The 55523-nt window shown below is 40.4% G+C and carries 71 protein-coding genes (1 of these 71 running past the window's edge); 5 read left to right on the plus strand and 66 right to left on the minus strand.

Going from position 1 to position 55523, the window contains the following annotated elements:
- Positions 1 to 146: 146 nt before the first annotated feature.
- The 61 genes from gap to QM867_RS06605 form a co-directional block, all read right to left on the minus strand.
- A complete protein-coding gene (gene gap / locus QM867_RS06305; RefSeq protein ID WP_049492462.1) occupies positions 147 to 1157 on the minus strand; it encodes a type I glyceraldehyde-3-phosphate dehydrogenase in 1011 nt (336 codons plus the stop codon).
- A gap of 265 nt (positions 1158 to 1422) precedes the next feature.
- Positions 1423 to 4074, minus strand: a complete 2652-nt coding sequence (gene adhE, locus QM867_RS06310; protein WP_060956407.1) for a bifunctional acetaldehyde-CoA/alcohol dehydrogenase — start codon at positions 4072 to 4074, stop codon at positions 1423 to 1425.
- A 300-nt stretch (positions 4075 to 4374) separates the two neighbouring features.
- A complete protein-coding gene (locus QM867_RS06315) occupies positions 4375 to 4788 on the minus strand; it encodes an MORN repeat-containing protein (protein ID WP_049504892.1) in 414 nt (137 codons plus the stop codon).
- Positions 4763 to 5218: a low molecular weight protein-tyrosine-phosphatase gene (locus QM867_RS06320; RefSeq protein WP_414315400.1), complete on the minus strand. Its 456-nt coding sequence runs from the start codon at positions 5216 to 5218 to the stop codon at positions 4763 to 4765. Before QM867_RS06320 ends, QM867_RS06315 begins: the two co-directional genes overlap by 26 nt.
- A 48-nt stretch (positions 5219 to 5266) precedes the next feature.
- Positions 5267 to 5587, minus strand: a complete 321-nt coding sequence (gene yajC, locus QM867_RS06325; RefSeq protein ID WP_049504890.1) for a preprotein translocase subunit YajC — start codon at positions 5585 to 5587, stop codon at positions 5267 to 5269.
- Positions 5588 to 5704: 117 nt separating this feature from the next.
- Positions 5705 to 7681 (minus strand): transketolase, encoded by a 1977-nt coding sequence (gene tkt, locus QM867_RS06330; protein WP_414315378.1) that lies wholly within the window; start codon positions 7679 to 7681, stop codon positions 5705 to 5707.
- Positions 7682 to 7795: 114 nt separating this feature from the next.
- On the minus strand, positions 7796 to 8887 hold the full coding sequence (gene ulaG / locus QM867_RS06335; protein WP_414267818.1) for an L-ascorbate 6-phosphate lactonase: 1092 nt from the start codon (positions 8885 to 8887) through the stop codon (positions 7796 to 7798).
- A 116-nt stretch (positions 8888 to 9003) separates the two neighbouring features.
- Positions 9004 to 10677, minus strand: a complete 1674-nt coding sequence (locus QM867_RS06340; RefSeq protein ID WP_414315379.1) for a BglG family transcription antiterminator — start codon at positions 10675 to 10677, stop codon at positions 9004 to 9006.
- A gap of 166 nt (positions 10678 to 10843) precedes the next feature.
- Positions 10844 to 11551: an L-ribulose-5-phosphate 4-epimerase gene (locus tag QM867_RS06345; RefSeq protein ID WP_006153388.1), complete on the minus strand. Its 708-nt coding sequence runs from the start codon at positions 11549 to 11551 to the stop codon at positions 10844 to 10846.
- Position 11552: 1 nt separating this feature from the next.
- Positions 11553 to 12416, minus strand: coding sequence for an L-ribulose-5-phosphate 3-epimerase (locus QM867_RS06350; RefSeq protein WP_414315380.1), 864 nt, complete (start codon positions 12414 to 12416; stop codon positions 11553 to 11555).
- Positions 12417 to 12419: 3 nt separating this feature from the next.
- Positions 12420 to 13085 (minus strand): 3-keto-L-gulonate-6-phosphate decarboxylase UlaD, encoded by a 666-nt coding sequence (locus QM867_RS06355; protein ID WP_371608056.1) that lies wholly within the window; start codon positions 13083 to 13085, stop codon positions 12420 to 12422.
- 16 nt (positions 13086 to 13101) lie between these two features.
- Positions 13102 to 13587, minus strand: a complete 486-nt coding sequence (locus tag QM867_RS06360) for a PTS sugar transporter subunit IIA (RefSeq protein ID WP_061863925.1) — start codon at positions 13585 to 13587, stop codon at positions 13102 to 13104.
- 76 nt (positions 13588 to 13663) lie between these two features.
- A complete protein-coding gene (locus QM867_RS06365) occupies positions 13664 to 13945 on the minus strand; it encodes a PTS sugar transporter subunit IIB (protein WP_000241466.1) in 282 nt (93 codons plus the stop codon).
- Between the two features lie 22 nt (positions 13946 to 13967).
- Positions 13968 to 15425 carry a PTS ascorbate transporter subunit IIC gene (locus tag QM867_RS06370; protein WP_049548841.1) on the minus strand — a complete coding sequence of 486 codons (1458 nt, stop codon included), beginning with the start codon at positions 15423 to 15425 and terminating at the stop codon, positions 13968 to 13970.
- Positions 15426 to 15555: 130 nt separating this feature from the next.
- Entirely contained in the window at positions 15556 to 16179 is a 624-nt protein-coding gene (locus QM867_RS06375; protein WP_414315381.1) for an HI_0552 family protein, read from the minus strand.
- Between the two features lie 55 nt (positions 16180 to 16234).
- Positions 16235 to 17191: an RNA-binding cell elongation regulator Jag/EloR gene (jag, locus tag QM867_RS06380; RefSeq protein ID WP_414315382.1), complete on the minus strand. Its 957-nt coding sequence runs from the start codon at positions 17189 to 17191 to the stop codon at positions 16235 to 16237.
- 14 nt (positions 17192 to 17205) lie between these two features.
- The gene (locus QM867_RS06385; RefSeq protein WP_186822539.1) at positions 17206 to 18033 is read right to left on the minus strand and encodes a YidC/Oxa1 family membrane protein insertase; all 828 of its coding nucleotides are present in this window, start codon (positions 18031 to 18033) and stop codon (positions 17206 to 17208) included.
- Positions 18008 to 18379 carry a ribonuclease P protein component gene (gene rnpA / locus QM867_RS06390; protein ID WP_060956304.1) on the minus strand — a complete coding sequence of 124 codons (372 nt, stop codon included), beginning with the start codon at positions 18377 to 18379 and terminating at the stop codon, positions 18008 to 18010. The genes QM867_RS06385 and rnpA overlap by 26 nt, the downstream gene beginning before the upstream one ends.
- A gap of 330 nt (positions 18380 to 18709) precedes the next feature.
- Entirely contained in the window at positions 18710 to 20047 is a 1338-nt protein-coding gene (locus QM867_RS06395) for a PFL family protein (protein ID WP_075230992.1), read from the minus strand.
- Positions 20048 to 20056: 9 nt separating this feature from the next.
- Positions 20057 to 20323 carry an ACT domain-containing protein gene (locus tag QM867_RS06400; protein ID WP_000644115.1) on the minus strand — a complete coding sequence of 89 codons (267 nt, stop codon included), beginning with the start codon at positions 20321 to 20323 and terminating at the stop codon, positions 20057 to 20059.
- A 465-nt stretch (positions 20324 to 20788) separates the two neighbouring features.
- Positions 20789 to 21175: a 50S ribosomal protein L17 gene (rplQ, locus tag QM867_RS06405; RefSeq protein WP_000331493.1), complete on the minus strand. Its 387-nt coding sequence runs from the start codon at positions 21173 to 21175 to the stop codon at positions 20789 to 20791.
- 11 nt (positions 21176 to 21186) lie between these two features.
- Positions 21187 to 22122 carry a DNA-directed RNA polymerase subunit alpha gene (locus QM867_RS06410; RefSeq protein ID WP_000568996.1) on the minus strand — a complete coding sequence of 312 codons (936 nt, stop codon included), beginning with the start codon at positions 22120 to 22122 and terminating at the stop codon, positions 21187 to 21189.
- Positions 22123 to 22164: 42 nt separating this feature from the next.
- A complete protein-coding gene (gene rpsK / locus QM867_RS06415; protein WP_001118385.1) occupies positions 22165 to 22548 on the minus strand; it encodes a 30S ribosomal protein S11 in 384 nt (127 codons plus the stop codon).
- 17 nt (positions 22549 to 22565) lie between these two features.
- Positions 22566 to 22931 (minus strand): 30S ribosomal protein S13, encoded by a 366-nt coding sequence (gene rpsM / locus QM867_RS06420; protein ID WP_000090783.1) that lies wholly within the window; start codon positions 22929 to 22931, stop codon positions 22566 to 22568.
- A 17-nt stretch (positions 22932 to 22948) separates the two neighbouring features.
- Positions 22949 to 23065 carry a 50S ribosomal protein L36 gene (gene rpmJ / locus QM867_RS06425; RefSeq protein WP_001808836.1) on the minus strand — a complete coding sequence of 39 codons (117 nt, stop codon included), beginning with the start codon at positions 23063 to 23065 and terminating at the stop codon, positions 22949 to 22951.
- Between the two features lie 24 nt (positions 23066 to 23089).
- Positions 23090 to 23308, minus strand: coding sequence for a translation initiation factor IF-1 (gene infA, locus QM867_RS06430; RefSeq protein ID WP_001029883.1), 219 nt, complete (start codon positions 23306 to 23308; stop codon positions 23090 to 23092).
- Between the two features lie 117 nt (positions 23309 to 23425).
- Positions 23426 to 24064 carry an adenylate kinase gene (locus QM867_RS06435; RefSeq protein WP_075230993.1) on the minus strand — a complete coding sequence of 213 codons (639 nt, stop codon included), beginning with the start codon at positions 24062 to 24064 and terminating at the stop codon, positions 23426 to 23428.
- Between the two features lie 155 nt (positions 24065 to 24219).
- A complete protein-coding gene (secY, locus tag QM867_RS06440; RefSeq protein ID WP_000465391.1) occupies positions 24220 to 25530 on the minus strand; it encodes a preprotein translocase subunit SecY in 1311 nt (436 codons plus the stop codon).
- A 12-nt stretch (positions 25531 to 25542) separates the two neighbouring features.
- Complete coding sequence (rplO, locus tag QM867_RS06445; protein ID WP_000766079.1) at positions 25543 to 25983, minus strand: 50S ribosomal protein L15; 441 nt, start codon at positions 25981 to 25983, stop codon at positions 25543 to 25545.
- A 146-nt stretch (positions 25984 to 26129) separates the two neighbouring features.
- The gene (gene rpmD, locus QM867_RS06450) at positions 26130 to 26312 is read right to left on the minus strand and encodes a 50S ribosomal protein L30 (RefSeq protein ID WP_000057243.1); all 183 of its coding nucleotides are present in this window, start codon (positions 26310 to 26312) and stop codon (positions 26130 to 26132) included.
- Positions 26313 to 26325: 13 nt separating this feature from the next.
- The gene (rpsE, locus tag QM867_RS06455; protein WP_000874203.1) at positions 26326 to 26820 is read right to left on the minus strand and encodes a 30S ribosomal protein S5; all 495 of its coding nucleotides are present in this window, start codon (positions 26818 to 26820) and stop codon (positions 26326 to 26328) included.
- A gap of 17 nt (positions 26821 to 26837) precedes the next feature.
- Positions 26838 to 27194 carry a 50S ribosomal protein L18 gene (gene rplR, locus QM867_RS06460; RefSeq protein ID WP_000624044.1) on the minus strand — a complete coding sequence of 119 codons (357 nt, stop codon included), beginning with the start codon at positions 27192 to 27194 and terminating at the stop codon, positions 26838 to 26840.
- 83 nt (positions 27195 to 27277) lie between these two features.
- A complete protein-coding gene (gene rplF, locus QM867_RS06465) occupies positions 27278 to 27814 on the minus strand; it encodes a 50S ribosomal protein L6 (protein ID WP_000086625.1) in 537 nt (178 codons plus the stop codon).
- 186 nt (positions 27815 to 28000) lie between these two features.
- The gene (gene rpsH, locus QM867_RS06470) at positions 28001 to 28399 is read right to left on the minus strand and encodes a 30S ribosomal protein S8 (RefSeq protein WP_000245504.1); all 399 of its coding nucleotides are present in this window, start codon (positions 28397 to 28399) and stop codon (positions 28001 to 28003) included.
- A gap of 284 nt (positions 28400 to 28683) precedes the next feature.
- Positions 28684 to 28869, minus strand: coding sequence for a type Z 30S ribosomal protein S14 (locus QM867_RS06475; protein ID WP_001085699.1), 186 nt, complete (start codon positions 28867 to 28869; stop codon positions 28684 to 28686).
- Positions 28870 to 28886: 17 nt separating this feature from the next.
- A complete protein-coding gene (gene rplE, locus QM867_RS06480; RefSeq protein WP_000013542.1) occupies positions 28887 to 29429 on the minus strand; it encodes a 50S ribosomal protein L5 in 543 nt (180 codons plus the stop codon).
- Positions 29430 to 29452: 23 nt separating this feature from the next.
- On the minus strand, positions 29453 to 29758 hold the full coding sequence (gene rplX / locus QM867_RS06485) for a 50S ribosomal protein L24 (protein ID WP_000497691.1): 306 nt from the start codon (positions 29756 to 29758) through the stop codon (positions 29453 to 29455).
- An 83-nt stretch (positions 29759 to 29841) separates the two neighbouring features.
- Positions 29842 to 30210 (minus strand): 50S ribosomal protein L14, encoded by a 369-nt coding sequence (gene rplN / locus QM867_RS06490; protein WP_000616548.1) that lies wholly within the window; start codon positions 30208 to 30210, stop codon positions 29842 to 29844.
- A 25-nt stretch (positions 30211 to 30235) separates the two neighbouring features.
- Entirely contained in the window at positions 30236 to 30496 is a 261-nt protein-coding gene (gene rpsQ / locus QM867_RS06495; RefSeq protein WP_000440801.1) for a 30S ribosomal protein S17, read from the minus strand.
- A gap of 24 nt (positions 30497 to 30520) precedes the next feature.
- Positions 30521 to 30727 (minus strand): 50S ribosomal protein L29, encoded by a 207-nt coding sequence (gene rpmC, locus QM867_RS06500; protein WP_000772918.1) that lies wholly within the window; start codon positions 30725 to 30727, stop codon positions 30521 to 30523.
- Between the two features lie 9 nt (positions 30728 to 30736).
- Positions 30737 to 31150, minus strand: a complete 414-nt coding sequence (rplP, locus tag QM867_RS06505; RefSeq protein ID WP_000960948.1) for a 50S ribosomal protein L16 — start codon at positions 31148 to 31150, stop codon at positions 30737 to 30739.
- Between the two features lie 3 nt (positions 31151 to 31153).
- Complete coding sequence (rpsC, locus tag QM867_RS06510; RefSeq protein WP_000529936.1) at positions 31154 to 31807, minus strand: 30S ribosomal protein S3; 654 nt, start codon at positions 31805 to 31807, stop codon at positions 31154 to 31156.
- Between the two features lie 12 nt (positions 31808 to 31819).
- On the minus strand, positions 31820 to 32164 hold the full coding sequence (gene rplV / locus QM867_RS06515) for a 50S ribosomal protein L22 (RefSeq protein WP_000818137.1): 345 nt from the start codon (positions 32162 to 32164) through the stop codon (positions 31820 to 31822).
- A gap of 11 nt (positions 32165 to 32175) precedes the next feature.
- The gene (gene rpsS / locus QM867_RS06520; protein ID WP_000533766.1) at positions 32176 to 32457 is read right to left on the minus strand and encodes a 30S ribosomal protein S19; all 282 of its coding nucleotides are present in this window, start codon (positions 32455 to 32457) and stop codon (positions 32176 to 32178) included.
- Positions 32458 to 32561: 104 nt separating this feature from the next.
- The gene (rplB, locus tag QM867_RS06525) at positions 32562 to 33395 is read right to left on the minus strand and encodes a 50S ribosomal protein L2 (protein ID WP_000512914.1); all 834 of its coding nucleotides are present in this window, start codon (positions 33393 to 33395) and stop codon (positions 32562 to 32564) included.
- Between the two features lie 17 nt (positions 33396 to 33412).
- Positions 33413 to 33709, minus strand: a complete 297-nt coding sequence (locus QM867_RS06530) for a 50S ribosomal protein L23 (protein WP_001055347.1) — start codon at positions 33707 to 33709, stop codon at positions 33413 to 33415.
- Positions 33709 to 34332, minus strand: coding sequence for a 50S ribosomal protein L4 (rplD, locus tag QM867_RS06535; protein WP_000024549.1), 624 nt, complete (start codon positions 34330 to 34332; stop codon positions 33709 to 33711). The genes QM867_RS06530 and rplD overlap by 1 nt, the downstream gene beginning before the upstream one ends.
- Before the next feature lie 24 nt (positions 34333 to 34356).
- Positions 34357 to 34983: a 50S ribosomal protein L3 gene (gene rplC, locus QM867_RS06540; RefSeq protein WP_000160197.1), complete on the minus strand. Its 627-nt coding sequence runs from the start codon at positions 34981 to 34983 to the stop codon at positions 34357 to 34359.
- Between the two features lie 82 nt (positions 34984 to 35065).
- Positions 35066 to 35374 (minus strand): 30S ribosomal protein S10, encoded by a 309-nt coding sequence (rpsJ, locus tag QM867_RS06545; RefSeq protein ID WP_001284513.1) that lies wholly within the window; start codon positions 35372 to 35374, stop codon positions 35066 to 35068.
- Between the two features lie 264 nt (positions 35375 to 35638).
- Positions 35639 to 36262, minus strand: coding sequence for a uridine kinase (locus QM867_RS06550; protein ID WP_153224688.1), 624 nt, complete (start codon positions 36260 to 36262; stop codon positions 35639 to 35641).
- Entirely contained in the window at positions 36259 to 36855 is a 597-nt protein-coding gene (gene nrdG / locus QM867_RS06555; protein ID WP_075230997.1) for an anaerobic ribonucleoside-triphosphate reductase activating protein, read from the minus strand. Before nrdG ends, QM867_RS06550 begins: the two co-directional genes overlap by 4 nt.
- Before the next feature lie 5 nt (positions 36856 to 36860).
- The gene (locus tag QM867_RS06560; RefSeq protein WP_075230998.1) at positions 36861 to 37361 is read right to left on the minus strand and encodes a GNAT family N-acetyltransferase; all 501 of its coding nucleotides are present in this window, start codon (positions 37359 to 37361) and stop codon (positions 36861 to 36863) included.
- A 37-nt stretch (positions 37362 to 37398) separates the two neighbouring features.
- Positions 37399 to 37539, minus strand: a complete 141-nt coding sequence (locus QM867_RS06565; RefSeq protein WP_000521609.1) for a hypothetical protein — start codon at positions 37537 to 37539, stop codon at positions 37399 to 37401.
- 11 nt (positions 37540 to 37550) lie between these two features.
- Entirely contained in the window at positions 37551 to 39758 is a 2208-nt protein-coding gene (gene nrdD, locus QM867_RS06570; RefSeq protein ID WP_248035747.1) for an anaerobic ribonucleoside-triphosphate reductase, read from the minus strand.
- 118 nt (positions 39759 to 39876) lie between these two features.
- A complete protein-coding gene (locus tag QM867_RS06575) occupies positions 39877 to 41430 on the minus strand; it encodes a damage-inducible protein CinA (protein ID WP_414276130.1) in 1554 nt (517 codons plus the stop codon).
- Positions 41431 to 41474: 44 nt separating this feature from the next.
- Positions 41475 to 41609 carry a hypothetical protein gene (locus tag QM867_RS06580; RefSeq protein WP_265586415.1) on the minus strand — a complete coding sequence of 45 codons (135 nt, stop codon included), beginning with the start codon at positions 41607 to 41609 and terminating at the stop codon, positions 41475 to 41477.
- A gap of 89 nt (positions 41610 to 41698) precedes the next feature.
- Positions 41699 to 43615, minus strand: a complete 1917-nt coding sequence (gene mnmG / locus QM867_RS06585) for a tRNA uridine-5-carboxymethylaminomethyl(34) synthesis enzyme MnmG (protein WP_414276129.1) — start codon at positions 43613 to 43615, stop codon at positions 41699 to 41701.
- Positions 43605 to 44036 (minus strand): NUDIX hydrolase, encoded by a 432-nt coding sequence (locus QM867_RS06590; protein WP_049504858.1) that lies wholly within the window; start codon positions 44034 to 44036, stop codon positions 43605 to 43607. Before QM867_RS06590 ends, mnmG begins: the two co-directional genes overlap by 11 nt.
- 8 nt (positions 44037 to 44044) lie before the next feature.
- Positions 44045 to 44500 carry an NUDIX hydrolase gene (locus QM867_RS06595; protein WP_414315383.1) on the minus strand — a complete coding sequence of 152 codons (456 nt, stop codon included), beginning with the start codon at positions 44498 to 44500 and terminating at the stop codon, positions 44045 to 44047.
- Between the two features lie 139 nt (positions 44501 to 44639).
- Entirely contained in the window at positions 44640 to 45761 is a 1122-nt protein-coding gene (gene mnmA / locus QM867_RS06600) for a tRNA 2-thiouridine(34) synthase MnmA (RefSeq protein ID WP_414315384.1), read from the minus strand.
- A gap of 378 nt (positions 45762 to 46139) precedes the next feature.
- Positions 46140 to 46346 (minus strand): hypothetical protein, encoded by a 207-nt coding sequence (locus tag QM867_RS06605; protein WP_281335425.1) that lies wholly within the window; start codon positions 46344 to 46346, stop codon positions 46140 to 46142.
- Positions 46347 to 47221: 875 nt separating this feature from the next.
- On the opposite strand from QM867_RS06605, the gene QM867_RS06610 reads away from it, so the two are divergent.
- Positions 47222 to 48085 carry a helix-turn-helix domain-containing protein gene (locus tag QM867_RS06610; RefSeq protein ID WP_414315385.1) on the plus strand — a complete coding sequence of 288 codons (864 nt, stop codon included), beginning with the start codon at positions 47222 to 47224 and terminating at the stop codon, positions 48083 to 48085.
- 51 nt (positions 48086 to 48136) lie between these two features.
- Here the strand turns inward: QM867_RS06610 and QM867_RS06615 are convergent, their stop codons facing one another.
- Entirely contained in the window at positions 48137 to 48754 is a 618-nt protein-coding gene (locus QM867_RS06615) for a LysM peptidoglycan-binding domain-containing protein (protein ID WP_414273491.1), read from the minus strand.
- Positions 48755 to 48995: 241 nt separating this feature from the next.
- On the opposite strand from QM867_RS06615, the gene sdaAB reads away from it, so the two are divergent.
- Genes sdaAB through QM867_RS06630 form a run of 3 tightly spaced genes read left to right on the plus strand, consistent with a single transcriptional unit; the run spans position 48996 to position 51213 of the window.
- The gene (gene sdaAB / locus QM867_RS06620; protein WP_001191178.1) at positions 48996 to 49667 is read left to right on the plus strand and encodes an L-serine ammonia-lyase, iron-sulfur-dependent subunit beta; all 672 of its coding nucleotides are present in this window, start codon (positions 48996 to 48998) and stop codon (positions 49665 to 49667) included.
- 8 nt (positions 49668 to 49675) lie between these two features.
- Entirely contained in the window at positions 49676 to 50548 is an 873-nt protein-coding gene (gene sdaAA, locus QM867_RS06625; RefSeq protein ID WP_414273490.1) for an L-serine ammonia-lyase, iron-sulfur-dependent, subunit alpha, read from the plus strand.
- Positions 50549 to 50571: 23 nt separating this feature from the next.
- Positions 50572 to 51213 (plus strand): HAD hydrolase-like protein, encoded by a 642-nt coding sequence (locus tag QM867_RS06630; protein ID WP_414273489.1) that lies wholly within the window; start codon positions 50572 to 50574, stop codon positions 51211 to 51213.
- Between the two features lie 86 nt (positions 51214 to 51299).
- Here QM867_RS06630 and QM867_RS06635 read toward each other — a convergent pair whose 3' ends face one another.
- The 4 genes from QM867_RS06635 to QM867_RS06650 form a co-directional block, all read right to left on the minus strand.
- On the minus strand, positions 51300 to 51713 hold the full coding sequence (locus tag QM867_RS06635; RefSeq protein ID WP_414273488.1) for a DUF805 domain-containing protein: 414 nt from the start codon (positions 51711 to 51713) through the stop codon (positions 51300 to 51302).
- Between the two features lie 175 nt (positions 51714 to 51888).
- Complete coding sequence (locus tag QM867_RS06640; RefSeq protein WP_414273487.1) at positions 51889 to 52323, minus strand: DUF805 domain-containing protein; 435 nt, start codon at positions 52321 to 52323, stop codon at positions 51889 to 51891.
- 163 nt (positions 52324 to 52486) lie between these two features.
- Positions 52487 to 54337, minus strand: coding sequence for a polysaccharide biosynthesis protein (locus QM867_RS06645; protein ID WP_414315386.1), 1851 nt, complete (start codon positions 54335 to 54337; stop codon positions 52487 to 52489).
- 68 nt (positions 54338 to 54405) lie between these two features.
- A complete protein-coding gene (locus QM867_RS06650) occupies positions 54406 to 55206 on the minus strand; it encodes a glycosyltransferase (RefSeq protein ID WP_414284719.1) in 801 nt (266 codons plus the stop codon).
- 248 nt (positions 55207 to 55454) lie between these two features.
- Here QM867_RS06650 and QM867_RS06655 point away from each other — a divergent pair, with 248 nt between their 5' ends.
- Positions 55455 to 55523, plus strand: partial view of a CynX/NimT family MFS transporter gene (locus QM867_RS06655; protein WP_414284717.1) — the start only. 1098 nt of this gene lie beyond the right edge of the window; only the first 69 of its 1167 coding nucleotides appear in the window; its start codon is at positions 55455 to 55457; the stop codon falls past the right edge of the window.

Raw genomic sequence — 55523 nt, forward strand, 5'->3', positions numbered from 1 at the left:
CATATGAATCTTTCTAATGAGTTGTTTTGTCGCTTTTCATTATAGGTCATATGGGACTTTTTTTCTACAACAAAATAGGCTCCATAATATCTATAGGGGATTTACCCACTACAAATATTATAGAGCCGCTTTTATCAACTCAAGAATTATTTAGCGATTTTAGCGAAGTATTCAAGAGTACGTACAAGTTGTGCAGTGTATGACATTTCGTTGTCGTACCATGAAACAACTTTAACCAATTGTTTACCGTCAACGTCAAGAACTTTAGTTTGAGTTGCGTCAAACAATGATCCGTAAGACATACCTACGATATCTGAAGATACAATTGGATCTTCTGTGTAACCGTATGATTCGTTTGAAGCTGCTTTCATAGCTGCGTTCACTTCATCAACAGTAACGTTCTTTTCAAGAACAGCAACCAATTCAGTAACTGATCCAGTTGGAGTTGGAACGCGTTGTGCAGATCCGTCAAGTTTACCGTTCAATTCTGGGATTACAAGACCGATAGCTTTAGCAGCACCAGTTGAGTTAGGAACGATGTTTGCTGCACCAGCGCGAGCACGACGAAGGTCACCACCACGGTGTGGTCCGTCAAGGATCATTTGGTCACCAGTGTAAGCGTGGATAGTAGTCATCAATCCTTCTACAACACCAAAGTTGTCTTGAAGAGCTTTAGCCATTGGAGCCAAGCAGTTTGTAGTACATGAAGCACCTGAGATAACTGTTTCAGTACCATCAAGAACATCGTGGTTAGTGTTGAATACAACTGTTTTAACGTCGTTTCCACCAGGAGCAGTAATAACAACTTTCTTAGCTCCACCTGGGTGCAAGTGTTTTTCAGCAGCTGCTTTCTTAGCAAAGAAACCAGTAGCTTCAAGAACGATTTCTACACCGTCGTTAGCCCAGTCGATTTGTTCTGGATCACGTTCAGCAGAAACACGGATGAATTTACCGTTAACTTCAAATCCACCTTCTCTAACTTCCACAGTTCCGTCGAAACGACCTTGAGTTGTGTCATATTTCAACAAGTGTGCAAGCATAACTGGATCTGTAAGGTCGTTGATGCGAGTAACTTCAACACCTTCTACGTTTTGGATACGGCGGAAAGCAAGACGACCGATACGTCCGAAACCGTTAATACCAACTTTAACTACCATTAGTGATTTCCTCCTTATGAAAATCATGAAAATTTTATTGTGAAAAGAGTAACTTGAATCACTACAAATCACCTTTCAACAAAACTATTATATAACTATTTGAGTTTAATTGCAAGCGCTGGCCTTGATTTTCTGATGAGCTTTGGTAATATTTTCATTTCTTTACTTGGCCTTGCATCTGACTCTCATGCTAGCAATTTTTTATGAAAACACACTCTCTAACCATAAAAAACCGAGGTTCCCCTCGGTTTTGGCTGATAATCAATTATTTACGGCGTCCTGGTCTTTCTTTGTAACCATAGTATGCATCTTCGATGATTTCTTGCATATGGTCAACCATTGGAAGACGTGGGTTTGCAGGTGAACATTGGTCTTCATAAGCAAGGAAGGCCAATTCACGTGAATGTTCTTTCCATTCTTTTTCGTCAACACCTTGTGCTTTGAAGTTCATTTCGATACCTACGCGCTCACCGAGTTCGTAAACAGCTTTTGCAAAAGATTCAACCCCTTCTTCTGGTGTAGAAGCTGGAAGTCCAAGCATACGAGCGATATCTTGATATTTCTCGTCTGCACGGTAGTAGTTGTACTTAGGCCATGTAGCTGTCTTAGCTGGGCGAGTACCGTTGTAACGGATAACATATGGAAGCAAGATTGCATTTGTACGTCCGTGAACTGTGTGGAATTGCGCACCAATCTTGTGAGCCATTGAGTGAGAAATACCTAGGAAGGCATTGGCAAAGGCCATACCAGCGATTGTTGAAGCGTTATGCATTTTCTCACGTGAGTGGAAGTCTGCATTCTTAACTGAACTTTCAAGGTTTTCGAATACAAGTTTGATAGCTTGAAGCGCAAGACCGTCAGTGTAGTCGCTAGCCATTTGTGATACGTATGCTTCAGTTGCGTGAGTCAATACGTCCATACCAGTATCAGCAGCAACAAATCCAGGAACTGTCAATACCAAAGCAGGGTCTACGATTGCCACAGTTGGTGTCAATGAGTAGTCAGCGATTGGGTATTTACGGTTGTTTGCTTTATCAGAGATAACGGCAAATGGAGTTACTTCAGATCCTGTACCAGATGTAGTTGGGATAGCGATGAATTTAGTCTTCTTACCAAGCAATGGGAATTTGAAAGCACGTTTACGGATATCCATGAATTTTTGTACAAGGTCACGGAAGTCCACTTCTGGTTGCTCATAGAAGAGCCACATTACTTTAGCAGCATCCATTGGAGATCCACCACCAAGAGCGATGATTGTATCTGGTTTGAAGGCACGCATGATTTCAGTACCACGTTCAACTGTAGTGATATCTGGATCTGGTTCTACATCTGCAAAAATTTGGTAAACAACCTTATTGCGACGAAGGTCAAGTTGTTCGATGATACGATCAAGGAAACCAAGCTCTACCATGGCATGGTCAGTAACGATCATGACACGTTCAACGTCACGACATTTTTGAAGGTATTGAATTGAATCACGTTCAAAGTATGTTTTTGAAGGAAGTTTCATCCATTGCATGTTATTTCTCCGTCTTCCGACTTTTTTGATGTTCAAGAGGTTGATGGCGCTAACGTTATCCCCAACTGAGTTACGTCCGTAAGAACCACATCCGAGTGTCAATGATGGCAAGAAGGCATTATAAACGTCCCCAATACCACCGAAAGTAGAAGGTGAGTTACAGATAACACGAATAGCTTTAACAGCTTTACCAAATTCTTTAGTCAATTCTTCATCAGCAGTATGGATGGCAGCTGAGTGTCCAAGACCGTTAAATTCAACCATTTGACGAGCTTTAGCAATACCATCTTCACGGCTTTCAGATTTCAAAACTGCGATAACTGGTGACAATTTTTCACGAGTTAATGGCTCGTTTTCACCAACTTCTTTACATTCTGCAGCAAGAATGTTTGTTCCTTCTGGAACAGTAAATCCTGCTTGTTCTGCAATCCAAGTTGCTGGTTTACCAACGATGTCAGCGTTCAATTTTGCACCAGCACAGTTTTTGCTGTTTGCTTTCACGCCGAAGCAGAACTCTTCAAGAAGAGCTTTTTCTTTTTTGTTTACAAAGTAAGTGTGATAAGATTTGAACTCTGCTACAAATTCATCGTAAATTTCTTTATCAATGATAACCGCTTGTTCAGATGCACAGACCATACCGTTGTCAAATGATTTAGACATTACAATATCGTGAGCAGCTTGGCGGATGTTAGCTGATTTTTCAACATAAGCTGGAACGTTACCGGCACCTACCCCAAGAGCTGGTTTACCACATGAGTATGCGGCTTTAACCATGGCATTACCACCTGTTGCAAGGATTGTTGCAATACCTTCGTGGTTCATAAGCGCACTAGTTGCTTCCATAGATGGTTCAGTAATCCACTGTACACAGTTTTCAGGAGCTCCTGCTTTAATCGCTGCATCACGAACGATTTGAGCTGCGTGAGCTGATGATTCTTGAGCTGATGGGTGGAATGCAAAGACAATAGGATTACGAGTCTTCAATGAAATCAACGCTTTAAAGATTGCTGTTGAAGTTGGGTTAGTTGTTGGAGTAATACCACAAACAACACCAACCGGTTCAGCGATAAGAGTCAATCCTGTTACATCATCTTCTTCGATAACACCAACTGTTTTAGTGTGGCGCATGTTGTTTACTACGTGCTCACAAGCAAATAGGTTTTTAGTTGCTTTATCTTCAAATACTCCACGTCCTGTTTCTTCAAAGGCATGTAAAGCCAATTCTCCGTGAGCATCAAGTGCTGCAACTGAAGCTTTTGCTACGATATAATCGACTTGATCTTGGTCGAGTTTACGCATTTCTTCAAGGGCAACTAAAGCTTTTTGCACCAAACCATCGACATGCTTTTCAGCAGCGAGTTTCTTTTCTTCTGGTGTTACAGTTTTTTTATCAGCCATATTTTCCTCCATAGCTTTCAAGGATTGTAAATCCTTTGTTAATTTTTTCACAAGTTTATTATAACTCTTTTTTTAAAATTTGTAAACAGTTTCATGAGCATTTCACAAACTTTTTTTGTTTGTTTGTGAAAACAATTTCAAATATACCCACACATGCGCTTTTTCACTTAAAGTTTGTGAATTATTCCATAAAAGTTTTATTTTTCACAAACTTAGTTGTAAAACAGTCTTGTAAGCCGTTTTTATTTCCATGTAAGCGCTTTCTATCGTTCTGGAAGAATACCTCCTTCTAGGAGGAGGTTATTGTGCTTGTTGAAATAAACCTTGTTTGAAGTCCCCTTCATAGACTACTTCTTGTTCGGTAGTTAGTTTTCCTTTTCCTTCAGCTTGGCCATTTACAAAGTCTCCCTCATATACCCAACCTGCTTTAGCTTGGTAGGTACCTTTACCATTGAAGGCACCATTGCTAAATTCTCCAGTATAGGTATCACCGTTTGAGAAGGTAACAGTGCCCTGACCATTCATCTTACCACGAACTAGGCTCCCGTCATAAATAATAGCATCGTTATCAAGCTTAAGAACGCCCTGTTTTGGAAGATTGGTCAAAAATACGAGACCTGCACAGACAACAATGACGATCACTGTCGCAATTTCTAAACGGGGACGTGTTAAATAGACACTATATTTTTCATAGAGTTTTTTTAAATTTTCCATGTTCACTCTCATTTTCTAAGCGACTTAACCAAGCCTGACAACCTGTTAAAACTCGGTCATAAGTTTCTTCAAAATCACCTGTATACCAGGGATCTGGAACGCTTTCAGATGCAAAAGGCTGTATCTTGTATTGTTGATCCTGTGGACACATCTGACGCAAATCAGCGAGATTAGACTCATCCATCCCAATGATATAGTCAAAATACTCAAAATCTTTTTTAGAAATTTGTTGGGAAGTTTTTGAAGTATCATAAGGAACGCCATGACTTCGAAAGATGCCTTGCGTCCCTTTGTGGATTGGATTACCGTGTTCCCAGGAAGAAGTCGCTCGACTTTGAATCTCATATTTATCGGTCAGGGATTTCATTACAAATTCCGCCATAGGACTACGACAAATATTGCCAAGACAGACAAAGACAACTTTTTTCATCATTGTTCCTCTCATTTATAGAAAAACGGGAATGTATTCCACCCCGTTTTATTCTTCAATAGCACTGCCTTCTTCGATAACTGCACCTTCAGGTGTGACAGCTTCTTTGACTGGCAAAACTGTTCTAATTGCACCTAATTCAAAAGTCAAGTATACTCCGTCTACATCAAGTACAATCGTTTTGTTTTCAGTATCAACTTCATCGACTGTACCGTAGAGACCACCGATAGTGATGACTTCGTAGCCTTTTTGAAGTTTGTTGAGGCTCTCCATACGTTTTTCAGCTTGTTTCTTTTGAGAACGTTGCATGAAAAACATCAAGCCCAACATCAAAACAAGCATAATCAAGAATGTTAAATTCCCACCCATTATTTTTTACTCCTTTGTAATTCAGATAAAACTACTATATCAAATTTCACTTGTTTTTACAAGATTGCACCTTGATTTTAGGTCAATAAAAAACCAGAGCAAATGCCCTGATTTTTCTTATTTCAAGTTGTTTACAAGTTCTACTAAGTTTTCAACTGTAAATCCATATTCTGCTAAAACTTTTGGTGCTGGGGCAGATGCTCCAAAGGTATCAATACCAAGAACTGCTCCATCAAGACCAACGTATTTATACCAGTTTTGAGTTGCTCCCATTTCGACTGCTACACGGCGACGAACTGCATTTGGTAAGATTTCTTCTTTGTAGGCTGCATCTTGTGCGTCAAATACATCTGTAGATGGCATGCTGACTACGCGAACTTTGCCACCTTGACTTGCCAATTCTTTAGCAGCTGCTACTGCTAAGTTCACTTCTGAACCTGTTGCAATCAAGATAGTGTCAAAATCTGCTGCATTTTCATATACCACGTAAGCACCTTTCGCAACCTTCTCAAAGTCTGTTCCTTCTTCAACAGTCAAGTTTTGACGAGTCAAGACAAGAACAGTTGGTGTTTTCTCGCTCTTCACTGCAAGATACCAAGCTGCTTGAGTTTCACGCGCATCTGCTGGACGGAAAACATTGAGGTTTGGAATCGCACGAAGACCTGCCAAGTGCTCAATTGGTTCATGAGTTGGTCCGTCTTCACCAACTGCGATTGAATCGTGGGTGAAGACATAAGTTACAGGAAGACCTTGTAGAGCTGACAATCGAACTGCTGCCTTAAGATAGTCTGAGAATACGAAGAATGTTCCACCATAAACACGAAGTCCACCGTGAAGAGCCATTCCGTTCAAGACAGTACCCATAGCAAATTCACGAACACCAAATTGGATGTTACGATTTAAGCGATTTGCATCATCTTGAAGTCCATCAGTTTTGATGTAAGTCATATTTGAATGAGCAAGGTCAGCTGATCCACCGAGGAAGGTTGGCAATTTAGCAGCCACTACATTCAAAGCATCCTGACTTGAGTTACGAGTTGCTTGAAAGAAGCCATTTTCTAAAGCTGGGAAGTCTTCTGGAGTCACCTCAACTGGATCGCGTCCTTCAATGATTGCCTCCACTTCTGCAGCAAGTTCTGGGTGAGCTTCTTTGTAATCTGCGACTAGTTTTGTCCATGCTTCGTATGCTGATGCACCACGGTCTGCAACATTTTCTTTGAAATCAGCATAAACTTCTGCCGGGATTTCAAACGGTTCGTAGTCCCAACCCAGTGCTTGGCGAGTTGCAGCAGTTTCGTCTGCACCAAGAGGAGCACCGTGTACAGCGTTAGTCCCTTGTTTGTTTGGAGAACCATAACCAATAACAGTTTTCACTTCGATCAAAGATGGTTTTCCTGAAGCCTTAGCTTCTTCAATAGCAGCATGAATAGCTTCTAAATCTGTTCCATCTTCTACCAAAGCTGTATGCCAACCGTAGGCATTGTAACGATCGCGAACACTTTCTGTGAATGAATCTTTTGTCTCACCATCCAAGTTGATATCATTTGAATCATAAAGAACAACCAACTTGTCTAGTTTTTGCAAGCCTGCATAAGAAGCAGCTTCGCTTGAGACACCTTCCATCAAGTCACCATCTCCACAGATAACGTAAGTGTAGTGGTCAAAGATGTTATAACCTTCACGGTTGTACTTAGCTGCAAGGAAACATTCTGCTTGTGCAAAACCTGTCGCAGTCGCAATCCCTTGTCCTAGAGGACCTGTTGTTGCATCAACTCCTGCAGTATGCCCAAATTCTGGGTGACCTGGAGTTTTAGAGCCCCACTGACGGAAGTTCTTTACTTCATCCATGCTCACATCTTCAAAACCAGAAAGGTGGAGAAGGGCATAAAGAAGCATTGATCCGTGACCAGCTGAAAGAATGAAACGGTCGCGGTTAATCCAGTTTGGTTGAGCTGGATTAATACGAAGTTCTTTAGTGAATAGGCTGTAGGCCATCGGTGCAGCTCCCATAACCACCCCTGGGTGACCTGAGTTGGCTTTATTGATAGCGTCAATACCTAGAAAACGAATCGCATTAACAGATAGATTTGACATAGAATTTCCTTTCTCTTTGAGGTGATAGGTCTATCACATATTCTATTTGTACTATTATATGAAAATTATCCGTATCGTGCAACATACGGATAACCTCCAGAAAAAATTTTTATATTAAAGCAAGGCTTTGAATTGGATATTTGAGTCTTGTTCGAAGCAGTCATCAAAACCACGTGGGTGATGATATTCTATTAAGTGTTGGTCTTGAGGATAAGTGTATTTACCACCAACTTCCCAGATAAATGGATGGAAATCGTATTGCAAACGATCTTTTCTCATCTTCCAAAGTTCTAGGATTTCATTCGTAGAAGCCATGAAGTTAGACCAGATATCATAGTGAACTGGAATAATGACTTTTGCACGAAGATTTTCTGCCATGCGAAGTAGGTCAATAGAGGTCATTTTATCTTGGATACCTACTGGGTTTTCACCATAGTTATTCAAAGCAACATCAATTTTGAAGTCTTTACCATGTTTTGCAAAGTAGTTAGAGAAGTGAGAATCAGCTCCATGATAGATGGTTCCACCTGGTGTTTCAAAGACATAGTTAACAGCCTTTTGAGCCATTTCTTCATCTGTAACAGCCAACCCAGCAAGTTCACCACCTGTTTCGTCAGCTCCATTTACTGGTAGAGTTACCAAGCAAGTACGGTCAAATGATTCTACCGCATGAATCTTCATGTCTTTTAGTTCGATAGTATCACCTGGCTTCACAACGATGATTCGTTCTTTTGGAACACCCCAGCCTTCCCAGATTCGACCACAATGGTAAGGACCGATAAACTTAACATGATCTAACTTAGGATTGTTGAGAATCGCTGCAGCTGTGTATGGGTCGATATGGTCACTGTGGAAGTGTGAAACCAAGTAGTAGTCGAGTTCGTTGATAGCAAATGGATCAATAACCATTGGCTGAACACGCAAGTTTGGTTGCAATTTACGAACACCTGCCATATTTGCCATTTGGTGCCCACGAACCATATCTTTCACTTTTTTGGTTGATTTTCCACGGTTTGACCAAAGGTCCATGACAACGTTAGCACCACCTGGTGTCTTAATCCAAGTACCACAGTTACCTAGCCACCACATGGCAAAGTTGCCTTCAGGCACGACTTCTTCTTCGATTTCTTCATTCAACCATGTTCCCCATTCTGGGAAAGTAGCTAAAATCCATGATTCTCTCGTAATTTCTTTTACGTTTGGCATTTGAAATCCTCCATATTTTGTTCAAGTATTCATTTCATACTTAGTATAACACCGACCGAAATATTAAAAAAGACCAAGAAAAACACAGGTTTGTGTTCATCATTGGACTGTGATATTTATGATTCATCTAAAAAAGCTTGGATGACTAATTCTTGGTTGATTAAGAGTTGAATTTCTTCCTTTAATTTTGCTGCAGCGTGTTTATCAGATATATAGGTAGTAATAATTGTTGATAGATTTTCCTTGAAGGTTCGACCGTCTTTTCTGAGGACCTTATTCTTCATAAAGTCTGTTATGCGTAAAATATCTTCTGCCTCAAGTATAGGATTTACCTTTAAAACTGGGAAATGACTCTCAAGTTCATCGTTGGTTGTGATTAGTAAATCAACCTGAGTAATATCCTCTACGCTTTTGAACTGCTCAGTTGTAAAGACTGCCCCTATCTGTTCATTTGGAAGATAGAATCGACATTGTTTAAGTAAGAGTTTAGAGACGCCCACTCCTTCATCACACACAATATAAATCTTCTTGGTATTGTTTTGAATCGATGGAGTATACTTTAAAAAACCTCCAACATGAATGGTCAAATAGGCAATCTCATCATCCGTCAATCGAATCTGCCAAGCTTCTTCTAACACTTCTGCACATTTTTTTGTAATTACGAAAAGTTCACTATACTTAGAACGAATCTGACGTGTTAAGGGATTTTTTGAGAAGATCCCATAATTTTTTCTAAATAGTAGAGCCTTACAATGAATCACAAGATTTCTCAGTAAATCTTCTTTCTGTTCAATCTCCATTCTGGTTTGGGATTCAAAATACCAAATAAACTCTTCTAAAGCCATTCTCAAATGCTGAAAATCTTTACTTTCTGCATGGATGTCTCGATCTTTTCGATAGGATAACAAAAGAATGGCTAACAGAGATCTATCTAATTCTGAAAACGAGATGCTAAATGTTTCAAACAAGCGCTCTCCTAGTTTTTTTGATACCTGATATTCAATTCTCTTTCGAATCAATGAAAACTCTTGCTCAATTTCTTGGTGTTTGTCCTGATTACGAGTAACGGTATCACATCCAAGTAGAAGATAGGGGAGGACCTGTAACATAAAAGTGACTTCGTGATGGTTTATTTTTTTCCCCAAATCTTGCTCAACCAACGGAACCTGTTTTTTGAGAAATTGATTGACCTCATCGGAAAGAAGCATCTCACCGTCTAATCTTTCCTTGATTTTTTCCTCTAAAATAGCAACAAAGGCTGGATTTTCCTCCATAAAGATATGATAGAGAAGGGATTGAAGATACTGGATTTTATTAAGAGGATGTGCATTTAGATAGTAACCGCGAGATTTACTAACTTGAAGCGTTACTTGATACTGCTCTAATGTCAGCTGGTAACGAATGGTATTTAAATCATTTAGGACCGTATTTCGAGAAACTTCTGTCAATTCCATGAGTTTTTCAAGCGTGATTCTCTCTTTGGAAATACCAATAAGAAGGAGCATCAGCTGCATCCGCTCGTTTGCACTCATGATGTAATCATAAGAATCAACTTCGTCTAATAATTGACGACAAGCTTCTCTTTGTTCATCGGTCAAGTAAATACCAATCCGAGGCAGACTGATGATATGCAAATTCTCATCGTCCAAAGCATCATTGATTTTATCAATGTGATAGTAGATTTTTCTTCGAGATTGAGCCAGATCTTTTGAAATCGTCATAATCGTTTTGGACGTTTCTTGATCCATCAAATATTGAAGCAAGTCACAGCTCGCCTTATCTAAAACCATAATTCATACTCCTCTATTTGTCAATCGCTTCCAAAACAACTTTATAATGGTATCACATTCGTACAGACTTTGCAATTATATGCTGTAAACTCTTAACAGTGGATACTGACAACTACAAAAGCGAGGCTTGGATCGAAAGGTCCTAGCCTCTTTTCAATTCAATTTCTTATTTCTTTTGACCGTAATAAGCATTTGGTCCATGTTTACGTTGGTAGTGTTTTTCTAGGATGTACTGAGGAGCAGGTTCAACTCTTGGATTGATTTGCTCTGTAAAGCGATTCATCTTAGATACTTCCTCTAATACAACAGAGTGATAGACAGCATTCTCTGGGTTTTTGCCCCAGGTGAATGGACCGTGATTACGTACGACAATCCCTGGTACTTCAACAGGGTTGAGACCACGACGTTCAAACTCTTCTACGATAACTAGGCCAGTATCTTTTTCATAGGCTACTTCTACTTCATCCTTGGTCAAACTACGGGCGCAAGGAATTGAACCGTAGAAATAATCAGCATGGGTTGTTCCGTAGAAAGGAATATCACGGCCTGCCTGAGCCCAACCAACGGCTTCTGTCGAATGGGTGTGGACCACACTAGCAATTTCTGGCCAAGCCTTATATAACTGCACATGAGTTGGGAGGTCAGAAGATGGTCTTAAATCTCCTTCTAGGACCTTACCATCTAGGTCAGTCACCACCATGTTTTCAGGTGTCAATTCGTCATAATCTACACCTGATGGTTTAATAACAATGACACCAAGTTCGCGATTGACTTCCGATACATTGCCCCAGGTAAATTTAACAAGTCCATGTTTTGGCAATGATTGATTGGCATCACAGACTCGTTTACGCATAGCATTGATTACTTGATTCATCTTACATCAAACCTGCTTTCTTAATGAGTGGGTAGAGGAAAGCTTGCGCCTCTTGAATGGCTGCGCGTGTTTCTTCTACAGTTTCACAATTTTCAGACCACATTTCGATTAGGAAAGGTCCATTATAATTAGTTTGCTTTAAAATATCGAAAGCTTCTTCCCAATTGACACAACCTTCCCCGAAAGGTACATCTCGGAATTGACCCTTTGAACTTTCTGTCACTGCATAAGTATCCTTGAGATGGAGAGCTGCGATGGCATGATGGCCGAGATAAAATTCACTGTAGACATCATTATGCCATGCAGATACATTACCAATATCTGGATAGACAAAGAGGTAGGGAGAGTCAATTTCTTTCTCTATAGCCAAGTATTTTTCGATGCTATTGATGAAAGGATCATCCATAATTTCAATAGCAAGTACCACCTGAGCTTCTTCAGCCCAGTCACAAGCTTTTCTCAAATTTTTGATAAAACGTTGGCGTGTCTGGGGTGACTTTTCCTCATAGTAAACATCGTAACCAGCTAATTGAATCGTACGAACTCCCAAATCTTGAGCTAATTCGATACATTTTTTCATGAGTTCCAGAGATTTTTCCTCTAGAACTGGATCATTTGATCCCAATGGGTAACGACGATGACCTGAAAAACAGATCGAAGGAATACGAACTCCAGTCTCATAGATCGCTTTGACAATATCCAAGCGCTCGTCCTTACTCCAGTCAAGTCTGGCTAAACGCTCGTCTCGCTCGTCAATAGACATCTCGACAAAATCAAAACCTAACTCCTTGGCAAAATTCAAACGTTCTAGCCAGGTAAAGTGTATCGGGGTTGCCTTTTCATAAATTCCAATTGGACGTGCCATGGTTTACCCCCAAATTCGTTTGATTTCATCCTTGAAGGCACGCGCTGCTCCTGCTGGATCGGGAGCCTCTGTAATTCCACGACCTGCAATAAAGGTAAAGACATCAACGCCTTCAAAGAGTTTGAGAGTATCTACATCTAGACCACCTGTTACAGAAACACGGAAGCCCATGTCAATGAGTTTTTTAACCTTATTAAGGTCTTTTTCACCCCAAGTTTCACCAGCAAGAAGGGCATCACGAGATTGGTGATAGATAGCTTGTGAGATACCTGCATCTAGCCAAAGCTGAGCTTGTTCAAAAGTCCAATCACCATAAAGCTCGATTTGGATTTCTCCTCGGTCTCCACGTTCAGCCTTGATAGCCTTTAGAGCTGCTTCCATAGTAGGGATGGTTGCACAACAGATACAAGTCATCCAATCTGCTCCACGAACGGCATTATTTTTGGCAACTGTTCCACCAGCATCGGCACATTTTGTGTCTGCCACAATAATCTTATCTGGGAAAAGGCTACGTAAGACTTCAACCAGTTCACTTCCAACTTGAAGCAAGCAAACAGTTCCAGCTTCGATAATATCTACTTCCTGACCAACAGAAATAGCTGCTTTAATTGCTCCTTGCAAGTCTGAATGGTCTAATGCAACTTGTAAATTAGGTATTCTTTTTGTCATCTCTTTATTCCTCTTTCTAACTTTCCAAATCCAATCCTTCGAGATAAGGGCTATCCTTAGATTCTTCAATCATCGCCAAGACATCTTCTTTAGTTTGGCAAGCCTGTAAACGTGCGATAGAATCTTCTAATTCAAATAAGGCAATGATTTGTGGAATGGCTACACTTGTGTGAATTTTTGAGCTTGTTGCAGCTAGTGCCAACAAAACAGAGACCTCTTTCCCATCTGAAAATACAACAGGATTTTGCAAGGTAATCAATGAAAAGGCATCTCTTTGCACTCCAGCTTCAGGTCTAGCATGGGGCATAGCCATACCTGGCATCAAGATATAGTAAGGACCATACTCTTCAGTCGATTCGATAATAGCATCGTAATACTCTGGCAAAATCGCCCCACTTTCAATCAAGGGATCTACTGCTACCTTGACTGCTTCTTTCCAATCGTTAGCCTCTAAACCTAGTCGGATCGAGTCATTGTCAATTAAAGCTTGTTTTAAATTCATATCTGCCTCCTTTATTTAAAGAGGGAGAAGGACAGAAACGATAACTCTCAGTTTCTGTCCAGCCCCCTCCAACCTTTTACTGTAGCGCTTGACTGAGTTTTTCTGTGATTTCTTTATCATCCATCAAGTTGTCAAGCCCAATTAACTTCCCATTAGTCCGACCTTCCAATTCTTGAATCAAATGAAGAGAAGCGATTACGATGTCATAGCCTGCTGCTAAACCTTTTGCTTCACCGACACTGCATGAATTGACTGTAAAGTCTGTTTGATTAAGCTTACGGAGGGCATTTTCAACCTTCATCTTGATAACCATAGATGAACCCATTCCATTTCCGCACGCTGCTAATACTTTAACCATTTTATTTCTCCTTTTCTAGACACTAAGCTTCTTCTTGAACTTCACCCTTGTAATATTTCTCTTTATCTTTTGCTTTTGCAAATTGAAGTTGAGGAATAACGAGCAAGAAGAGACATACAAGTACATAACCAACAATACCGAGATATTTGAAGATATAACCAAATCCAAGCCATGGGAATTCAAAGTCGATATTTCCATGGTAACCACCGTAAGATGCTAAGTCGAGAAGGGCTACACAGAGAGCTCCTAGAGCAACTTGGAGGACACCTGAAATGAAGGATAGGATAACGGCTGCTTTCCATCCGCCACGCTTATCAGCATAGACCGCGATGGCTGCATTATCAAAGAACACTGGTACAAATCCTGTAATAATAAGGATAGGGTTTTTAAAGACGATAAGCAAGACAATTGTGATCAATTGACCAATCAAACCAAAGGCAAATCCTGACAAGACCGCGTTTGGAGAACCAAATCCATAAGAAGCTGCAACGTCGACCGCTGGGAATGAACCTGGCAACAATTTGTTTGAAATACCTTGGAAGGCATTTGTCAACTCAGATACGAACATGCGGACACCTTGCATCAAAACAAACAAGTAAACTGAGAAGGTGAAGGCTGTTTGGATAATGTACATAAAGAAATCTTGTTTTGCAGGATTGAATAGAGTTCCTGAAGTGATGACTTCTTTATTAGACATAATATCTGGACCCAAGATTAACAGAATGGCTCCAAAGAATACGAGCATCAAAGTAGCAGATGCAACAACAGTATCATGGAAGATTGAGAGGAACTTAGGCAATTTAAGATTGTCTAGACTTTCTTCTTTCTTACCAAAGCGTCCTGCCACTTTATCTACAAACCAGATTGCAAATTGTTGTTGGTGACCAATCGCAAATCCGCCACCACCAGTCAGACGTTGAGTTGCCTCAACAGTCATATTTGAACTAACTGCCCAGTAAAGGCCACAGATGATACCGATTGCTGCTGTACCATAAGCATTGCGCAATTGTGGGACTAAGAATAGAACCATAAGAGATACAGTCGCAGCTTGTTGTACCATGATGTGACCAGTAATAAAGAGGGTTCTTACTTTCGTAATCTTGCGTAGAGCTACAAGCAAGATATTTACTCCAAAACCGATCAACAGAGCTGTAGTTGCAGTTCCGACAAAATCTGGAAATTCAGCTGCAATTTTGTTGTTTGCTGCAGCAAGTCCAAAGTAAGGGTCGATAACCGCTGCACCAATTTGGAATTTGTAGTTAAGGGCTGCCAAGATTGGACGGAAGGTTGTAACCAAACCACCAGCACCCACGTTGAGCAACATATATCCTACTGTTGCTTTAACGAAACCTGAGAAAACGTCATGAGCAGGTTTTTTCAAAAGTGCATATCCTATCAACACCAATAAACCTACGAAAAATGCGGGATTCTGCAAAATATTGCTAGAAAACCAATTTAGAACACTTGAAATGACTTCCATAATTGTTCTCCTTTTGAATTGTTTTTGTAAGTTTATTATATAATTTGAAAACGGAAACAAAAAGACCAAGAATTACACAGCGGACTGTTCACTCTTGGACTGTATGATTCATAATATTTTACGGATTATCTTATTTTCTTGTAGCTAGATAATAGGGAAGAATTTGATTATAAGTTTCCAGTAGGGCTTCTACGATTTCTTCTTCGGATGAATTATCTGTCACTGGAATATCTGCCTTTACTAAAACTTTGCGGACTTCCTGATGGGCGATTTTTTCTCTTAAAACTTGGCGATTTTCCTCAGTAGCCTCCATCTTTTGACTTTCTCCATCTGAGTAGACTAGATAGTAAATCCCTTCTACCACTGGAACTTCTAAAACCTTGGCTTGTTTGTCTAATGTTCGCTCATCCTTCTTACGTTCAATAAAACTCACTTCTAGTGAAACTCCAAAATCAGAAGGGCTTCCATACAAACGAAGGGCCAACATAGGCTCCGTCACTTCCCCTTCACGCTGTAAATAAGCCCAGAAATGGGGTCGCAAACGTTGGGCTTGATTCATCCACTGACTCGATCTTTGCAGTATCCATTCTGGATGCCTTGCTTGAAAAGCTTTAGCCAGTTCTGTAAAAGTCTTTCTAGCTTCCTGTCCCTTACTCCTCAAATATAGCATTTTCTCAGCATCTTGTCCTGCCTTCTCTGGTTTTTGATACTGTAAGCCAGAGTATGCAAGGTAGTCTCTCATTGTATTCAACATAGGCTCAATCTCCCTTGGCTAGCAAAAAATCAGGGATACCCTGATTCTGCTTTGACTATTCTGTATCCACGACAACGTAACGATTTGGTTCATCACCTTCTGAATAACTAGTGACACCCTCCATACGTGAAATAATACGATGGATGATTTTACGTTCGCTGCTAGACATTGGATCAGTCACCTGACTACGCCCCTCTTCTAGGACACGTGTAGCTAACTTCTGTGCATAGCTCTGCAAGACTTCTGCACGGTGCTCTACATAATCATTAACATTGATGGTAATATAGAAGGTTCTTGAATAGCGGTTATAAAGATAATTTTGCGCTAAAAGCTGGAGAGATTTCAAAACCTTACCATGGTAACCGATAATACGACCCGGTTCATTGGTATCAATTTGCATATTGATAGAACGGCGATTTGAGGTACTTGAAATTGCTCCCTCAACATCCATATCATCAATAATACCTTGAACATAGCTGGTCACTTCTTCAACCACCTGGTCAATATCATAGGTCGGTTCAATCTTCAAACCTAGATTTTCTAAATCATCATTCTGCTCGACTTCTTCCTGCTCTTTAGATTCTTCTGGCAGTAAATCTTTTAGAATGGCAATATGACCAGTCTCCTCTAAAATTGTACTAGCCTCTTTCTCATTTTTTAGAATTTCGGCCTTAACCTCTTCAGAGATTCCTTGTCCTTCTTCCTCGATTTTCTTGATTGCTTCAACAACATGACCTAAGTCTACTGTTGCCTCACTAACAGTCTTAACGGGTTCGTTCTTAGCATTAACTTCCTTTGGAACTCCTTTGACTGCTTGCTGATTTGCCTTCACAACAGTTGTCTCACTAATTGCTTCGATATCAACTTGCGCTGGTTTCTTCCCAAAAAGGCCAAAGAAACCTTTTTTCTCCCTTGAGACAACCTTGATATGCGCCTTCATTCTAGGAATCCCCAATTCCTTCAATCCCGTTTGGATCGCTTCCTCAACAGTTGAACCTGTAAATAATACCATTACAAGATTCCTCCTTACTTTTTCTTTTTCTGTGCTTTCTTGAGAGCTTTTCTCTTCTTGATTTCTAAATCCTTCTTAGCCTGTACTCCCGCCTCACGCTCTGCAATAATCTTAAATGGATTGTTAAGCAGATAGGTTTGGAGCACCTGATAAGCATTGGATACTGCCCAGTATAAGGCAACCCCACTTGGTGAATACATGGCAAAGAAGAAAATCATGACTGGCATTGCATACATCATTCCTGTCATGGCGCCATTTTTCTCAACCATTGCCTTATTGGATAACCAGGTGCTAAGGAAAGTAAAGATAGCTGCCAAAATTGGCAAAACAAAAGTCGTATCTACACCACCAAGGTTAATCCATAAGAAGTGACCTGTTTTTAAAAATTCTACTCTACTCAAAGCTTGGAACAAGGCCAACAAGACTGGCATCTGGATTAAGATTGGCCAAAGAGAAGCTGACTGCTTCACACCATGTTGCTTGAACAACTGACGCATTTCTTGGTCCAACTTGGTACGGCTCTCCATATCCCGTCCCGGATAACGTTCTCGCAACTCCTTAACCAGTGGTTGTACTTCTTGCATCTTTCTAGATGCCACCATCTGTACCTGAAAGACTGGTAAAAGAATGGTTCTGATTAAAAGGGTAAATAAAATAATCCCCAGACCAATACTTGTATCAAATGATAAAAAGCGAATGGTTTCAGCAAAAAAATAAACAAATTTACTCCAAAAATCTGTTGATTCAGCTGTAATCTCACTCGTCGTACCACTAGCCGTGCAGGCGCTCATCACAAATAAAGCAAGCACCATTAAGCTAGTCAACTGTAATTTCTTTTTCACTCCCATTTCCTTCCTGGTAAATCTTTGATAACTTTAATACGTGAAGTAGATTTTTTCCCATTTCCGCGTAGTCCAAGATTTCAACACCTTTTCGAGCAATCACAACAAAATCTACATTTTCAACCAGCTGATTTTTATGTTCAATCAGAATATGTCGAATTCTTCTCTTGATCTGATTCCTCATGACAGCGTTTCCTAATTTTTTACTGACAGATAGACCAACTCGAAAATGCTGTTCATTATTTTCTAATCGATAAATAACAAATTTACGATTAGCAAAACTCTCCCCTTTTTTAAATATTGCACTAAAATCTTTCTCTTTTTTTACACGAAAGCGTTTTTTCAAAATTCAACTCCATCTATTAAAACTACTACTATTATACCATAATTTTTCAAAAAGCCAATCATAGCAAGGTTTTAGCCCATTTTTACCTAATAAAAAGACATATTTTCACTCTGAAATCATCATCTTTTTTCAAAAATTTCTCAAATTTGGGCATACAAGTCTGCTCATTTCTGATCAGAAAAAACAAAAGTCACCCTTTGGAGTGACTTTTGTAGGAGATTATTATGAAAAAGTTAGGATTTCTATTAAATAAAGTTAGGAGGTCTTTATTTAATGATTATAGTATACCTGTCTATCCTTAAACCCAACTTAAACAGATTCCATTTCTTTTTAATTTTTAAAACTATGGATTGGAGCTGGAATTTGCCCTCCACGAGCAATGAAGTCAACAGACGAGGCACCGTTAACTTTCATGACTGGAGCCGTTCCTAGAAGGCCACCAAATTCAATCATATCGCCTTCTTTTCCTTTTGGAATAATACGTACAGCAGTTGTTTTCATATTGATGACCCCGATAGCAGCTTCATCCGCAATCATTGCCGCAATCGTTTCCGCAGGTGTATCCTCAGGAATGGCAATCATATCCAAACCAACTGAACAGATAGCTGTCATAGCTTCTAATTTTTCCAAATTAAGGGAGCCGTTTTGCACTGCAGCAATCATCCCCTCGTCCTCAGAAACTGGGATAAAGGCACCAGACAAACCACCAACTTGGTTGCAAGCCATAACTCCACCTTTTTTAACTTGGTCGTTCAAGAGAGCCAAAGCAGCAGTCGTTCCATGAGTCCCAACTGTCTCTAACCCCATTTCTTCAAGAACACGAGCTACAGAATCACCCACTGCTGGAGTTGGAGCTAAACTCAAATCGACAATCCCAAAATCAACTCCGAGGCGCTCACTAGCCATTTGACCAACCAATTGACCAATGCGGGTAATCTTGAAGGCTGTCTTTTTAACAGTTTCAGCAACAACATCAAAGCTCTGACCTCGAACCTTTTCCAAGGCACGTTTGACAACACCCGGTCCTGAAACACCTACATTGATGATGACATCTGCTTCACCAACTCCATGGAAGGCACCTGCCATAAAAGGATTGTCCTCTACCGCGTTGGCAAATACAACTAATTTAGCAGCACCCATATCAGACAGAGAAGCTGTCTCCTTGATAATACGCCCCATATCTGCTACTGCAGTCATATTGATACCCGATTTGGTAGAACCGATATTTACCGATGAACAAACCTTATCTGTTTCTGCCAAAGCACGAGGAATCGAATTGATGAGAATCTCATCACCTTTTTGGTAACCCTTTTGTACCAAGGCAGAAAAACCACCAATAAAATCAACACCAATTTCCTTAGCAGCTCTGTCCAAAGCCTTGGCTAATGGAACATAGTCCCTTGCATCTGTAGCAGCACCGATCAAGGAAATTGGAGTTACGGACACACGTTTATTTACAATGGGAATTCCTAACTCAGCCGCAATTTCATCTCCAACAGCCACTAAATTAGCCGCCTTGGTTGTAATCTTTTGATAAATTTTCTCCGCAGCACGATTGATATCTGGATCGATACAGTCCAAAAGGGAAATCCCCATGGTAATGGTTCTAATGTCAAAGTTTTGCTCCTCAATCATAGCGATTGTTTCGGTAACTTGTCTAATATCCATAAATACCTCCTAGATATTGTACATAGCATCAAAAATAGCCGCACTTTGAATATTGATTTTGACATTCAAAGTCTGACCAAAAACCTCAAATTCGTTTCTAAGATGAGTAAAATCTTGTTTTTCATCACTAGATACCACAGCCATCATTGTAAAGAATTCGTCCAAGACTGTTTGTGAGATATCATCAATATTTAAGCCTAATTCAGCAATTTTTGTCGCAACACCTGCAACAATTCCAGATTTATCTTTACCAACAACAGTAATAATAGCTTTCATGATTAAACTCCGTTTCTAACACAGAACAATATCCATTTCGGCCAAAAACAAAATAAAAAAGGGGGGATAGAGTAACTAAATCACTTAATAGTGAACAATTATCCAAGTTGAAACCCTAAAAAATCTCTTAGTTGATCTTGTACCAGACTAGTATTTTTTTACTAGGTCGCTAGTTTAGAACTTGAAACTGATAGTATATTAGCTCATAACCTCTTTATAGAATATTTTTGAAAAAATGAACATTGTTGATTTTCGTTTTCAATAGTATAGCATATTTCTTAATAAAATACTCAAAAACGCCTGCTTACGAAATTGTTCTTTAGTAAAAAACAATTTCGTAAACAAGCGTCTACCTTATCATCTTATGATGAGTGTTCCCGCTAGGACATAAGTCCTAGCGGTAGACCAGAGCTAGACTAAGAGCACAAGACCCCATCATCATAACACTCAACAAAATTGATGATTTTATACTAATTCGATGATCGCCATTGGCGCTGCATCACCACGACGTGGTTCAGTTTTAAGGATACGAGTGTATCCACCGTTACGCTCAGCATAACGAGGTGCGATTTCTGAGAACAATTTTTGAAGTGCTGTAGTAGAAGTGTACTTATCAGTTGCTTCATCATAGTTTTCAGATGCGATTTCATTACGTACGAAAGCAGCTGCTTGACGACGTGCATGCAAATCACCACGTTTACCTAGAGTAATCATTTTTTCAACAGTTTTACGGATTTCTTTAGCACGAGCTTCAGTTGTCACGATTGATTCGTTGATCAAAAGGTCAGTTGTCAAATCGCGAAGCATTGCTTTACGTTGTGAGCTAGTGCGTCCTAGTTTACGGTAAGCCATTTATTCCTCCTTTATTTATCTTTTAATCCAAGACCCAAATCAATGAGTTTGACTTTCACTTCTTCCAAACTCTTGCGTCCAAGATTTCTTACTTTCATCATCTCTGCTTCAGATTTTTCTGTCAAATCATGCACAGTGTTGATACCGGCACGTTTCAAACAGTTATATGAACGCACAGACAAGTCAAGTTCCTCAATCGTACGTTCCAAGATACGGTCGTCCGATTCAGTATCAGCTTCTTTCATCACTTCTGCTGACTTAGCGATCTCTGTAAGATTTGTAAACAAATCAAGGTGCTCTGTCAAGATACGTGCTGAAAGCCCTAAAGCATCTTCTGGAATAATTGTTCCATTAGTCAAGATTTCAAGGGTTAATTTGTCGAAACCATCATTGCTACCTACACGAGCAGGTTCAACTTGATAGTTGACTTTTGTAACTGGTGTATAAATAGAATCTACAGCAAGTGTTCCAACTGGTGCATTATCTTTTTTATTTTCATCAGCAGGTACATATCCACGACCACTGTTAACAGTCATTGTCGCCTTTAGAGAAGAACCTTCACCGATTGTAAAGAGATAATGATCTGGATTTACAATTTCAATGTCGCTATCTGTCAAGATATCTCCAGCTGTAATTTCAGCAGGACCTTGCACATCTAGTTCAATGATCTTTTCGTCTTTAACGTAAGATTTTACTGCAATACCTTTGATGTTCAGAATGATTTGCATCACGTCTTCGCGAACACCCGGAACTGTATCAAATTCATGCAATACACCTTCGATATTGATAGATGTTACAGCAGCCCCTGGAAGAGAAGCTAGAAGTACACGACGAAGAGAGTTACCAAGTGTTGTACCGTAACCACGTTCAAGCGGTTCGATTACAAACTTGCCATAATCTTTATTTTCATCAATTTTTGTTATATTTGGTTTTTCAAACTCGATCATTTAGTTACTCCCTCTTAAACGAAAAGCAGTGTAAGGTTATGATTATACACGGCGACGTTTTGGAGGACGAGCACCATTGTGTGGCACTGGAGTCACATCACGAATTGCTGTTACTTCAAGACCAGCGGCAGCAAGAGCACGAATAGCTGACTCACGACCAGAACCTGGACCTTTAACAGTAACTTCAACTGACTTAAGACCGTGTTCTTGTGCAGATTTAGCAGCAGCTTCTGAAGCCATTTGAGCAGCAAATGGTGTAGATTTACGAGAACCTTTAAAACCAAGAGCACCAGCTGATGACCAAGCAATTGCATTACCATGCACATCAGTAATCATAACAATAGTGTTATTAAATGTAGCGTGAATATGAGCAATACCAGATTCGATATTCTTTTTCACACGACGTTTACGTGTTGGTTTAGCCAAGACTTTTACCTCCTATATTATTTTTTCTTACCAGCAATCGCAACAGCTTTACCTTTACGAGTGCGAGCGTTGTTTTTAGTGTTTTGTCCACGGACAGGAAGTCCACGACGGTGACGGATACCACGGTATGAACCGATTTCCATCAAACGTTTGATGTTCAAGTTTACTTCACGACGAAGGTCACCTTCAACTTTGATTGCATCCACTTCACGACGGATAGCATCTTCTTGATCTGGTGTAAGATCGCGAACACGTACATCTTCTGAAATTCCAGCAGCTGCCAAGATTTTCTTAGATGTTGGAAGTCCGATACCGTACACATAAGTCAATGAAATTACTACGCGTTTGTCATTTGGAATGTCAACTCCAGCAATACGAGCCATATTTTCTCCTTTCTATCTTATCCTTGACGTTGTTTGTGTTTTGGATTTGCTGGGCAAATTACCATAACACGACCATTACGACGAATAACTTTACAGTATTCGCAAATTGGTTTGACCGATGGTCTTACTTTCATTTCTTATCCCTCCAAGTTTTTCGATTATTTAAAGCGGTAAGTGATACGTCCACGTGTCAAGTCATATGGACTCATTTCGACAGTAACACGATCTCCCGCTAAAATACGAATATAGTTTTTACGAATTTTACCAGAAACTGTTGCTAAAATCTGATGTCCATTTTCAAGTTCAACCGTAAACATTGCATTCGGCATAGTATCAACTACTTTACCTTCAACTTCAATCACATCGTCTTTTGCCACGCAAAAGTACCTCCATAAATTTCGATTTGATGCCTCTAGACACAGAGACAACAATTATAAGTCAGACTAACTCAGTATAACATTTGTAGAGACATTTTGCAAGCATGAAAAACGCTTTTATTTCAATTTTGTCAATACTTTTTCGATATCTGCAAAGACATCATTGATATCTTGGTTACCTTCGATATCATGTACCAAACCTTTTGCACGATAGTGGGCAATAATTGGTTCACCTTGGGAAATATTAACATCCAAACGACGTTTTACTGTTTCAGGTTTGTCATCTTCACGTTGGTAATAGTCTTCTTCTTTGTAGTCAACTGGTGGGTTGAAAACTTTATGGAAAGTTTCACCAGTTTCACGGTGAATGATACGACCACTCAAACGCTCCAAAAGGCAATCTGGATTTACTTCGATGTTAATAACACCTTCAAGTTCAATCCCTAATTCAGCTAAAGTTTTATCCAAGGCATGAGCTTGCTCAATTGTACGTGGGTATCCGTCCAACAAGAAACCAGTTTCTTTAATGTCATCTTGTGAAAGACGCTCTTTCACAATACCATTTGTAACTTCATCTGGAACCAACTCGCCTTTGTCGATATAAGACTTAGCTAAGACACCCATTTCAGTTTGGTTAGCCATTGCCGCACGGAACATATCACCTGTTGAGATATGAGCAACATGGAATTGTTCAACAATTTTTGCTGCTTGTGTACCCTTACCTGCACCAGGTAAGCCCATAATCAAAAGATTCATGATTCAAACTCCTTTTTTGTTTTTAAATAGAAGCAAAAATTCATTTCAACTCCTATTTAAAAACAAAATAGAAGAGAGGAGATAAAAATCTGACAAGGTCTTTGATTTTTAAACTCCACTCTCTGAGCAATAGTGAATTTTCTTTTCTATTACAATTATTCTGTTGTATTCATGAAACCAACATACTTACGTTTCAATAAATAACCTTCCAATTGTTTAATTCCTTCAATACCTGTTGAGATAATGATCAAAAGACTTGTTCCCCCAAAAGCAACGACTTCTGAAAGACCGAATAAATCCTTAGCTACAATAGGTAAAATAGAAATGACACCTAGGAAGAGGGAACCGACTGTTGCGAGACGACGAAGAAGTTTTGACATATACTCTTCTGTCCCTTTACCAGGACGGACACCGTGGATATAAGCACCGCTCTTTTGCAAATTTTCTGCTGCCTTCTCTGGATTAATCTGTACAAATGTATAGAAGAATGTAAAGAGGATAATCAACAGAGCGTACAAAGCGATACCTGTAGGGGCTGTTGTAGATAGTAACTCCTGAGCACTACGTACCCAGGCCCAATCAAGACCAGATGCACTTACAAATTGTAAAATTGCCGCTGGTGCTGCTGTAATTGAGCTAGCAAAGATAACTGGAATAACTCCTGCAGGGTTAATCTTCAATGGAAGATAGGAACTTGATGGTGCTCCTTGTGCTACCTTAGTATACTGAATTGGTATCTTATATTCAGCTTGTTGAACATAAGTTGTAAAGTAAACAATCAATAAGACTGCTACAATTAAGATAGCAACAAAAATGAGGGATGAAGTCAAGCGACTGCTTGGTACATTGACAAAGTAGTCAACATAAATCCCCTTGATCATATCAGGAATTGAAGCAACAATCCCCGCAAAGATAATCATGGAAACACCATTTCCATAACCCTTATCAGTAATTTGCTCTCCCAACCAAGTTACAATCATACTACCCGCTGTTAGGATTGCTCCAATCACAAGGAAAACTTGTGGTGTTAAAGGAACAGTCAAAAGTTTGGCTCCAGATAAAGCATTAAAACCAGCAGTAATTCCGATAGATTGCACGAATGCAAGAACAAGGGCAATATATCGAGTTGCCTGGTTCAATTTTCTACGACCAACTTCCCCTTGTTTGCCCCACTCTACAAACTTTGGTAATAAATCCATTTGTAAGAGTTGGACAACGATAGAAGCAGTAATGTATGGACTAACACCAAGTGCAAAAACTGAAAAGTTTTTCATGGCATTACCAGACACCAAACTTAACATATTTAGAAAAGATAGACCACTCAAAGCATTCAAGCTATTGGCATTCACCCATGGAACCGTAATGCTAGTCCCGATACGGAAGACAAAGACGATAAAAATTGTAAAAAGAATTTTTGATCGAACTTGCTTGACTTTGAAGGCTTCTCTCAATAATTTAAAAAACATAGGTCACCTCTCTTAGATGACTTCTACTGAACCACCTTTAGCAGTGATAGCTTCTTCAGCTGATTTAGAGAATTTAGCTGCTTTTACAGACAATTTCTTAGTCAACTCACCGTTACCAAGAATTTTGATACCTGATTTTTCAGCTTTAACAATTCCTGATTCGATAAGAACAACTGGAGTTACTTCTGCACCATCTTCAAAGACGTTCAATTGGTCAAGGTTAACAATTGCGTATTCTTTAGCGTTGATGTTAGTGAATCCACGTTTTGGAAGACGACGGAACAATGGAGTTTGTCCACCTTCAAAACCAAGACGTACTCCGCCACCGCTACGAGCTTTTTGACCTTTTTGACCACGACCAGATGTTTTACCGTTACCTGATGAAGTACCACGACCAACACGGTTACGAGTTTTACGAGAACCTTCTGCAGGTTTCAATTCATGAAGTTTCATTATATATTTTCTCCTCTTTTGTAAAATGCTAGCGCCGATAAGAGAGAAAAGGTTGTCTCTCCTATCAACTCGCCTATACGTTTGTCATCAAAGATGACTATATCTAGTTTTAGGGGATGGTATACTGCACATCCCCTAAAATTTAATTAGTTTACTTCTTCAACTGTTACCAAGTGAGATACTGCAGTAATCATACCACGTACTGCTGGGTTATCTTCTTTAATAACAGAGCTGTTCAATTTGCCAAGTCCAAGTGCTACAACAGTTTTACGTTGTGATGGAATGCGTCCGATTGGAGACTTAGTCAAAGTAATTTTAATTTGAGCCATTTTATCCCCTTTCTTATGCCAAATCAGAAACTGAAATACCACGAAGGGCAGCAACTTCTTCAGCGCGTTTCAATTGTTTCAAACCTTCAACAGTTGCACGAACAATGTTGATTGGAGTATTTGAGCCAAGAGATTTAGATGTAACATCAGCTACACCTGCCAACTCGATAACGGCACGAACAGCACCACCAGCGGCAACCCCAGAACCTTCTACAGCAGGTTTCAACAATACTTTAGCTCCACCGAATTCTGAAATAACTTCGTGTGGGATTGTTGTTCCAACCATAGGAACTTCGATCAAGTTTTTCTTAGCATCTTCTACTGCTTTGCGGATTGCTTCTGGAACTTCTTGAGCTTTACCAGTACCAAATCCTACGCGACCGTTGTGGTCACCAACGACTACAAGAGCTGCAAAACGAAGACGACGTCCACCTTTAACAACTTTAGTAACACGGTTAACAGCAACTACGCGTTCTTCTAATTCAACTGCATTGTCTTTAAATGCCATTTTCTAGTGTCCTCCTATTAGAATTTCAATCCGTTTTCACGAGCTGCATCAGCCAAAGCTTTCACACGTCCGTGATATAGATATCCACCGCGGTCGAACACCACTTCTGAAATACCTTTAGCGTTTGCACGTTCTGCAACGAGTTTACCGACAGCAACGGCTTGTTCAGTTTTTGTTCCTTTTGAAACTTCTTTGTCAAGAGTTGAAGCACTTGCGAGCGTTACACCCGCTACGTCATCAATAACTTGAGCGTAGATGCCTGTATTAGAACGGAATACGTTCAAACGTGGGCGATCAGCAGTTCCAGAGAGTTTTCCGCGAACGCGACGGTGGCGTTTTTGGCGGAGTTTGTTTTTATCTGGTTTAGAAATCACAGTTTTCACCTCTTTAGTTTTAAATCGTGTGCTATGCACAAAGTTGGAAACGATATTGATGGCTGAAAATCAACCACTCAATATTATTTACCTGTTTTACCTTCTTTAAGACGAACATATTCGCCAACGTAACGGATACCTTTACCTTTGTATGGTTCTGGTGAACGAAGGCTACGTACGTAAGCAGCTGTTTGACCAACTACTTCTTTTGAAATTCCGCTAACAACGATTGTTGTTGGGTTTGGAAGTTCAAAAGTAATTCCTTCTGGAGCCTCAACTTCGTCTGGATGTGATTTACCAACAGCCAAAACAAGTTTTGATCCTTGAAGTTGTGCACGGTAACCAACCCCACGCATTTCAAGTTGTTTCTTGAATCCTTCTGATACACCAATAACCATGTTGTTCAAAAGAGCACGAGTAGTTCCGTGGATAGTTTTCATTTCTTTTGAATCGTTTGGACGGTGAAGAGTTACTTCAGTACCTTCCACACGAATTTCAATATCTTTTGAGAACTCACGAGTAAGTTCTCCTTTAGGTCCTTTTACAGTTACAACGTTGTCATTGTTAGTGATTTCAACACCAGCAGGCAACACGATAACTTTATTACCAATACGTGACATGTTTTTATTCTCCTGTTAAATTGTCAGGCCAGAACGGCCAGTTTTCACGGGGTTAAATCGATTTCTCGATTTGAAGGAACATTTAGGTTTCAATTCAAAGTGAATCTAGGCATCGTCTCGCAGACATAACTTTGGGTTAGGCAAGAGACGATAACGACGAGTCACAAAGAAATTGGGAGCTAAATATTACCAAACGTAAGCGATAACCTCACCACCAACGTTCTTTTGGCGTGCTTCTTTATCAGTAAGCAAACCTTCAGAAGTTGAAAGGATAGCAATTCCAAGACCGTTAAGTACTTTTGGAAGGTCTTCACGTTTTTTGTAGACACGAAGTCCTGGTTTAGAAACACGTTTCAAGTTTGTGATAACTTTTTCACCGTTTGGTCCGTATTTAAGGAATACACGGATGATGCCTTGTTTGTCATCTTCGATGATTTCTACGTTCTTAACAAAACCTTCGCGTTTAAGGATTTCTGCAATCCCTTTTTTGATGTTTGATGCAGGTACTTCAAGTACTTCGTGTTTTGCTTGGTTAGCGTTACGAATACGAGTTAGGAAGTCTGCGATTGGGTCAGTCATAACCATTTTATTTTTCTCCTCTTACTAGTAGTTTGCAAGTTGCACTTGCTAGTTAATACATGATACAAAGAGCGTAACAGCAAGAGCAAAAATAGACAATTTGATGCAGGAGCGATGCTCCAAAGCAAATTGATCTTTTTTGCCAAAGCTGTAGCTCGTGTTCAAATTGGCAAGCCCAACTGAACCCGGGCTAAACTCTGTGTGAAAAAGATAAACTTTTCTAGAAACTAAAGTTTCTTCGTCAAGTTTCCTATTTTCACTTGGAGTTTTGACGCCCTTGATATCTTAAATTACCAAGATGCTTTTGTTACACCAGGGATTTGACCTTTATATGCCAATTCACGGAAGCAAACACGGCAAAGTTTAAACTTGCGGTAAACTGAGTGTGGACGTCCACAACGTTCACAGCGAGTGTATGCTTGAGTAGAGAACTTCGCTGGGCGTTTGTTCTTAGCAATCATAGATTTTTTAGCCATTAGTTATACCTCCTATATTATTTTGCAAAAGGCATTCCAAGGCCTGTAAGCAATGCACGTGACTCTTCGTCAGTGTTAGCAGTAGTTACGATAACGATGTCAAGACCACGAGTTTTGTCAACGTCATCAAAGTTGATTTCTGGGAAGATCAATTGTTCTTTCACACCAAGAGTGTAGTTTCCGCGTCCATCAAATGATTTTGTAGGAACACCGTGGAAGTCACGTACACGTGGAAGTGAAACTGAAACCAATTTGTCCAAGAATTCGTACATACGTTCACCACGAAGGGTAACTTTTGCACCGATCGCAACACCTTCACGAAGACGGAAGCCGGCGATTGATTTTTTAGCTTTAGTGATAAGTGGTTTTTGACCTGAGATAAGCGCCAATTCTTCAGCAGCTTTTTCAAGGCTTTTAGCGTTTGATACAGCTTCACCAACACCCATGTTCAAAACGATCTTATCTACTTTAGGCACAGCCATCACTGATGAGTAGTTGAATTGTTCTGTCAAAGCAGGAACTACTTCATTAAGATATTTTTCTTTTAAACGATTTGCCATTATACTTCTCCTTTCCTTCGTGATTAATCAAGCACTTCGCCTGATTTTTTGTTGTAGCGAACTTTTTTACCGTCTACAAATTTGTAACCAACACGACCAGCTACACCGTTTTTGTCCAAAACTTGAACGTTTGATACGTGGATAGCTGCTTCCTTCTCGATGATACCACCTTGAGGAAGTTCGTTAGTTGGACGTTGGTGTTTCTTAACGATATTAACACCTTCAACGATAACTTTGTTTACTTTTGGAAGGGCAGTAAGGACAACAGCTTCTGTTCCCTTATCTTTACCAGCGATTACGCGAACTTTGTCGCCTTTTTTTACAAACATTTTTTTCTCCTTTTATTCTTACGCCCAATGGGCACCCTGGCTAAGCCAGGGGACTGTGTTTGTTTGTTTTTGCTCTGTGAAAATTAAAGTACTTCTGGAGCAAGTGACACGATCTTCATGAAGCCACCTTCACGCAATTCACGTGCAACTGGGCCAAAGATACGTGTTCCGCGAGGAGTTTTGTCTTCACGGATGATAACTGCTGCGTTTTCGTCAAATTTGATGTATGAACCATCAGCACGACGAGCACCTGATTTAGTACGAACGATAACTGCTTTAACAACGTCACCTTTTTTAACCGCACCACCAGGAGTAGCTTGTTTTACAGATGCCACAATAACATCACCGATGTTCGCAAATTTACGTTTAGAACCACCAAGAACTTTGATAGTCAAGATTTCGCGTGCACCGCTGTTGTCTGCGACTTTCAAACGAGTTTCTGTTTGAATCATTTCAGTTTTCTCCTTTCAGGTTTGATTAGATGATAACCGCTTCTTCAACGACTTCTACAAGACGGAAACGTTTTGTAGCTGAAAGCGGACGAGTTTCCATGATACGTACGATATCGCCTTCTTTGGCAACATTGTTTTCATCATGTGCTTTGTATTTTTTAGAGTAGTTAATACGTTTACCATAGACTGGGTGGTTACGTTTTGTTTCAACTACAACTGTGATTGTCTTGTCCATTTTGTCAGATACAACACGTCCAACAAGAACTTTACGATTATTGCGTTCCATTGAAATTTCTCCTTCCCTAGTCTATTATTTCGCTTCAGATTGAACTGTTTTGATACGAGCGATTTGTTTTTTAACTTCTTTCAAGCGAGCTGTTTGTTCTAATTGACCAGTAGCAGCTTGGAAACGAAGTTCAAACAATTCTTTTTTCAATTCGTTTTCGCGCTTCGCGAGTTCTTCTTGAGAAAGACCACGAAGTTCTTTAACAAATTCTTTTACTTCATTAAGTTTCATGCCTTCTCCTTATTCTGCTTCACGTTTTACGAATTTACATTTAACTGGCAATTTGTGGCTTGCAAGACGAAGCGCTTCGCGAGCGATCTCTTCAGAAACACCAGCAACTTCAAACATTACTTTACCACGTTTAACTGGTGCTACCCAACCTTCAGGTGCCCCTTTACCAGATCCCATACGAACCCCGATAGCTTTAGCTGTGTATGATTTGTGTGGGAAGATTTTAATCCAAACTTTACCACCACGTTTCATGTAACGAGTCATGGCGATACGAGCAGCTTCGATTTGGCGGTTAGTGATCCAGTGGCTAGTTGTAGCTTGAAGACCGTATTCACCGAATGCTACTTCTTTTCCACCTTTAGCTTCACCACGCATTTTACCACGGAATTCACGACGGTGTTTAACACGTTTAGGTACTAACATTGGTTATTTACCTCCTTTAGTGTTTTTACGAGCTGGAAGAACTTCACCACGGTAGATCCATACTTTAACACCAAGTTTACCGTATGTAGTGTCTGCTTCTTCCCAAGCGTAATCGATATCTGCACGAAGTGTGTGAAGTGGAACAGTTCCTTCAGAGTATCCTTCAGCACGGGCGATATCTGCACCGTTCAAACGACCTGATACTTGAGTTTTGATTCCTTTAGCTCCAGCACGCATAGCACGTTGGATTGCTTGTTTTTGTGCACGACGGAAAGCAACACGTTGCTCCAATTGACGAGCAATTCCTTCACCAACAAGGTGAGCATCCAAATCAGGTTGTTTGATTTCGATGATGTTGATGTGTACTTGTTTTCCAGTCAATTTGTTAAGTTTAGCACGGAGTGCATCAACGTTAGCACCACCTTTACCGATAACCATACCTGGTTTAGCAGTGTGAAGTGAAACGTTAACTTTGTTTACTGCGCGTTCAATTTCAATAGTTGAAACAGCTGCGTCAGCAAGTTCTTTTTGAACGAATTTACGGATTGCAAGATCTTCATGAAGGTAATCCGCGTATTCTTTTTCAGCATACCATTTGGCATCCCAATCACGGATGATGCCGACACGCATACCAATTGGATGTACTTTTTGACCCACGATTTTACCTCCTTATTTTTCTGCAACAGCTACAGTGATGTGAGCTGTACGTTTGTTGATTGGTGAAGCTGAACCTTTCGCACGTGGACGGAAACGTTTCATAGTTGGTCCTTCGTTTGCGAATGCTTCAGATACTACCAAGTTAGCTTTATCCAAACCAAAGTTGTTTTCAGCGTTAGCTACAGCTGAGTTCAAAACTTTCAAGATGATTTCAGCAGCTTTGTTTGGAGTGAATGTCAAAATTGCGATTGCATCGGCTACGCTTTTACCACGGATGTTGTCAAGAACAAGACGTGATTTACGAGGTGAAACACGTACTGTGCGAGCCATTGCTTTAGCTGAAGTAATTTCTGCCATTTATGTTCTCCTTATTTTCTACGTGTCTTCTTGTCGTCTGCGGCGTGACCTTTGTAAGTACGAGTTGGTGCAAATTCACCAAGTTTGTGACCTACCATGTCTTCTTGGATGTAAACAGGTACGTGTTTACGTCCATCATAAACTGCGATTGTGTAACCAATGAAACTTGGGAAGATCGTTGAACGACGTGACCAAGTTTTGATAACTTTTTTCTTTTCGTCGTTAGCTTGAGCTTCAACTTTTTTCATCAAATGCTCATCGACGAAAGGTCCTTTTTTAAGACTGCGTCCCATTTTTATATTTTCTCCTTTAAATTTTGTACCACAGCGGCTTGCGCTCACAAGGAGCGCTACCGAGCTGGCGGAATTTCCTAGTTGCTTAAGCGACTAGTTTTAAATTATTTCTCGTTGCGACGACGAACGATAAGTTTGTCAGATTTCGCTTTCTTATTACGAGTTTTAAGACCAAGAGCAGGTTTGCCCCATGGAGTAGATGGTGCTTTACGACCAACTGGTGCTTTACCTTCACCACCACCGTGTGGGTGATCGTTAGGGTTCATTACAGAACCACGAACTGTTGGGCGGATACCTTTCCAGCGGCTACGTCCTGCTTTACCAAGGTTTACAAGTCCATGTTGTTCGTTTCCGACAACACCAACTGTAGCACGACAAGTTCCAAGAATCATACGAACTTCGCCTGATTGAAGACGAACAAGAACGTATTTACCTTCTTGTCCCAATACTTGAGCAGAAGCTCCAGCAGCACGAACCAATTCACCACCACGACCTGGTTTCAACTCAATGTTGTGGACCAAAGTACCAACTGGGATATTAGCAAGTGGAAGAGCGTTACCTACTTTGATATCTGCTTCAGGACCTGAAACGATACGTTGACCAACTTCAAGACCTTTTGGAGCGATGATGTATGCTTTCACACCGTCAGTGTAGTGTACAAGAGCGATGTTTGCAGAACGGTTTGGATCGTACTCGATAGTTTTAACAACTGCTTCAACGTTATCTTTGTTACGTTTAAAGTCAACCAAACGGTAGAAACGTTTGTGTCCACCACCTTGGTGACGAACTGTGATACGACCGTTGTTGTTACGACCAGCCTTGTTCTTCAAAGCAACAAGCAAAGTTTTTTCAGGTGTGCTTGTTGTGATTTCAGCGAAATCCAAAGAAGTCATATTACGGCGACCGTTTGTTGTTGGTTTATAAACACGAATTCCCACGATATTTCCTCCTTAGATTATTCAGCTTCAGCAGCAAACAACTCGATTGCTTTTGAATCAGCTGTAAGTGTGATGATAGCTTTTTTAGTTTTGTTAGTAAAACCAGTGTAACGTCCAACACGTTTAGCTTTAGGTTTTACGTTGATTGTGTTAACATTTGCAACTTTAACACCTTCGAAAGCAGCTTCAACAGCTTGCTTGATCAAAAGTTTGTGAGCACGAGTGTCAACTTCAAATACATATTTTCCTGCTTCAAGTTGAGCCATTGAGCTTTCAGTGATAACAGGTTTTTTGATAACATCATACAAATTCATTATGCAAGAACCTCCTCGATTTTAGAGATAGCTGCTTGAGTAACAAGAAGTTTGTCACTATTTGCGATGTCAAGAACACTTGCAGTTGTAGCAGTCGCAACTTTCACGTTTGGAAGGTTACGAGCTGAAAGAGCTGCGAATTCGTTTCCTTCTTCAAGAATAACAAGGACTTTAGAATCGATGCTCAAAGCTGCAAGAACTTTTGCAAATTCAGCAGTTTTTGGAGCTGTAAATTCAAGAGAATCAACGGCTACAAATTTGTTTTCAGCAACTTTTTCTGAGTAAACAGATTTAAGTGCAAGGCGACGAACTTTTTGAGGAAGTTTGTACGCATAGCTACGTGGAGTTGGTCCGAAGACAATTCCACCACCACGCCATTGTGGAGAGCGGATAGAACCTTGACGAGCACGTCCAGTTCCTTTTTGACGCCATGGTTTGCGTCCGCCACCTGAAACGGCTGAACGGTTTTTAACAGCGTGAGTTCCTTGACGAAGGCTAGCACGTTGGCTGATGATGACATCAAACACAACAGATTGGTTTGGTTCGATACCAAAGATTGCATCGTTAAGAACAACTTCGCCCGCTTGTTTACCAGTTTGGTCGAATAATGTTACATTTGCCATTTTGACTGTATTCCCCTTTCCTTATTATTTACCAGCTTTAACTGCTGATTTGATAGTGATAAGAGATTTCTTAGCACCTGGTACGTTACCTTTGATAAGGATAACGTTCTTTTCTGGAACAACTTGTACAACTTCAAGGTTTTGAATTGTTACACGGTCGCCACCCATACGTCCTGCAAGGTTTTTACCTTTGAATACGCGGTTAGGTGCAACAGGTCCCATAGAACCTGGACGACGGTGGTAACGAGAACCGTGAGCCATAGGTCCACGTGATTGTCCGTGGCGTTTGATAACACCTTGGAAACCTTTACCTTTAGAAGTGCCAGTTACGTCAACAACATCTCCAGCTGCGAAAGTTTCAACTGTGATTTCAGCACCAACTTCCAAGCCTTCAACGTTTTTGAATTCACGAATGAAGCGCTTAGGAGCCGTGTTAGCTTTTGCTACATGTCCTTTAGCAGGTTTGTTGCTCAATACTTCGCGTTTGTCATCGAAACCAACTTGGATAGCGTTGTATCCGTCTGTTTCAACAGTTTTAACTTGAAGAACAACGTTTGGAGTTGCTTCAATAACTGTTACAGGGATCAATTCGCCAGCTTCAGTGAAGATTTGAGTCATTCCCACTTTTTTCCCTAAGATTCCTTTTGTCATGAGAAAATAGTTCCTTTTCTATATTTTTTATTCAAAAAGTTTTTAACGAGCGTTTTTTATGCTCAAGTTATCAAGCTTTAAATTAAAGTTTGATTTCTACGTTTACACCACTTGGAAGATCCAATTTCATCAAAGCGTCAACTGTTTTTTGAGTTGGGTTAACGATATCGATCAAACGTTTGTGTGTACGCATTTCAAATTGTTCGCGAGAGTCTTTGTATTTGTGAGTCGCACGAATGATTGTGTAGAGGCTACGCTCAGTTGGAAGTGGGATTGGACCCGCAACTTGTGCACCTGTACGAGTAGCTGATTCTACGATTTTTGCAGCCGCTGTGTCAAGCGTACGGTGTTCGTAAGCTTTCAAACGGATACGGATTTTTTTGTTTGCCATCTTTTTCTCCTTTTCGTCTATTTAAGATAATAGGCTAGCTCCACAAGAAAACCGACGCGCGTTGCGTGGCAATGCAACCGAGCGTGTCGCAACCTCTTGCATCAAAGCTAAGGCTGTAATTTACAGCACCATAATAGAATAACACAAAGCCCCTGCGATTGCAAGGGATTTGACAGGTTTTTTTAAATTTTTTAGATGAAACTGTTTTCTTATTCCATTTTAATAAATTTTCATATTTAAGTGCTAGATTATCTGTCTTTTCTTCTATATAATGTTAGTTTTAATTTGAAATTTATCATCTGATTGATCTACCAAGATATCAGCTCTTGACTCGGTTTCTTTATAGTATTGTAGATACTGCTCTCGTCTCATCTGCTGACTAGCCAATATAATGGATGCATCGCCATTTCTCACAGTCGTATCTCGAGCTAGACGTCTCTTTAATTCGGTCTCCTCATCTGTGTAGAAACAAATGGTTTTGTCAAAGAGTTCCTTGGGTAGAAAACCCACAGACATCCCTTCGACTATCAGAATTGGTTTTGCTCCAGATAAGATCTCGCTAGCCTTCCAAGGTTCCTCAATTGTCAAGATGTCCATACCCGCTTGCAGAGCAAGAATATCTCTTTGTAAACTTGCCAGCTCATGCGCTACCGGTAAACATGCTGTCACCTTTTGGTCTGGTGTCTCTTTAGGTACTACTAAATGTCGTCCCGAAGTAATATAGGGATCTGTCTCTAGTAAATTTACCTTTTCAGCATCCAATATTTGGTACAATTCTTGAGCAAAAGTTGATTTTCCTGAAGCGCCGTGACCGTAGATACCCAGCGTTTTTACTTTTCCCGACTCTATTTCTGATACTAGTCTTTCTATTAATTCTTTTTTCTTCATTCTCTCTTCACCTGTTCATAGCTTTCTTTTCCATCGTTAAGCTTGTCCCAAATGACTACCTTTCCACTTTGGAGAGACTTTTGTACATCGATAATTCGTTGATTGGAAGAGCCGCGGAATTGAAGCATAAGATTTCTCTTGCTCCGATCATAGCGACCATCGACCAGGATATCAATCATAGATAAAAGCTCTAGCTTATCTGGAGTTTCCAGCATCATTTCTTCCCAAGTGTAGCCTGTCCAAGACCAGATGTCTTTTTCTGGCAATTCCTTTCGAATGCGTTTTACAAGGGGCAAAAGAATACCTGTATTGAGGAATGGCTCTCCTCCTAGCAAAGTCAATCCTTGAACATAGGGCTGGGCTAAGTCTGCCATGATTTGTTCTTCCAATTCTGGCGTATAAGGAATTCCTGCATTGAAAGACCAGGTCGCTACATTGTAACAGCCCTCACAGTGAAACATGCAGCCGGCTACATAGAGAGAATTGCGCACCCCTTCTCCATCCACAAAGTTAAAAGCCTTATAGTCAATGATACGCCCTTGACTAAGCTCCTCACTCTTCCACTCGCCTGGTTTTGGTGTATTCCATGTCATGCTTTCTACTCCAACTCTATCCAATAGCGCTCCGTTCCATTTCGAACATCCTCCAACTCTCCACCATTAGCTAAGATAACAGCTCGGCTTGCTGGATTTTCCGCGCTACAATTCACCAGAGCACGATGGATGTTCTTTTCTTTAGCCACTTGTAGACCTTGACGGAGAGCTTCCTTGGCATATCCTTTGCCTCTTTCGGAAGGGCGGATAGAATAGCCAATATGGCCAGCATAATTCAGTAAACCCTCATTCAGTCTCAACCGTAAATTTAAAAAACCTAAAGCATGGCCTGATTCATCAAACAATACGAACTGAATTGATGGAACGCGATTTTCCAGCAATCCTATTCCCATTTCTTTATTATGGCTAGTTTCCAACCACTTTTCATAGTCAAAGTTCTCAGTATCCCAAAATCCTCCATTGTGGGCTGATTGAGTCTGCTCAAACTCTGACATCATCTCTAAAATTGTTTCTTTATCTGCCAATCTTGGTCTGCGTAATATCATCTTTACCTCCAACTAAGAGAAAAGCGAGAGCGGACTCTCACTTTTTCTTATTCTTATTTAAAAATTGCTCTCTTAGGCTAGCCACTCGGTCTTTTTTATTGCCTCCACCTTTTGAATGTTTCTCGTGGAACCGTTGAACCAAGGCCTTGCCCTTATCATCTAATTGATATTTTCCCATGCTATCTCTTTCTAACTTCTTACTTCATGTCCTGCTGTTTTGATAGTAGAACCGTTCATGTGTTTGACACGCGCAGCAATTTCCTTGTGACGACCATTAACCATCGGACGAGCTTGTGGATTCCCAAGATAACCACAGGTTCGTTTAACCACGTCTACTGTTTTAGGATCGTTGTTCCCACAGTTAGGACAAGCAAATCCTCTCTCTGTCGGCTCAAAATCTCCTTCAAAATCACACTTGTAACAGCGGTCAATTGGAGTATTGGTTCCGAGATAACCTACACGGTCATAAGCATAATCCCAAACAGCTTCCAAGGCCTTTGGATTTTGTTGAAGAACTGGATACTCGCAGTAGTGGATAAAGCCGCCTGATGCACCCGCTTCTGGGTAGACTTTCTCAAAGTCCAATTTTTCAAATGGTGTTGGATTTTTGCGAACATCATAATGGAAGGAATTTGTGTAGTATTCTTTATCTGTAATATCTGGAATAGAACCAAATTTCTCAGCATCTAAACGGCAGAATCGGTCCGTCAGACTTTCAGACGGTGTTGAATAAATAGAGAAGTGATACCCATATTGGTCTGACCACTCTTCCACTCGATGTTTCATATCTCGAATGATATCAAGAGTGAATTCTTTAGCTTCTGGATTGGTTTCCCAATTGTTTCCAAAGAATACTGTCGCTACTTCATAAAGTCCAATGTAGCCAAGCGAAACAGTAGCACGACGGTTCTTAAAGAGCTCGTCGACACTTTCTTCTTTACCAAGACGACGGCCAAAAGCTCCGTATTGATAAAGGATAGGCGCATTAGCTGGAGTGGCTTCCTTGGTTCGCTCCACACGGTAAACCAGTGCATCTTCAGCGATATTCATACGCTCATTGAAGATTTCCCAGAACTTGTTCAGGTCGCCTTCAGACTCGAGGGCGATACGAGGAAGATTGACTGTTACCACACCTAGGTTCATACGACCAGAATTGACTTCTACTCCATTTTCATCCTTCCATCCTTGAAGGAATGAACGACACCCCATCGGAACCTTGAAAGAACCTGTCAACTCAATAATCTTATCATAAGACAAGACATCTGGATACATGCGCTTAGTTGCACACTCAAGGGCCAACTGCTTGATATCGTAGTTAGGAGAACCTTCCTCCAGATTAAGTCCTCTTTTAAGAGTGAAGATCAATTTAGGGAAGATAGCTGTACGGTGTTCTGAACCAAGCCCCTTGATACGAATGTTTAAAATTGCCTTTTGAATTTCGCGTTCAAAACGATTGGTTCCTAGACCGAAACCAAGGGAAGTAAAGGGTGTTTGTCCATTTGATGTAAAGAGGGTATTAATCTCGTACTCTAGAGATTGCATGGCATCATAGATGTCTTTTTGGGTTTTCTTCCAAGCATATTCTTCGCGCTTATCAGGTAGCACCCATTCTTCCGCATCCTTGAGGTGTTTTTGGTAATTTTTTTCTGCATAAGGAGCCAAGACTTCATCAATACGGTCTGCTGAACAGCCTCCATACTGACTTGATGCAACGTTGGCGATGATTTGCGATATCTGAGCAGTCGCAGTCTGAATAGACTTAGGACTCTCTACCTCAGCATTCCCAATCTTAAAACCATTTTCCAACATACCCTTAAAATCAATCAGACAGCAGTTGGTCATCGGAGTGTAAGGGCTATAGTCCAAATCGTGATAGTGGATATCCCCTTTTTGGTGGGCATTAGCCACATGCTTAGGAAGCATTTGAAGACCGATTGATTTCCCAACAATTCCTGCCGTCAAATCACGCTGGGTATTAAAAACATCACTATCTTTATTAGCATTCTCATTGACAACTGCCTGGTCTTTGTTGAGAAGTTTATGGATACTGAAGTTGATATCTGTTGCTTTTGAGCGCTCAAAATCCCTTTGAGTTCGATAAGTGATATATTCCTCTGCCAAGGCATATTCTTTAGCTTCCAATAACTCATGTTCTACGATATTTTGGATTTCATAGATTTTTACACCTTGAGGAAAGCGACTATGAATCTCTTCTACAATACGTTCAACTAGAGTATTAAGACGCTTTTCGACCAAGGGGGTTATATCCATGACTTTTTCCGCAGCCTTATGCAAGGCTTTGTCAATCTTATCTACATCAAAAATGACGCGTCTACCGTCACGCTTTTCGACGAATAAGGTTAGATCAGGGTTTGTTTTCTCTTCCAATACAATCATATCCAGGCTCTTTTCTAAAAGTAGTATCTAAAAAATATTATATCACTAAAAAAATAAAAATCAATATCTAGTATTAAAATTCCTATTTTCATAAAAATTATACTAGATATTGATTATTTTATTTTAATTTGTAAAGTTTAAAGTCTTTGAATTCACTTTGAACTGGTTGATAACTTTCTGCTAGAAGCTGTTCTACTTCCGTCCAGAGAGCTATTTTAGTATTGACCACAATCACTTTAGGCTGATTATCACGTAAATCATTGACAAGCTTGCTTCGATTTGCATCAAGGCCAGTATATAATTTTGGTGATAGGAACTGACTGGCTGCTAAACGTTCACTAGTCTTATAACCATTAGTAAAATCATCCCATATATAAATACGATCTGTTGCCTGCGTTTGCCCTTTAACCGTAGTTTCTATGCGAGTTCGTTCTTGATATTGTTCTGGGTGAAGGACATAGCGCGCTACTAAAGGGGCCAAGAATAGGTAAGCAAGGGCCAGGATAGGCAAGTAGGCATTTCCTTTGAGGAAGATTGCCCATATTGAAGGAACTTCTCGATGTCTTCTACGGCGATTGGCTCCTTCTAATTCCCCAGTTCGAATGTGAGTCAATAGAAAAATGGACAAGAAAGGAAGAAAAGTAGCTAGACGACTACCGTGAATCGGTTCTGTAGAGAAAATTTCCAATCCTAGTAACGATAAGATAGCTACTGAAGCAAAAATAGATAAGACGTATTGCTTGCTTGGTTTAGACTGGAAAAGCCCTGTAAATACGAATCTTAATCCTCCAAGACCAATTGTTAACAATCCATAAAAAAGGAGGTTGTCTAGCAAGGCTGGATTGGACATAAACTTCAAACTATCTACTGGATAGAGAATTTGACTAATAGCATTCCCGAAACTCCCATTATAAGCCGTATAGTAACCAATTGGATAAAAGAAAAGTGAGAACCCAAGACCAGCTGCAAAAAATTGATAGAGCCCATGAACTAAGCGACCACGCCCAATATTAAAGGCTAACAATGCAAAGAATAAGACTAGAGCATATAGAGCTGTAACTAGAGGGGCAAAAAAGAATGCTAGAGCCAAGCTAATCCCAACACGCACGAAACCTTTGTCATGATTATACTCTACCAAATACCTTGTTACTAAACTAAGAGCGTAAAACAGGAATGGAAGGGCCAAAATGGTGGCATAACCACCGCCAAAGCTAAGTCCTCCAACAAGAAGATAAAAGATGGTCAACACTTGTTGCGACTGCTTGTTCTCCTCCGTCAAGGTATAAGTTGAACGGAAAAGAAAAATCCCAGCACCCACTAGAGCAAGCCAAGTAAAGGCTGCAAACAAAATACTACCCTTGCTTAGATACTGTAAAAAGTAATAGAGAAGACCACTCGTTCCAAAATAGTCTGTGTAGATATCTCCCCCCTGGTGCATCGCCCATCCCATATAAAAATCTTGTGCCTGTTCTGGGCTAGTTAGTCCTAGCAAGAAAGGAAGAACTACAGATACAAGTACAACTAAAGTGCTCCAGATTAGGATCTTAAATAATGGTAAGGGAGCAAATGAACTTGGTTCATCCTCGAAGCGCTCCTCTCTCCCAACTAAATCATCCTGAATTCCCGTCCAAGATGGAGTTGGTTCCTCTTCTAATCTGCCATATACGTTCATTCATTCTCTCCTATGTTTTAATTTGTTCTAGTATATCAAAAAGTCTAAAGCTTGTCAGCCTGTGGTGGCCATTTGTCTAACTTTTGACAGAGACTAGTGAAGCGCTCAATCTCATAAAAACGATGATAGGAAGCATTTTTATAGTGATCTAAAAAATTTTTTTCTTCTACCGTCAGCATAATCATTCCTCCTTTTCTCTTTATTCGAAAATAGAGGACGATTCTATCAAAAAAGCTGAATTCCTAAAAGAGAATTCAGCACTTTGTCTTTAGTCAGCCTTTTTTTCTAGATTTTTTGAAATACTTCGATTTTTACCTTCTAGATACACCATGAGAATGGAAATATCTGCTGGGTTAACTCCAGAAATACGGCTGGCTTGACCGATGGTTTCTGGATTAATGAGTTTGAACTTCTGGCGAGCCTCAGTCGCGATAGAGTCAATGTCATCCCAGTCGATGTTGGCTGGAATGCGTTTTTCTTCCATGCGTTTCATCTTGGCAACCTGATCCATGGCTTTTGAGATGTATCCTTCGTACTTGATTTCCGTTTCAATCAATTCGATAATTTTGTCATCCAATTCTTCAGCAGCAGGTCCGATGAAGGCAACCACATCTTGGTAAGAGACTTCTGGACGACGGAGGAACTCCTTGGCAGTGACTGCATCAGTCAATGGTTTGAATCCCATCGCTTCGACCTTGGCATTGGTTTCCTTGACTGGCTTGAGTTTGATACTGTCTAGGCGTTTCATCTCATTGTCAAATTGATTTTTCTTGATTTCAAAGCGAGCCCAGCGTTCATCATCCACAAGCCCAATCTCGCGTCCCATCTCGGTCAAACGCATATCAGCATTGTCATGACGGAGGATGAGGCGGTATTCAGCACGACTGGTCAAGAGACGATAAGGTTCAATGGTTCCCTTGGTCACCAAGTCATCAATCATGACTCCGATATAACCGTCACTGCGTTTCAAAATCAACTCAGGCTTGCCTTGGATTTTCAGAGCCGCGTTGATACCCGCGATAATCCCTTGGCCAGCTGCTTCTTCGTAACCTGACGTTCCATTGGTCTGACCAGCAGTGAAAAGACCTGAGATTTTCTTGGTTTCCAGAGTCGCACGCAACTGATGAGGCAAGACCATATCGTACTCAATGGCATAACCTGTTCGCATCATCTCTGCATTTTCCAAACCTTTTATAGAATGAACAAGTTCACGTTGCACATCTTCAGGCAGACTGGTTGAAAGTCCTTGAACATAGACTTCCTCAGTATTGCGCCCTTCTGGTTCCAGGAAGAGTTGGTGACGTTCCTTGTCTGCAAAGCGCACAATCTTGTCCTCAATCGATGGGCAGTAACGAGGTCCCACTCCCTTGACCACACCTGTAAACATAGGCGCACGGTGGAGGTTGTTTTGGATAATTTCATGACTGGTACCATTGGTATAGGTCAACCAGCATGGCACCTGATCCTTGACATAGTCCTCATCACGTGAAGTATAAGAGAAGTGATTAGGCGCTTCGTCTCCTGGCTGGATTTCTGTCACATCGTAGTTGATAGAGGAAGCCTTGACACGTGGAGGCGTCCCTGTCTTGAAACGACCGATTTCGAGACCAAGTTCCTTGAGATTGTCAGCAAGGTTAATCGAAGCTAGGCTGTGGTTTGGACCTGATGAGTACTTGAGGTCTCCGATGATGATTTCCCCACGGAGGGCAGTCCCTGTGGTCACAATAACAGCCTTGGCAGCATATTCTTGATGGGTCGCTGTACGCACACCGACAACCTTGCCATCTTCCACCAAAATCTCATCAATCATAGTTTGACGTAGGGTTAGATTTTCTTGGTTTTCAACTGTCTTGCGCATTTCCTTAGAGTAAAGCTCCTTGTCAGCTTGCGCACGAAGGGCACGAACAGCTGGCCCCTTCCCTGTGTTGAGCATCTTCATCTGGATGTAAGTCTTGTCAATGGTCTTGGCCATTTCACCACCGAGAGCGTCGACTTCACGCACGACAATCCCCTTGGCAGAACCACCGATAGAGGGATTACATGGCATGAAAGCCAACATTTCAATGTTAATAGTCGCAAGCAAAACCTTGCAACCCATGCGGCTTGCAGCTAGGGATGCTTCCACCCCTGCATGCCCCGCTCCGATTACAATAATATCGTATTCTTCTATAAAATTATAAGTCATTTCTTAACCTTTCAAAAATTTCTCGCAAATAAGGAACTAACTTCTCCTCCTCTAGAGCTTGATCCATAGTAACCCATTTAAAGTGCGTATGCTCTTCAGGATCTAATCTGATAATTGGCTTCTCCCCAACCCACTCTGCTTTATAAACTAAGCGAGTAAAGACAGTATCCTTAGAGGTATCCAGTTGACTATCTTCGTGAAGAAGTTTGAGCGAACTGCTATCTAGCCTAACTCCCGCTTCTTCAATACATTCTCTAAGAGCTCCATCTCGCGGAAGTTCACCCTTTTCAACCCCACCACCAGGAATATCCCAGTAAGTTGGATAAACGTTGGGTTGTCCTCTTTTAATTTCCGAACGCTGAATGAGCAAATAATCACCACCACTATGAACAAGCACATGGGCAATAAGCTTAACCATCATTTTCTCTCCTATTCGTTAAGATGGATGTGTCGTAATTGTCCGTCCCAATTTGGCAGGGCTGTTTTCAAAAAGGCTGGAACTAGCTGGAAATCCTCAAGCTTATCCAAGTCAATCCATTCACAGGCCTGTGTTTTCTCATCTTCCTGCATGGTCAATGGGGCATCCTCAAGCAAGTCTACCAGATAATGAAACTCGATGTTGTGATAGGAAACACCGTCTTGTTCAAAACGATTTTCAACTACAAAAGCTAGTTGCAAAGCCTCAGCTTTGACACCCAGTTCTTCCCTCACTTCACGGACTACCGCGTCTTCCGTGCTTTCATTAACTTGAATCGCACCACCAATTGTGTAATATTTGCCCTTGTCTTTGGTGACTAGAAGCTTGCGGTTTTGAAGAATCAAGGCTGTCGCCCGAACACCAAAAACCGTATTTCCTATTTTCGTCCGAAAGTCTTGTTGAGTCATTTTTGTCCTTTCCTCTAAACGACACAAAAACAGTCAAAACTCCAAAGAAGTGCAGGACAAAAAGCCTGCAACATCCATGAGCTTTGACCATCATTTCTATTGCTGTTATTATTGTAGCAAATTGAGAAAATTTGTCAATCTAAATGTACTGACAAACTTGTCCATCTCGATAAGCATTGTCAATCAAGCCACCGCCTAGACACTCTTCACCATCGTAAAAGACAACTGCCTGTCCTGGTGTAATGGCGCGTTGTGGCTCTGCAAAGATGACTTCTGCCTTGTCTCCTTTGACATGTACAGTCACCTTAGAATCAGGCTGACGGTAGCGGAATTTTGCCGTGCATTCTAGTATAAATTCCTCTGGCATCTCACGAGTAAAGTGAACTTGACTGGCTTCTAGGCTGGTTGACATAAGCGAGTCATGGTAGAAACCTTGGCCGACATAGAGGATATTTTTGCTCAGGTCTTTTCCGACAACAAACCAAGGAGCATTGTCACCACCGTGTTGACCACCGATACCGAGTCCCCCACGTTGACCAATCGTATAATACATCAGACCAGCATGTTCGCCCATATCGCGACCATCCACAGTCATCATACGACCAGGTTGAGCTGGTAGGTAGTTGCTGAGAAATTCTTTAAAGTTCTTTTCTCCGATAAAGCAAATCCCTGTCGAGTCTTTCTTCTTAGCCGTCGCAAGTCCTGCTTCTTCAGCTATTTTTCGTACTTCAGGTTTTTCCAAATGTCCCAAAGGGAACATGGTTTTTTGAAGTTGTTCTTGCGAAAGTTGGCTGAGGAAATAGGTCTGGTCTTTCCCATTGTCCACACCACGAAGCATGTGAACGATGCCATCCTCATCACGCACAACTCGAGCATAATGCCCAGTCGCTACATAGTCTGCGCCTAAGGTCATAGCATAGTCCAAAAAGGCCTTGAACTTGATTTCCTTGTTACACATAACATCTGGATTTGGCGTGCGCCCTGCACGGTATTCCGCTAGGAAATACTCAAAGACGCGGTCCCAGTACTCTTTTTCAAAATTAACAGAGTAGTAAGGAATGCCGATCTGGTCTGCCACCGCAGCCACATCCTTGTAATCCTCGGTCGCCGTACAGACGCCGTTTTCATCTGTGTCGTCCCAGTTCTTCATGAAGATACCGATCACATCGTAGCCCTGCTCCTTGAGCAAGAGAGCCGTCACCGACGAATCAACACCACCACTCATCCCCACGACAACACGTGTTTTAGAGTTATCACTCATGGTAAGTCTCCCATCTATTCGTTTATTCATACCCTTCAAAATTCTATTCATTATGACTTTCAATAGAATTTCTTTGAGTATAGTCTTTTCGTTTTCTTTTAGGACTAGGCAACGAGTCGCAGGCATAACTTGAGTTCGCTCAATCAGTCTGGGAGACTGATTGAGATTATAAATCAGACAAGCTCAGCTTGCATCTCATTTCGAGTTAACGACGTAATAAAAGATAAACGAAATGACTAGTTCACGATTGAAGGTCGTGTTTGCTTAACGATTGAAGGTCGTTTGAGCAGTTTTCATTATAACATGCTTGGTTGGAGAAGACAAGAAAGAGGCTGATAATCTACCAACCTCTGGTTTTAAATACATTTCAAGTCCAAACTATTCTTTATAGAAAAAAGTCCTATAAATTCGAGCAATAGTTAAAATACAAACAAATATAATTCCCAAAATAGATAATACTGTTTTCACAAAACTCATTTCAGAACCTATAACATATATATGAAAAAGAGGGGCTAGTCCTACACATAGAGACAATAGATAACTAATAAATCTTATCTCACCAATTCCTGCAAAAAAATGTTTCATTTTAAATATTCCAATTTTACCTTTCATCTTTATAATCCACAAGCAAATCTATTGACTTCTCTTTTTTTGAAAAATCTTAACAATAAATTTACTCCACTTAAAGCCACTAAAATTTCAACCGTCATAATTTCTCCAAGAGAAAAATGCAAACTGACAAAGTTCCTGCTAAAATACTATCCTCCCAGCAAATAGAGAGTCAGCAAAAATAAAACAACCGAAATTGGCAGAAAAGCAGCACGATTTGTTTTACAAAAAATGGCATAACAAAGACTACCTATCGAAAACGTCATAATAACTTCAATAGTTATCTTTAGAGCAGGGTAATATATATTTTTAATAAAAAGAATTAAAAGGATAAACAATACCAATGAACAAAGAACGGATTTGATATAAAATTTTAAATGAATCATAATTTATTTTTTAGATTCTACCTACTATAGATAAAATCACCTTTCTTATTTTCTTCTCATGATATTCACTTTAATTTCTATGAATATAAATATGGTAAATTACAAATCAGAGTTCCAACTAAAAGAAATTGATGAAATAAGCAAATCTTACAGCAAATTAAATTTATCCAGAAGCTCTCATGTAATGATTTTAAATCCTAATGAATCTAATCAATGCAGATTTTATTTTGACAGTAGTTCTATAACAACTCTAAATAACACTGGGGTTGCTAGAATCAAAATAACCCCTGCCACAAAGACAATGATTACCCGAAATAGATCTTTATTTTTACGCATTGAAACAACCTCCAATCTATTATTTTCTAGCTACATGATACCTCTTATTTACTTTCTATATTCTTATGATACAATATATTTAATAGAATTCTATTTACTGTTAACTTTTTTCACGAAAAGGAGGAAATCATGCGCTATGATTTCGGGAAAGTATATAAAGACATACGTGAGTCAAAAGGATTGACCCAAGAAGAGGTCTGTGGAAATGGCCTTTCAAGAACCAGCCTTTCCAAGTTTGAAAGTGGCAAGGCAACTCCCAAATATGAAAACATGGAGTTTCTTCTCCGTCAAATCAATATGAGTTTTGAAGAGTTTGAATACATCTGCCATCTCTATAGACCGAGCCAGCGAACAGAAATCATGCAAACCTATCTCAATACAAGTTCCATCTTTGGTACCAGTAGTCTAGTCAATTTATTTGAAACATGCCAAGACTATCTTAAGATTCATCACGATATCCCTATAGAGGAAATCAGAGATATGCTGGAAATTGTCATTTATATCCGTCAACATGGAACAGGACAGCTTTCAATCCAAGTGAAACAAACGGTCAAAAAGCTTTGGGAAAAAATTGAAAAACAAGATACATGGTATGAAAGTGACCTAAAAATCCTCAACACCATACTTTTTAGCTTTCCCATCGAACACCTCCACCTCATCACTGAACAAATCTTGCAGCGCTTGGAAGAATATAAAAACTATCGACATTTATATGAATTACGAATGACAATCCTACTCAATCTGTCCACCATCTACTTGTACAATCAAGATAAAAATACCTGTCAACAAATCTGCTACACCTTACTAGAGGATGCCAAGAAAAAGAAAAGATACGATATTTTAGCAATCACTTATGTTCGAATAGGTATTTGCACTAGTAATGAACATCTTATTCAAAAGGGCTTCTCCCTTCTGGAGTTAACCGACGAAACCTCAATGCTATCTCACCTCAAAAAGGAAGTGAATACCTGTTATCAAGCAAAGGAAATATAAAAAAGTCGAGGAAATCCCTCGACTTTTGCATCTTATTCTGCTAGTTAGTTCTTAGTACCAACCGTTGTTAAGCCAGAAGTTCTTAGCAGCTGCCCATGAACCGTAACGTCCTGCAACGTAAGCATCTGCTACACGTTCTTGGTTTTCAGCTGAGTAGTCACCGTTCAAGTATGAATCTGTCAATTGGTAACGTCCGATGTAACGTCCGTTTGTAGCTGTGTAGCTACCACCTGATTCTTTTTGAGCGATCCATTCTTTAGCTTCTGCTTCAGATCCGCTTACAGTTGAAGTTGATGCTGAAGTTGATGCTGTAGTAACAGTTTCTTCTGCTACAGTTACGCTTGCTGCTGGCGCTTCATAAGTTGTTGTTTCAGTAGCTGCAGGTGCTGCTACTGGAGCTTCTGCTGTCGCAGCTGAAGTTGCTGGTGCTTCACCATCAATAACCAATACTTGGTCTACATAGATCAAATGAATATCTTTAATCTTATTTTTTTCTGCCAATTTTTCAACAGTTGTATTGTATTTTTCAGCGATTCCTGATAGAGTGTCACCTGATTTTACTGTGTAAGTTGTTGTTTCTTGTGCAAAAGTAAGTGATGGTGCAAGGAAAGCAAGCGCTGCTGCTACTCCTACAAGTCCTGTTTTAATTTTGTTAGTTGTTGATTTCATATTAAAAGATTCTCCTTCTTTCTTATATTTCCATCATACCCTACTATTATTACTGTTTCTTGACGGTTTTATGTAGAAATGTTACAAGACTATGTTTTATTTCACTTAAATAGCCTCTTTTTGTTACAAAAGGCTTGATTTTAGAGGCTTTATGGGGATTTTAGATATTTTATCATGGAATTGAGCGCTTGCATCTAATCTTTGATATAATAGAGGTAAGAATCTTTTGAAGGGGAAACAGATGCAATCACTTCGTTTTCAATCTGTCTTTGATATTATTGGGCCAGTCATGATCGGACCATCTAGTAGTCATACAGCAGGAGCTGTTCGAATCGGGAAAATCGTCTCATCTATCTTTGACGATACTCCTACCGAGGTCGAATTCCAACTTTTTAACTCTTTTGCAAAAACCTATCGTGGACACGGGACAGACCTTGCCCTTGTAGCTGGAATCTTAGGAATGGATACAGATGATCCAGAAATCCCTAACAGTTTAGAAATCGCCCACAAGCGTGGCATCAAAATCGTCTGGACTATCCAAAAAGATAGCAACGCACCTCATCCAAACACTACGAAAATCACTGTTAAGAATGAGCACAAGACCATCAGTGTAACAGGAATTTCAATCGGGGGTGGTAATATCCAAGTGACAGAGCTCAATGGTTTTGCGGTATCCCTCAACATGAACACTCCTACCATCATCATCGTTCATCAAGATGTTCCAGGTATGATTGCTCACGTAACAGAGGCCCTCTCTCGCTTTGACATCAATATCGCTCAGATGAATGTAACCCGAGAAAAGGCTGGCGAGAAAGCCATTATGATTATCGAAGTTGATAGTCGCAACTGTGATGAATCTATCGAAGAAATTCGTAAAATTCCTCATCTGCACAATGTCAATTTCTTTCAATAGGAGAAAATATGTTTTACTCTATCAAAGAATTAGTCAAACAAGCCGAACTTGGTTTTCAAGGCAATGTAGCTGAACTCATGATTAAGACCGAGTTTGAGCTAACCAGTCGTGAACGCGAAGAAGTCATCCTTCTCATGGAGCGCAACCTTGAAGTCATGAAAGCTTCCGTTGAACTTGGACTCAATGAGAATAAATCTCGTAGCGGTTTGACAGGTGGTGACGCTGCCAAGCTAGATCACTACATCAAAAAAGGAAAGACCCTATCAGACTTCACTGTCTTGTCTGCAGCCCGTAATGCTATCGCCGTTAATGAACACAATGCCAAGATGGGACTGGTCTGTGCAACACCTACTGCTGGTAGTGCAGGCTGCCTTCCAGCCGTTCTCACTGCTGCTATCCAAAAGTTGGATTTAACTCATGAACAACAACTAGACTTCTTATTCGCTGCAGGTGCTTTTGGACTCGTGATTGCTAACAACGCTTCTATCTCGGGAGCCGAAGGTGGCTGCCAGGCCGAAGTCGGTTCAGCTTCAGCCATGAGTGCCGCTGCCCTAACTCTAGCTGCAGGCGGAACGCCTTATCAAGCGAGCCAGGCTATCGCCTTCGTTATCAAAAACATGCTCGGTCTCATTTGCGACCCCGTTGCAGGTTTGGTTGAAGTTCCTTGCATCAAGCGGAATGCCATGGGAGCCAGCTTTGCCTTCATCGCAGCCGACATGGCTTTAGCTGGTATCGAATCGAAAATTCCAGTTGATGAGGTCATTGACGCCATGTATCAAGTAGGATCTAGCTTACCAACTGCCTTTCGTGAAACTGCTGAAGGGGGGCTCGCTGCCACACCTACAGGTCGTCGCCTTCAAAAAGAAATCTTCGGCGAATAATTTCATCATTATGAGGAGAATCAATGTCATCTATATCTGCTATCTTTTTTGACTTAGATGGAACGCTAGTTGATAGTTCTATCGGTATCCATAATGGTTTCACCTATACCTTTGACCAACTTGGAGTTTCTAGTCCTGGTGCCAAAACCATTCGAGGTTTTATGGGACCCCCACTAGAAACCAGCTTTGCTAGTTGTTTACCAGCTGAGCAAATAGAGAAAGCCATCCAGCTCTATCGTTCTTATTATAAGGAAAAGGGTGTGTACGAAGCCCAACTCTTTCCACATATCAAAGATTTACTTGTAGAACTAGCTGAGCATTATCCTCTTTATATCACTACTACGAAGAATACACCAACCGCAGTTGACATGACAAGCAATTTTGGGATTGACCACTTCTTTGATGGCATTTATGGTTCAAGCCCTCAAGCCCTACACAAGGCAGATGTTATTCGTCAGGCTCTGGAAACTCATCATCTAACTCCCGAAACAGTCGTTATTGTCGGAGATACCAAGTTTGATATGATTGGTGCCCAAGAAACTGGCATTAAAAAACTAGCGGTAACCTGGGGATTCGGTGAGGAGAAAGACCTCATGGACTATCATCCTGACTGGATTGCTCACCACCCAACAGACATTTTACAGCATCTACAATTAAAACGTTAAACAAAAGACTCCCAGCCTAAAAGTTAGGTTTGGGAGCTTTTTGTCTGATTTTAATGAGGAGAATGACATTCCCCGTACTCGTCCAATTATTCAAAAGGGGAAACTTCTTCGCTTTCAACTTCTTTAGATCTATTGATTGTTACTATTTCTACTTCTTTACTTGGCATAGCTAGCAGAACTAATAGAGCAATACCACCCATTGGAACAAAGTAAAGGAAGATGAAAGCCCAGTGAAGGCCTGCATCTCTTAGCCGACGAACTTTTACAGCAAGACTTGGTGTAAAGAATACTATACCTAAAATCATATAAATACTTATGATTGCTACTCCTAAAATAGGATCTGTTTCTCGGGAATCCTTCAATGCCATTTGAAAATAGAATATATAAAGGGGTAGGAACAAAATACTATTCATCAGCCAAACCCACCAAAACTCTGAACGTGTTGAACGGCCTGTAAAATCTGCATAGCCTTTAAAGAAATTTTTATATGCCTGAATCATAAGTTACTCCTAATTGTTTAGTTGTATATTTTAGTCTATCAGATACTGCTAGAAATCACAAATATTTACAAAATAAAACACTCCTCAATCCACAAATGGATATGGGAGTGTTAGTGATTTACCTACTAGTAGGAAGAATGCTAGTCAGCTAAATAGATGGTAAAGTTTGACTATCCTATTTGTTGTCTGGTTCTTCGAAAGGTGAAACTTCCACAACTTCTTCAACTTCTTCAGCTTTATTAAGGATTACTACCTCTACTTCCTTGCTTGGCATAGCTAACAAGACTAGTAAAGCAATTCCTCCAACCATTGGGATAAAGCCAACGAAAATGAGTGCCCAATGGAAACCAGCGTCACGGAGACGACGAACTGTCAACGCAAGCCAAGGCAAGAAAAGTGCCAGACCAAAAATCATGTAAATAATAGCAAGGCCACCCAAGGCAAGAAAAGCACCCTCGCTTCCTTCGCTAAATATAACATTAAAGTATGCTGAGTAGAGAGGGATAAGAAGTAGTATGTTTGTTAACCAAACCCACCAAAACTCTGAACGTGTTGAACGGCCTGTAAAATCTACATAACCTTTAAAGAAATTCTTATAAGCGTTAATCATAAGTTACTCCCTAATTTTTTTATTTACTATAGTTTATCATATCTGTTCACTAATAACAAGTTTGTTCAAAAAACTCTGAAAATCTCTCCAAATCTAGAAAAAAAGATACTATCCCTTCCCTCCTGTCAAAAAGAGTTCCAGGGATAATACCTTAGTTTTGTTTTTAATCAGTGTGAGTTGTTTCATTGGCAAAACCGATAATGGCTTGCTTCAACTCTGAACCTTGCAAGGCACGGAATTCTTCAATCTTTTGATTGATGACTTCAAGTGGCATGACATTAACCTTACCAACAAAAATCTTATCCATGACTTGATTATCAACTAATTCAGTAGATACCAACAACTCCTCATAGAGTTTCTCACCTGGACGAATCCCCACTTCTACAATCGGAATTTCATTTTCAGTACGTCCGCTGAGAAGAACCATTTTCTTGGCCAGATCATAAATCTTAACTGGTTTGCCCATATCAAGGATAAAGACTTCTCCATCTTTGGCATAAGCTCCTGCATGGATCACCAAACGGCTAGCTTCTGGAATGGTCATAAAGTAACGAGTCATACGGAAGTCCGTCACAGTCACTGGACCACCCTCTGCAATCTGACGCTCAAAGACTGGAATCACACTACCACGGCTACCAAGAACATTCCCAAAACGAACCGCACAATAGGTAGATTGACTACGTTGGTTGAATCCTGTAACAATCAACTCTGCCACACGTTTAGTAGCTCCCATTACGTTTGGTGGATTAACGGCCTTATCGGTCGAAATCATAACCATTTTTGGAACCTTAGCAGCATCAACTGCCTTGGCAACATTGTAAGTTCCGAGGATATTATTTTTAAAGGCTTCTTTTGGATTACGTTCCATCATTGGCACGTGCTTATGGGCAGCAGCGTGATAAACAATGGCTGGTTGGTACTGCTCAAATACTTGAAGCAAGCGATCGTAGTCTTGGATGTCTGCAATCACAGGAACATAGTCAATTCCTTGGAAGCTACGAATCAATTCATGATAGATCAGATAAATGGAGTTTTCCCCATGACCCAAGAGAACCACGCGTTCTGGATTAAAGCGACTAACCTGACGGCAAATCTCAGACCCGATAGAACCTCCTGCACCTGTCACTAAGATGGTTTTTCCAGTAATTTCTGAGCCTAGGCGTGACTCATCTAGTTGAATTTCTTTACGTCCCAAAAGGTCAGTAATATCGATTTTTTGGAAACCACCTACCTGAGGATGCAATCCTTGTACAACCGACTCAATCTTGGGCATCTTATAACACTTCAAGCCAAGTTGGTTACACATTTTTAGGATACGTTCATATTCTGATGGATCGAGAGAAGGAATCGCAACGATAACTTTTTCAATCTGATGACGTTTTGAGAGTTCTGGTAACTGTTCATAAGATCCTAAGACTGGGATTCCACCTAGTTTTTGACCTTTTTTCTTTTCATCATTGTCCAAAATACCCACTAACTCAAGATCACTCGTAGGATGTTGGTAGCTGTTCATAAAGAGAGCTCCACCGTCTCCCGCACCAATCAAGAAGGTACGACGATGTTCCCCTTCTCCATCACTCTTTTTGCGTCTTGAATAGATCAACTGCCAAGTAATACGTGGGAGCAAGATCAAGAAGGTGCTGAGCAAGATAAAGAGAACGATGAAACGCACTGAGAAAAGTGGCAAGAAGGCATAGCAAAGGAGATAGGACAAGACACTGCTGATACTTACTCCGATGAATATCTTCATAAAGTCTGTGATTTTGCTATAGCGACTAATACTAGCATTGAGCCCCCAGAAGCCAATCATGATTTGATAGAAAAGGAAGGTCAAGCTTGTATAGATGACATAGTCCACAGGAGCTGGATTGATCAATCCATAAAACAAGATATAAGAAACAATGATTGAGGAAATCATGCTGGCAGCATCAAAAATCCCCCAAAAGACTTGTTTTTGTTGTTTATTTAACACTTCAACCAGATCAATTACATAATCTGTCATTTTTTTATTCATGTGAATGGTATCCTCCTACACAAAATCACATTTTCTAGTAATTACTAGAGGTTTTTTTAACTGATTAGCTATTTACTTTTTCTCAATAGTTTTAAAAATATAAACTGTCGGACAAATCCTGGACATAGGGCAACGACAACTTGGATTAACACACTTTTCAGATATTCGACATAAGAAATCTGTCCACGCGCGTGCATTCTTTGACGTGCTTGGCGATAGAGTTTGAGATAGCGAAGGCCACCACGACGTTCAAACATCCCCGCTCCCACGCGCACCTTACAAAGAATCTGATCCACATTCCCAGTTCGAGCTCCAGCGCTAATCATATTAAGCCAGAGAAGATCATCTTCCATATAAAGCCCATCTTCGTAGTTACCCGCCTTGAGAACCATCTCTTTTTTGAACATAACAGTCATGTGATTAAAGGCACTTCTCATACGTTGGTAGGCGATAATCTCTTCGTGCTTAGTCGGCACACGACGGTAAGAAACAATTTCATCAGGTTGATCGATGAATTCTGCGATATGGCCGCCTAGTAGAGCCAAGTTTTCCTTTTCCATCAAGTCAAACTGCTGTTCAAAACGATCTTCAACAGCAATATCATCCGTATCCATACGGGCAATGATGTCATACTGGCACTGCAAAACACCATACTGTAGTGCCAGGCCTAGGCCACGGTTTTGCTCCAGTGGACAACGTTTGATTGGAATACTTGACTGTGCTGCCAATTTTTCCAACACTTGATATAGTTCAGGTGTCAGTGGACCGTCTTCAACGATAACCACTTCACTAGGTTTGAGCGTTTGATGTAAGATACTTTTTACAGCCTCTTCTAAAAAGACAGGATTTTCTTTGATGTAGACTGACATCAAGACGCTAAATTTCCTATTTTCAGACACAGTTTTTCTCCAATGTATATATTTTCTTTCACTATTTTATCACAATTTTTCAGACTTTCCTATTTTTATTTGAATCCCAGAAAAAAACTAGTAAATCTCTCCTTCTTTTTACCCATGATTTCACTGAGCTAAATAGCCGATTCCCTCACACCATCTTGACATCTATAGGAAAAAGCCTTAAAATAAGCTGTTATCAAAATCAGCTTATTGAGGTGCACATGAACAAACGATCACTCTTTTTTATTCTAGGAATTATCTTAATCGGAGCGGTCTTAAGAGCTCCTTTT

Source organism: Streptococcus infantis (assembly GCF_047463635.1).
Taxonomy (GTDB): domain Bacteria; phylum Bacillota; class Bacilli; order Lactobacillales; family Streptococcaceae; genus Streptococcus; species Streptococcus infantis_W.

Excerpts from the sequence above, each read along its gene's own strand:
- QM867_RS06360 (WP_061863925.1), bottom strand. The coding sequence starts at position 13,587 with ATGAATTTAAAACAAGCTTTAATTGACAATGACTCGATCCGACTAGGT.
- QM867_RS06475 (WP_001085699.1), bottom strand. The coding sequence starts at position 28,869 with ATGGCTAAAAAATCTATGATTGCTAAGAACAAACGCCCAGCGAAGTTC.
- rpsM (WP_000090783.1), bottom strand. The coding sequence starts at position 22,931 with ATGGCTCGTATTGCTGGAGTTGACATTCCAAATGACAAACGCGTAGTA.
- rplO (WP_000766079.1), bottom strand. The coding sequence starts at position 25,983 with ATGAAACTTCATGAATTGAAACCTGCAGAAGGTTCTCGTAAAACTCGT.
- QM867_RS06410 (WP_000568996.1), bottom strand. The coding sequence starts at position 22,122 with ATGATCGAGTTTGAAAAACCAAATATAACAAAAATTGATGAAAATAAA.
- rplE (WP_000013542.1), bottom strand. The coding sequence starts at position 29,429 with ATGGCAAATCGTTTAAAAGAAAAATATCTTAATGAAGTAGTTCCTGCT.
- rpmJ (WP_001808836.1), bottom strand. The coding sequence starts at position 23,065 with ATGAAAGTAAGACCATCGGTCAAACCAATTTGCGAATACTGTAAAGTT.
- QM867_RS06630 (WP_414273489.1), top strand. The coding sequence starts at position 50,572 with ATGTCATCTATATCTGCTATCTTTTTTGACTTAGATGGAACGCTAGTT.
- jag (WP_414315382.1), bottom strand. The coding sequence starts at position 17,191 with ATGGTATTATTTACAGGTTCAACTGTTGAGGAAGCGATCCAAACGGGA.
- QM867_RS06580 (WP_265586415.1), bottom strand. The coding sequence starts at position 41,609 with ATGCTGACGGTAGAAGAAAAAAATTTTTTAGATCACTATAAAAATGCT.
- QM867_RS06590 (WP_049504858.1), bottom strand. The coding sequence starts at position 44,036 with ATGATGGTTAAGCTTATTGCCCATGTGCTTGTTCATAGTGGTGGTGAT.
- nrdG (WP_075230997.1), bottom strand. The coding sequence starts at position 36,855 with ATGACATGGAATACACCAAAACCAGGCGAGTGGAAGAGTGAGGAGCTT.
- rpsE (WP_000874203.1), bottom strand. The coding sequence starts at position 26,820 with ATGGCATTTAAAGACAATGCAGTTGAATTAGAAGAACGCGTAGTTGCT.
- rplF (WP_000086625.1), bottom strand. The coding sequence starts at position 27,814 with ATGTCACGTATTGGTAATAAAGTTATCGTGTTGCCTGCTGGTGTTGAA.
- ulaG (WP_414267818.1), bottom strand. The coding sequence starts at position 8,887 with ATGCCAAACGTAAAAGAAATTACGAGAGAATCATGGATTTTAGCTACT.
- tkt (WP_414315378.1), bottom strand. The coding sequence starts at position 7,681 with ATGTCAAATCTATCTGTTAATGCGATTCGTTTTCTAGGTATTGACGCT.
- rpsH (WP_000245504.1), bottom strand. The coding sequence starts at position 28,399 with ATGGTTATGACTGACCCAATCGCAGACTTCCTAACTCGTATTCGTAAC.
- QM867_RS06400 (WP_000644115.1), bottom strand. The coding sequence starts at position 20,323 with ATGAAAGCTATTATTACTGTTGTTGGTAAAGATAAATCTGGAATTGTT.
- rplD (WP_000024549.1), bottom strand. The coding sequence starts at position 34,332 with ATGGCAAATGTAACATTATTCGACCAAACTGGTAAACAAGCGGGCGAA.
- QM867_RS06650 (WP_414284719.1), bottom strand. The coding sequence starts at position 55,206 with ATGTCAGTCTACATCAAAGAAAATCCTGTCTTTTTAGAAGAGGCTGTA.
- QM867_RS06370 (WP_049548841.1), bottom strand. The coding sequence starts at position 15,425 with ATGGAAGTCATTTCAAGTGTTCTAAATTGGTTTTCTAGCAATATTTTG.
- QM867_RS06395 (WP_075230992.1), bottom strand. The coding sequence starts at position 20,047 with ATGGATATTAGACAAGTTACCGAAACAATCGCTATGATTGAGGAGCAA.
- QM867_RS06610 (WP_414315385.1), top strand. The coding sequence starts at position 47,222 with ATGCGCTATGATTTCGGGAAAGTATATAAAGACATACGTGAGTCAAAA.
- QM867_RS06315 (WP_049504892.1), bottom strand. The coding sequence starts at position 4,788 with ATGGAAAATTTAAAAAAACTCTATGAAAAATATAGTGTCTATTTAACA.
- nrdD (WP_248035747.1), bottom strand. The coding sequence starts at position 39,758 with ATGATTGTATTGGAAGAGAAAACAAACCCTGATCTAACCTTATTCGTC.
- QM867_RS06595 (WP_414315383.1), bottom strand. The coding sequence starts at position 44,500 with ATGACTCAACAAGACTTTCGGACGAAAATAGGAAATACGGTTTTTGGT.
- QM867_RS06605 (WP_281335425.1), bottom strand. The coding sequence starts at position 46,346 with ATGAAACATTTTTTTGCAGGAATTGGTGAGATAAGATTTATTAGTTAT.
- rpsQ (WP_000440801.1), bottom strand. The coding sequence starts at position 30,496 with ATGGAACGCAATAATCGTAAAGTTCTTGTTGGACGTGTTGTATCTGAC.
- QM867_RS06530 (WP_001055347.1), bottom strand. The coding sequence starts at position 33,709 with ATGAATTTGTATGATGTTATCAAAAAACCTGTTATCACTGAAAGCTCA.
- QM867_RS06340 (WP_414315379.1), bottom strand. The coding sequence starts at position 10,677 with ATGGTTTTAGATAAGGCGAGCTGTGACTTGCTTCAATATTTGATGGAT.
- QM867_RS06615 (WP_414273491.1), bottom strand. The coding sequence starts at position 48,754 with ATGAAATCAACAACTAACAAAATTAAAACAGGACTTGTAGGAGTAGCA.
- QM867_RS06565 (WP_000521609.1), bottom strand. The coding sequence starts at position 37,539 with ATGGGAAAATATCAATTAGATGATAAGGGCAAGGCCTTGGTTCAACGG.
- QM867_RS06355 (WP_371608056.1), bottom strand. The coding sequence starts at position 13,085 with ATGACAAAAAGAATACCTAATTTACAAGTTGCATTAGACCATTCAGAC.
- mnmG (WP_414276129.1), bottom strand. The coding sequence starts at position 43,615 with ATGACTTATAATTTTATAGAAGAATACGATATTATTGTAATCGGAGCG.
- sdaAB (WP_001191178.1), top strand. The coding sequence starts at position 48,996 with ATGCAATCACTTCGTTTTCAATCTGTCTTTGATATTATTGGGCCAGTC.
- yajC (WP_049504890.1), bottom strand. The coding sequence starts at position 5,587 with ATGGGTGGGAATTTAACATTCTTGATTATGCTTGTTTTGATGTTGGGC.
- rplP (WP_000960948.1), bottom strand. The coding sequence starts at position 31,150 with ATGTTAGTACCTAAACGTGTTAAACACCGTCGTGAATTCCGTGGTAAA.
- secY (WP_000465391.1), bottom strand. The coding sequence starts at position 25,530 with ATGTTTTTTAAATTATTGAGAGAAGCCTTCAAAGTCAAGCAAGTTCGA.
- QM867_RS06345 (WP_006153388.1), bottom strand. The coding sequence starts at position 11,551 with ATGAATCAAGTAATCAATGCTATGCGTAAACGAGTCTGTGATGCCAAT.
- rpmD (WP_000057243.1), bottom strand. The coding sequence starts at position 26,312 with ATGGCTCAAATTAAAATTACTTTGACTAAGTCTCCAATCGGACGCATT.
- rplQ (WP_000331493.1), bottom strand. The coding sequence starts at position 21,175 with ATGGCTTACCGTAAACTAGGACGCACTAGCTCACAACGTAAAGCAATG.
- rplC (WP_000160197.1), bottom strand. The coding sequence starts at position 34,983 with ATGACAAAAGGAATCTTAGGGAAAAAAGTGGGAATGACTCAAATCTTC.
- QM867_RS06350 (WP_414315380.1), bottom strand. The coding sequence starts at position 12,416 with ATGGCACGTCCAATTGGAATTTATGAAAAGGCAACCCCGATACACTTT.
- QM867_RS06575 (WP_414276130.1), bottom strand. The coding sequence starts at position 41,430 with ATGAACGTATATGGCAGATTAGAAGAGGAACCAACTCCATCTTGGACG.
- rpsJ (WP_001284513.1), bottom strand. The coding sequence starts at position 35,374 with ATGGCAAACAAAAAAATCCGTATCCGTTTGAAAGCTTACGAACACCGT.
- QM867_RS06320 (WP_414315400.1), bottom strand. The coding sequence starts at position 5,218 with ATGAAAAAAGTTGTCTTTGTCTGTCTTGGCAATATTTGTCGTAGTCCT.
- rpmC (WP_000772918.1), bottom strand. The coding sequence starts at position 30,727 with ATGAAACTTAATGAAGTAAAAGAATTTGTTAAAGAACTTCGTGGTCTT.
- QM867_RS06640 (WP_414273487.1), bottom strand. The coding sequence starts at position 52,323 with ATGATTAACGCTTATAAGAATTTCTTTAAAGGTTATGTAGATTTTACA.
- QM867_RS06645 (WP_414315386.1), bottom strand. The coding sequence starts at position 54,337 with ATGAATAAAAAAATGACAGATTATGTAATTGATCTGGTTGAAGTGTTA.
- QM867_RS06635 (WP_414273488.1), bottom strand. The coding sequence starts at position 51,713 with ATGATTCAGGCATATAAAAATTTCTTTAAAGGCTATGCAGATTTTACA.
- sdaAA (WP_414273490.1), top strand. The coding sequence starts at position 49,676 with ATGTTTTACTCTATCAAAGAATTAGTCAAACAAGCCGAACTTGGTTTT.
- rpsS (WP_000533766.1), bottom strand. The coding sequence starts at position 32,457 with ATGGGACGCAGTCTTAAAAAAGGACCTTTCGTCGATGAGCATTTGATG.
- mnmA (WP_414315384.1), bottom strand. The coding sequence starts at position 45,761 with ATGAGTGATAACTCTAAAACACGTGTTGTCGTGGGGATGAGTGGTGGT.
- QM867_RS06365 (WP_000241466.1), bottom strand. The coding sequence starts at position 13,945 with ATGGTTAAAGTATTAGCAGCGTGCGGAAATGGAATGGGTTCATCTATG.
- adhE (WP_060956407.1), bottom strand. The coding sequence starts at position 4,074 with ATGGCTGATAAAAAAACTGTAACACCAGAAGAAAAGAAACTCGCTGCT.
- rplV (WP_000818137.1), bottom strand. The coding sequence starts at position 32,164 with ATGGCAGAAATTACTTCAGCTAAAGCAATGGCTCGCACAGTACGTGTT.
- QM867_RS06435 (WP_075230993.1), bottom strand. The coding sequence starts at position 24,064 with ATGAATCTTTTGATTATGGGCTTACCTGGTGCAGGTAAGGGTACACAA.
- QM867_RS06375 (WP_414315381.1), bottom strand. The coding sequence starts at position 16,179 with ATGTTGAATACAATGAGAGACTACCTTGCATACTCTGGCTTACAGTAT.
- QM867_RS06550 (WP_153224688.1), bottom strand. The coding sequence starts at position 36,262 with ATGAAGAAAAAAGAATTAATAGAAAGACTAGTATCAGAAATAGAGTCG.
- rplN (WP_000616548.1), bottom strand. The coding sequence starts at position 30,210 with ATGATTCAAACAGAAACTCGTTTGAAAGTCGCAGACAACAGCGGTGCA.
- rplX (WP_000497691.1), bottom strand. The coding sequence starts at position 29,758 with ATGTTTGTAAAAAAAGGCGACAAAGTTCGCGTAATCGCTGGTAAAGAT.
- QM867_RS06560 (WP_075230998.1), bottom strand. The coding sequence starts at position 37,361 with ATGATATTACGCAGACCAAGATTGGCAGATAAAGAAACAATTTTAGAG.
- gap (WP_049492462.1), bottom strand. The coding sequence starts at position 1,157 with ATGGTAGTTAAAGTTGGTATTAACGGTTTCGGACGTATCGGTCGTCTT.